The organism is Mucilaginibacter galii, assembly GCF_014635825.1.
In the GTDB taxonomy this organism is placed as follows: Bacteria; Bacteroidota; Bacteroidia; order Sphingobacteriales; family Sphingobacteriaceae; genus Mucilaginibacter; species Mucilaginibacter galii.
In genome coordinates this window covers 173015-230685 of sequence record NZ_BMDO01000005.1, presented here as the reverse complement: position 1 = coordinate 230685, position 57671 = coordinate 173015, and the positions used below count along the sequence as shown (strand labels likewise).

At 43.4% G+C, this 57671-nt stretch carries 57 protein-coding genes and 1 tRNA gene (2 of these 58 running past the window's edge); 25 read left to right on the top strand and 33 right to left on the bottom strand.

The window, feature by feature from the left end:
- The 7 genes from lpxD to IEV61_RS11025 form a co-directional block, all read left to right on the top strand.
- Nucleotides 1–665, top strand: partial view of a UDP-3-O-(3-hydroxymyristoyl)glucosamine N-acyltransferase gene (lpxD, locus tag IEV61_RS11055; RefSeq protein WP_188416594.1) — the 3' portion only. The gene continues 388 nt to the left of window position 1, outside the view; 665 of the gene's 1053 nt are visible here — the last part of the coding sequence; its start codon lies off the left edge, out of view; it ends in the stop codon at nt 663–665.
- A gap of 16 nt (nt 666–681) precedes the next feature.
- Nucleotides 682–2079 carry a bifunctional UDP-3-O-[3-hydroxymyristoyl] N-acetylglucosamine deacetylase/3-hydroxyacyl-ACP dehydratase gene (locus IEV61_RS11050; RefSeq protein WP_188416592.1) on the top strand — a complete coding sequence of 466 codons (1398 nt, stop codon included), beginning with the start codon at nt 682–684 and terminating at the stop codon, nt 2077–2079.
- A 3-nt stretch (nt 2080–2082) separates the two neighbouring features.
- Complete coding sequence (lpxA, locus tag IEV61_RS11045; RefSeq protein WP_188416590.1) at nt 2083–2865, top strand: acyl-ACP--UDP-N-acetylglucosamine O-acyltransferase; 783 nt, start codon at nt 2083–2085, stop codon at nt 2863–2865.
- A gap of 99 nt (nt 2866–2964) precedes the next feature.
- A complete protein-coding gene (locus tag IEV61_RS11040) occupies nt 2965–3594 on the top strand; it encodes an ABC transporter ATP-binding protein (RefSeq protein WP_188416588.1) in 630 nt (209 codons plus the stop codon).
- A gap of 64 nt (nt 3595–3658) precedes the next feature.
- Nucleotides 3659–6517 (top strand): M16 family metallopeptidase, encoded by a 2859-nt coding sequence (locus IEV61_RS11035; RefSeq protein ID WP_188416586.1) that lies wholly within the window; start codon nt 3659–3661, stop codon nt 6515–6517.
- A 52-nt stretch (nt 6518–6569) separates the two neighbouring features.
- The gene (gene efp / locus IEV61_RS11030) at nt 6570–7133 is read left to right on the top strand and encodes an elongation factor P (RefSeq protein ID WP_188416584.1); all 564 of its coding nucleotides are present in this window, start codon (nt 6570–6572) and stop codon (nt 7131–7133) included.
- 238 nt (nt 7134–7371) lie between these two features.
- Entirely contained in the window at nt 7372–7947 is a 576-nt protein-coding gene (locus IEV61_RS11025; RefSeq protein ID WP_188416582.1) for a 5-formyltetrahydrofolate cyclo-ligase, read from the top strand.
- A 2-nt stretch (nt 7948–7949) separates the two neighbouring features.
- On the opposite strand, the gene IEV61_RS11020 is transcribed toward IEV61_RS11025, so the two are convergent.
- Nucleotides 7950–8564, bottom strand: a complete 615-nt coding sequence (locus IEV61_RS11020; protein ID WP_188416580.1) for an HAD family hydrolase — start codon at nt 8562–8564, stop codon at nt 7950–7952.
- Nucleotides 8565–8845: 281 nt separating this feature from the next.
- Between IEV61_RS11020 and IEV61_RS11015 the strand changes: the two genes are divergently transcribed.
- Nucleotides 8846–11740: a DEAD/DEAH box helicase gene (locus IEV61_RS11015; RefSeq protein ID WP_188416578.1), complete on the top strand. Its 2895-nt coding sequence runs from the start codon at nt 8846–8848 to the stop codon at nt 11738–11740.
- A 114-nt stretch (nt 11741–11854) separates the two neighbouring features.
- Nucleotides 11855–12427, top strand: coding sequence for a hypothetical protein (locus IEV61_RS11010; protein WP_188416576.1), 573 nt, complete (start codon nt 11855–11857; stop codon nt 12425–12427).
- Between the two features lie 179 nt (nt 12428–12606).
- Here IEV61_RS11010 and kduI read toward each other — a convergent pair whose 3' ends face one another.
- The 3 genes from kduI to IEV61_RS10995 all read right to left on the bottom strand — a co-directional run bounded on the left by kduI (nt 12607) and on the right by IEV61_RS10995 (nt 14867).
- On the bottom strand, nt 12607–13437 hold the full coding sequence (kduI, locus tag IEV61_RS11005; RefSeq protein WP_188416575.1) for a 5-dehydro-4-deoxy-D-glucuronate isomerase: 831 nt from the start codon (nt 13435–13437) through the stop codon (nt 12607–12609).
- A 158-nt stretch (nt 13438–13595) separates the two neighbouring features.
- On the bottom strand, nt 13596–14369 hold the full coding sequence (locus IEV61_RS11000; RefSeq protein WP_188416573.1) for an SDR family NAD(P)-dependent oxidoreductase: 774 nt from the start codon (nt 14367–14369) through the stop codon (nt 13596–13598).
- Between the two features lie 33 nt (nt 14370–14402).
- Nucleotides 14403–14867: a nuclear transport factor 2 family protein gene (locus IEV61_RS10995; RefSeq protein ID WP_188416571.1), complete on the bottom strand. Its 465-nt coding sequence runs from the start codon at nt 14865–14867 to the stop codon at nt 14403–14405.
- Between the two features lie 183 nt (nt 14868–15050).
- On the opposite strand from IEV61_RS10995, the gene IEV61_RS10990 reads away from it, so the two are divergent.
- Together IEV61_RS10990 and IEV61_RS10985 are read left to right on the top strand one after the other, a co-directional pair.
- Nucleotides 15051–15242 carry a hypothetical protein gene (locus IEV61_RS10990; RefSeq protein WP_188416569.1) on the top strand — a complete coding sequence of 64 codons (192 nt, stop codon included), beginning with the start codon at nt 15051–15053 and terminating at the stop codon, nt 15240–15242.
- 111 nt (nt 15243–15353) lie between these two features.
- Nucleotides 15354–17087, top strand: a complete 1734-nt coding sequence (locus IEV61_RS10985; protein WP_188416567.1) for a sodium:solute symporter family protein — start codon at nt 15354–15356, stop codon at nt 17085–17087.
- A gap of 195 nt (nt 17088–17282) precedes the next feature.
- Here the strand turns inward: IEV61_RS10985 and IEV61_RS10980 are convergent, their stop codons facing one another.
- On the bottom strand, nt 17283–17783 hold the full coding sequence (locus IEV61_RS10980) for an anti-sigma factor family protein (protein WP_188416565.1): 501 nt from the start codon (nt 17781–17783) through the stop codon (nt 17283–17285).
- Nucleotides 17780–18361, bottom strand: coding sequence for an RNA polymerase sigma factor (locus IEV61_RS10975; protein WP_188416563.1), 582 nt, complete (start codon nt 18359–18361; stop codon nt 17780–17782). The genes IEV61_RS10980 and IEV61_RS10975 overlap by 4 nt, the downstream gene beginning before the upstream one ends.
- Before the next feature lie 132 nt (nt 18362–18493).
- Here IEV61_RS10975 and IEV61_RS10970 point away from each other — a divergent pair, with 132 nt between their 5' ends.
- Together IEV61_RS10970 and IEV61_RS10965 are read left to right on the top strand one after the other, a co-directional pair.
- On the top strand, nt 18494–19876 hold the full coding sequence (locus tag IEV61_RS10970; protein ID WP_188416561.1) for a serine hydrolase: 1383 nt from the start codon (nt 18494–18496) through the stop codon (nt 19874–19876).
- Between the two features lie 133 nt (nt 19877–20009).
- Nucleotides 20010–20390, top strand: a complete 381-nt coding sequence (locus IEV61_RS10965; RefSeq protein ID WP_188416560.1) for a DUF6249 domain-containing protein — start codon at nt 20010–20012, stop codon at nt 20388–20390.
- Nucleotides 20391–20448: 58 nt separating this feature from the next.
- On the opposite strand, the gene IEV61_RS10960 is transcribed toward IEV61_RS10965, so the two are convergent.
- On the bottom strand, nt 20449–20970 hold the full coding sequence (locus IEV61_RS10960; RefSeq protein ID WP_188416559.1) for a DinB family protein: 522 nt from the start codon (nt 20968–20970) through the stop codon (nt 20449–20451).
- The gene (locus IEV61_RS10955; RefSeq protein ID WP_188416558.1) at nt 20942–22180 is read right to left on the bottom strand and encodes a sensor histidine kinase; all 1239 of its coding nucleotides are present in this window, start codon (nt 22178–22180) and stop codon (nt 20942–20944) included. Before IEV61_RS10955 ends, IEV61_RS10960 begins: the two co-directional genes overlap by 29 nt.
- Before the next feature lie 223 nt (nt 22181–22403).
- Between IEV61_RS10955 and gltX the strand changes: the two genes are divergently transcribed.
- Nucleotides 22404–23924, top strand: a complete 1521-nt coding sequence (gene gltX, locus IEV61_RS10950; RefSeq protein WP_188416557.1) for a glutamate--tRNA ligase — start codon at nt 22404–22406, stop codon at nt 23922–23924.
- Between the two features lie 76 nt (nt 23925–24000).
- On the opposite strand, the gene IEV61_RS10945 is transcribed toward gltX, so the two are convergent.
- The 10 genes from IEV61_RS10945 to IEV61_RS10900 form a co-directional block, all read right to left on the bottom strand.
- Nucleotides 24001–24816, bottom strand: coding sequence for a TerC family protein (locus IEV61_RS10945; protein WP_188416556.1), 816 nt, complete (start codon nt 24814–24816; stop codon nt 24001–24003).
- A 161-nt stretch (nt 24817–24977) separates the two neighbouring features.
- Nucleotides 24978–25715, bottom strand: a complete 738-nt coding sequence (locus tag IEV61_RS10940) for a hypothetical protein (RefSeq protein WP_188416554.1) — start codon at nt 25713–25715, stop codon at nt 24978–24980.
- Nucleotides 25716–25725: 10 nt separating this feature from the next.
- Entirely contained in the window at nt 25726–26412 is a 687-nt protein-coding gene (locus IEV61_RS10935) for a hypothetical protein (RefSeq protein ID WP_229747103.1), read from the bottom strand.
- Nucleotides 26413–26672: 260 nt separating this feature from the next.
- Nucleotides 26673–26870, bottom strand: a complete 198-nt coding sequence (locus tag IEV61_RS10930) for a hypothetical protein (protein WP_188416553.1) — start codon at nt 26868–26870, stop codon at nt 26673–26675.
- A 141-nt stretch (nt 26871–27011) separates the two neighbouring features.
- Entirely contained in the window at nt 27012–27746 is a 735-nt protein-coding gene (locus IEV61_RS10925; RefSeq protein WP_188416551.1) for a DUF4932 domain-containing protein, read from the bottom strand.
- A 486-nt stretch (nt 27747–28232) separates the two neighbouring features.
- On the bottom strand, nt 28233–29495 hold the full coding sequence (locus IEV61_RS10920) for a gliding motility protein GldB-related protein (RefSeq protein WP_188416549.1): 1263 nt from the start codon (nt 29493–29495) through the stop codon (nt 28233–28235).
- Between the two features lie 225 nt (nt 29496–29720).
- On the bottom strand, nt 29721–30062 hold the full coding sequence (locus IEV61_RS10915; RefSeq protein WP_188416547.1) for an LptM family lipoprotein: 342 nt from the start codon (nt 30060–30062) through the stop codon (nt 29721–29723).
- Nucleotides 30063–30304: 242 nt separating this feature from the next.
- A complete protein-coding gene (gene ffh / locus IEV61_RS10910) occupies nt 30305–31633 on the bottom strand; it encodes a signal recognition particle protein (protein ID WP_188416545.1) in 1329 nt (442 codons plus the stop codon).
- Nucleotides 31634–31756: 123 nt separating this feature from the next.
- A complete protein-coding gene (locus IEV61_RS10905; protein WP_188416543.1) occupies nt 31757–32449 on the bottom strand; it encodes a response regulator transcription factor in 693 nt (230 codons plus the stop codon).
- Nucleotides 32446–33945: a sensor histidine kinase gene (locus tag IEV61_RS10900; RefSeq protein ID WP_188416540.1), complete on the bottom strand. Its 1500-nt coding sequence runs from the start codon at nt 33943–33945 to the stop codon at nt 32446–32448. The genes IEV61_RS10905 and IEV61_RS10900 overlap by 4 nt, the downstream gene beginning before the upstream one ends.
- Before the next feature lie 128 nt (nt 33946–34073).
- On the opposite strand from IEV61_RS10900, the gene IEV61_RS10895 reads away from it, so the two are divergent.
- A complete protein-coding gene (locus IEV61_RS10895) occupies nt 34074–35279 on the top strand; it encodes a TIGR03435 family protein (protein ID WP_188416538.1) in 1206 nt (401 codons plus the stop codon).
- 1 nt (nt 35280) lies between these two features.
- On the opposite strand, the gene IEV61_RS10890 is transcribed toward IEV61_RS10895, so the two are convergent.
- The 10 genes from IEV61_RS10890 to ruvX all read right to left on the bottom strand — a co-directional run bounded on the left by IEV61_RS10890 (nt 35281) and on the right by ruvX (nt 43100).
- Complete coding sequence (locus tag IEV61_RS10890; protein WP_229747102.1) at nt 35281–36345, bottom strand: DUF3078 domain-containing protein; 1065 nt, start codon at nt 36343–36345, stop codon at nt 35281–35283.
- Between the two features lie 65 nt (nt 36346–36410).
- Complete coding sequence (locus tag IEV61_RS10885; protein WP_188416536.1) at nt 36411–36761, bottom strand: hypothetical protein; 351 nt, start codon at nt 36759–36761, stop codon at nt 36411–36413.
- A gap of 2 nt (nt 36762–36763) precedes the next feature.
- Nucleotides 36764–37498, bottom strand: a complete 735-nt coding sequence (locus IEV61_RS10880; RefSeq protein ID WP_188416535.1) for a hypothetical protein — start codon at nt 37496–37498, stop codon at nt 36764–36766.
- A 110-nt stretch (nt 37499–37608) separates the two neighbouring features.
- Nucleotides 37609–38511, bottom strand: a complete 903-nt coding sequence (locus IEV61_RS10875; protein ID WP_188416533.1) for a glucosaminidase domain-containing protein — start codon at nt 38509–38511, stop codon at nt 37609–37611.
- Nucleotides 38512–38636: 125 nt separating this feature from the next.
- Nucleotides 38637–39164, bottom strand: coding sequence for a glucosaminidase domain-containing protein (locus tag IEV61_RS10870; protein ID WP_188416531.1), 528 nt, complete (start codon nt 39162–39164; stop codon nt 38637–38639).
- Between the two features lie 3 nt (nt 39165–39167).
- On the bottom strand, nt 39168–39806 hold the full coding sequence (locus IEV61_RS10865) for an O-methyltransferase (RefSeq protein WP_188416529.1): 639 nt from the start codon (nt 39804–39806) through the stop codon (nt 39168–39170).
- Between the two features lie 54 nt (nt 39807–39860).
- On the bottom strand, nt 39861–40667 hold the full coding sequence (locus tag IEV61_RS10860; RefSeq protein ID WP_188416527.1) for a helix-turn-helix domain-containing protein: 807 nt from the start codon (nt 40665–40667) through the stop codon (nt 39861–39863).
- Between the two features lie 202 nt (nt 40668–40869).
- Nucleotides 40870–41760: an oxidoreductase gene (locus IEV61_RS10855; RefSeq protein ID WP_188416525.1), complete on the bottom strand. Its 891-nt coding sequence runs from the start codon at nt 41758–41760 to the stop codon at nt 40870–40872.
- A gap of 124 nt (nt 41761–41884) precedes the next feature.
- Nucleotides 41885–42670, bottom strand: coding sequence for a hypothetical protein (locus IEV61_RS10850; RefSeq protein WP_188416523.1), 786 nt, complete (start codon nt 42668–42670; stop codon nt 41885–41887).
- Between the two features lie 10 nt (nt 42671–42680).
- Nucleotides 42681–43100 carry a Holliday junction resolvase RuvX gene (gene ruvX / locus IEV61_RS10845; RefSeq protein ID WP_188416521.1) on the bottom strand — a complete coding sequence of 140 codons (420 nt, stop codon included), beginning with the start codon at nt 43098–43100 and terminating at the stop codon, nt 42681–42683.
- Between the two features lie 139 nt (nt 43101–43239).
- Here ruvX and IEV61_RS10840 point away from each other — a divergent pair, with 139 nt between their 5' ends.
- The 3 genes from IEV61_RS10840 to IEV61_RS10830 all read left to right on the top strand — a co-directional run bounded on the left by IEV61_RS10840 (nt 43240) and on the right by IEV61_RS10830 (nt 46669).
- Nucleotides 43240–44379, top strand: a complete 1140-nt coding sequence (locus IEV61_RS10840) for a DNA polymerase III subunit (RefSeq protein WP_188416519.1) — start codon at nt 43240–43242, stop codon at nt 44377–44379.
- Between the two features lie 8 nt (nt 44380–44387).
- Nucleotides 44388–45965, top strand: coding sequence for a regulatory iron-sulfur-containing complex subunit RicT (ricT, locus tag IEV61_RS10835; RefSeq protein WP_188416517.1), 1578 nt, complete (start codon nt 44388–44390; stop codon nt 45963–45965).
- Between the two features lie 167 nt (nt 45966–46132).
- Complete coding sequence (locus IEV61_RS10830) at nt 46133–46669, top strand: gliding motility lipoprotein GldH (RefSeq protein WP_229747101.1); 537 nt, start codon at nt 46133–46135, stop codon at nt 46667–46669.
- A gap of 129 nt (nt 46670–46798) precedes the next feature.
- Here the strand turns inward: IEV61_RS10830 and IEV61_RS10825 are convergent, their stop codons facing one another.
- The 3 genes from IEV61_RS10825 to IEV61_RS10815 all read right to left on the bottom strand — a co-directional run bounded on the left by IEV61_RS10825 (nt 46799) and on the right by IEV61_RS10815 (nt 51455).
- Nucleotides 46799–48232: a DUF5977 domain-containing protein gene (locus tag IEV61_RS10825; protein ID WP_188416511.1), complete on the bottom strand. Its 1434-nt coding sequence runs from the start codon at nt 48230–48232 to the stop codon at nt 46799–46801.
- Nucleotides 48233–48302: 70 nt separating this feature from the next.
- Nucleotides 48303–50894, bottom strand: coding sequence for a porin family protein (locus tag IEV61_RS10820; RefSeq protein ID WP_188416509.1), 2592 nt, complete (start codon nt 50892–50894; stop codon nt 48303–48305).
- A 141-nt stretch (nt 50895–51035) separates the two neighbouring features.
- Nucleotides 51036–51455, bottom strand: a complete 420-nt coding sequence (locus tag IEV61_RS10815; protein WP_188416507.1) for a hypothetical protein — start codon at nt 51453–51455, stop codon at nt 51036–51038.
- A 128-nt stretch (nt 51456–51583) separates the two neighbouring features.
- Between IEV61_RS10815 and IEV61_RS10810 the strand changes: the two genes are divergently transcribed.
- From IEV61_RS10810 to recO, 5 genes are all read left to right on the top strand, one after another.
- A complete protein-coding gene (locus tag IEV61_RS10810; RefSeq protein WP_188416505.1) occupies nt 51584–53125 on the top strand; it encodes a YifB family Mg chelatase-like AAA ATPase in 1542 nt (513 codons plus the stop codon).
- A 73-nt stretch (nt 53126–53198) separates the two neighbouring features.
- A complete protein-coding gene (locus IEV61_RS10805; protein ID WP_188416503.1) occupies nt 53199–53768 on the top strand; it encodes a biliverdin-producing heme oxygenase in 570 nt (189 codons plus the stop codon).
- A 100-nt stretch (nt 53769–53868) separates the two neighbouring features.
- On the top strand, nt 53869–54246 hold the full coding sequence (locus tag IEV61_RS10800; protein ID WP_188416501.1) for a response regulator: 378 nt from the start codon (nt 53869–53871) through the stop codon (nt 54244–54246).
- Nucleotides 54247–54375: 129 nt separating this feature from the next.
- Nucleotides 54376–54783, top strand: coding sequence for a diacylglycerol kinase family protein (locus tag IEV61_RS10795; protein WP_188416499.1), 408 nt, complete (start codon nt 54376–54378; stop codon nt 54781–54783).
- The gene (gene recO, locus IEV61_RS10790) at nt 54773–55498 is read left to right on the top strand and encodes a DNA repair protein RecO (RefSeq protein ID WP_188416497.1); all 726 of its coding nucleotides are present in this window, start codon (nt 54773–54775) and stop codon (nt 55496–55498) included. Before IEV61_RS10795 ends, recO begins: the two co-directional genes overlap by 11 nt.
- Here the strand turns inward: recO and IEV61_RS10785 are convergent.
- Entirely contained in the window at nt 55495–56583 is a 1089-nt protein-coding gene (locus IEV61_RS10785) for an AI-2E family transporter (RefSeq protein WP_188416496.1), read from the bottom strand. The genes recO and IEV61_RS10785 overlap by 4 nt on opposite strands.
- Nucleotides 56584–56692: 109 nt before the next feature.
- A complete protein-coding gene (locus tag IEV61_RS10780) occupies nt 56693–56962 on the bottom strand; it encodes a hypothetical protein (RefSeq protein WP_188416494.1) in 270 nt (89 codons plus the stop codon).
- 254 nt (nt 56963–57216) lie between these two features.
- Between IEV61_RS10780 and IEV61_RS10775 the strand changes: the two genes are divergently transcribed.
- A tRNA-Val gene (locus tag IEV61_RS10775) sits at nt 57217–57291 on the top strand.
- Between the two features lie 193 nt (nt 57292–57484).
- On the top strand, nt 57485–57671 hold the 5' end (the start) of the coding sequence (locus IEV61_RS10770) for an MBOAT family O-acyltransferase (RefSeq protein WP_188416492.1). It continues 1244 nt past the right edge of the window; 187 of the gene's 1431 nt are visible here — the first part of the coding sequence; it begins with the start codon at nt 57485–57487; its stop codon lies off the right edge, out of view.

The window sequence follows — 57671 nt, the reverse complement described above, 5'->3', positions numbered from 1 at the left end:
AAGTGGGTAATAATTGCAAAATATATCCTAACAGTTATGTGGGAGATAATGTAATTTTGGGCGATAATGTAACCTTATTTGCGGGTGCTAAAATATACGCCGATTGCGTGGTAGGTAATAATGTAATTATTCATGCAGGTGCGGTTATAGGCAGCGACGGTTTTGGGTTTGCACCTACAGCTACCGGTACCTACAATAAAATAAGCCAGATAGGCAACGTAGTTATTGAAGACGATGTAGAAATTGGCGCCAATACTACTATTGACCGGGCTACTATGGGTTCTACCGTGATACACAAAGGTGTAAAGCTGGATAACCTGATACAGATAGCACACAACGCCGAGGTTGGTGCCAATACCGTTATCGCCGCTCAAACCGGTATATCGGGCAGTACCAAAATTGGCGAAAACGTTATTATGGGTGGGCAGGTAGGTGTGGTTGGCCATATTAGCATTGCTAAGGGCACACAAATACAGGCGCAAACAGGTGTGAATAAAAGTATTGAAGAAGAAGGGAAAAAGTGGGGTGGAGTGCTTGTGCAACCCTACCAGGGCTTTTTACGTTCGCAGCTAATTGTACACCAGTTGCCCGAACTCAAAAAACGAATAGACGAATTAGAAAAAACTATTGCTGAGCTGCGCAATAAGCAGGAAATTATCCACTGAGCAGCTGACCAAGTATATGAACGTAAAGCAAAGAACCATTAAAGCCCCGGTTGCCGTATCGGGTACAGGGCTGCATACCGGCGAACGGGTTACCATGACCTTTAACCCGGCACCCGAAAATCACGGATTCAAATTCAGACGGGTAGACCTGGAAGGCAGCCCAATTATTGATGCAGACGTTGACAACGTGACCGATACTTCGAGAGGCACCACCCTTACCCAAAATGGCGCCAGCGTGAGTACTGTAGAGCATGTGCTGGCTGCGTTGGTAGGCCTTGAGTTCGACAATGTATTGGTTGACCTTGACGGCCCCGAAACACCAATTATGGATGGCAGCTCGATGCCGTTTGTGGATGCTTTGCTCGAAGCAGGTTACCAGGAACAGGACGCCGACCGCGAATATTATCACATCCCCTACAATATACATTATTCTGAAACCGACCGTAAGGTAGAAATGGTGGCCATGCCTTTGGATGACGACTACCGCTTTACCTGTATGGTAGACTATAACTCGCCGGTTTTGGGTACACAACATGCTACCATCTCTTCTATTGCCGAGTTTAAAAAAGAAGTGGCCAGCTGCCGCACTTTTTGCTTTTTGCATGAGTTGGAAATGCTGATGAAGCATAACCTCATTAAAGGTGGCGATATTAACAATGCCATTGTAGTAGTTGATAAGCATGTAGATGCCGAAGAGCTGGCACATTTAGCCAAGCTGTTTAACCGGGAAGATATTGACGTTGCCCCGCAAGGCATCTTAAACAATATAGAGCTGCGTTACCAAAACGAGCCGGCCCGCCACAAGCTGCTGGATATGATAGGCGATTTAGCTTTGGTAGGTGTACCGTTGCGTGGTCACATTATGGCAGCGCGTCCGGGCCATGCTGCTAACGTAGCCTTTGCTAAAAAAATCAAAGCTTTAATTAAGAAAGAACGCAGCCGCAAGCATGTAAAGGTGTATAACCCTAACGCTAAGCCGGTTTACGATACGGTACAGATCATGGAGATTTTGCCACACCGCCCGCCTATGCTGCTGGTTGACAAAATATTGGAACTAACCAAAACCCACGTAGTTGGTTTAAAGGCTGTTACCATGAACGAACCCTTTTTTGTGGGCCACTTTCCGGGTGCACCGGTAATGCCTGGTGTGCTGCAAATTGAGGCTATGGCACAAACCGGTGGTATATTGGTATTAAATACCGTTCCCGATCCGGAAAATTGGCTTACCTTGTTCCTGAAAATAGAAAATGCCCGTTTTAAAGATAAGGTGTTGCCGGGCGATACCCTTATTTTTAGATGCGACCTTATTGCGCCTATACGCCGTGGCATTGCCCAAATGAAAGGCATTGGTATGGTGGGCGAAAAAATAGTTGTTGAAGCCGAACTAATGGCACAAATTGTAAAATATAAATAGCGCATGATCCAGCCATTAGCATATATCCATCCGCAGGCCAAAATTGCGGATAACGTCGTGATTGAACCTTTTGTTACCATCCATAAGGATGTGGAAATTGGCGAAGGATCATGGATAGGATCAAATGTTACCATTATGGATGGCGCCCGTATTGGCAAAAACTGCCGTATATTTCCGGGTGCTGTTATATCGGCCATACCACAAGACTTAAAGTTTAAGGGCGAAAATACACAAGCGGTTATTGGCGATAATACCACCATTCGCGAATGCGTTACCATTAACCGCGGTACTAAAGACCACTGGAAAACCGAGATTGGCAGCAATTGCTTAATTATGGCTTACTGCCACGTAGCGCACGATTGTGTTATTGGCGATAACTGCATTTTCTCTAATAACACCACCATTGCAGGCCACGTTACCGTGGGTAATTATGTGGTACTGGCGGGTATGGTGGCTATTCACCAGTTTTGCAGCGTAGGTTCGCATGCCTTTGTAACCGGAGGTTCTTTGGTGCGTAAAGATGTTCCGCCTTATGTAAAGGCTGCCCGCGAACCCCTTTCTTACGCAGGTATAAACTCGGTAGGCTTACGCCGCCGGGGCTTTAGCGAAGAAAAGATTAACGAGATACAGGATATATACCGTACCATGTTCGTTAAGAACAGCAACGTAACCAAGGCCATGGAGATTATCGAAGCCGATTTTCGCCCAACGGCCGAGCGCGACGAGATCCTGAACTTCATCCAAAGCTCGCAGCGCGGTATCATGAAGGGGTTTGGTAATTCGTAGTTTTTTTGGTCCATGGTCAATAGTCCATAGACCATAGTATAAGAAATTCCATAGGCTATGGACTATCGACCATGGACTATTGACTACTAACTATCGACTATGGACCATCAACTAAAAATCACCCTCGAAAATGCAGGCCGCCGCTTTAACCGCGACTGGATATTTAAGGGGCTTGATTACACGTTTGAGCCTGGTAATAGTTATGCAGTGCTGGGGCCAAATGGTTCGGGCAAATCTACCTTATTGCAACTCCTTAATGGCAGCCTATCGCCATCAACAGGCAAAGTAAACTTCTATCAAAATGATGCGCTTATTGATGCCGACGATGTGTTTAAACACATTAGCCTTGCCGCACCCTACCTCGAATTGATTGAAGATTTTAGCCTGACTGAAGTCATCGATTTCCATTTTAAGTTTAAGCCCTTTATTGCGGGTATGGATAGGCCCCGGTTAATTGAACTACTGGGCATGCAAACCAGCAAAAACAAGCTGGTTAAATACTTTTCCTCAGGCATGAAGCAAAGGCTCAAATTAGCCTTGGCTTTTTGCTCAGATACGGCCATTTTAATGCTGGATGAACCCACCTCTAATTTAGACACACAAGGGGTTGACTGGTATTTGCAGTTAGTGCAAAACTATGCCGTTAACCGGCTAATAATAGTAGGCTCTAACCAGGAACAGGAATACAGTTTTTGCAGCAACCATCTCCTCATTACCGATTATAAATAAACAGGCCGTTTGTAATAGAACTTACGCGTAAACCATTAAATTAGCAGCTTAGCTAATTTAATTCATGAAAAAAACCCTAAGCCTTACGCTTGCCATGCTTGCTGCCGGTGCAACCACCTTCGGGCAGGCTAAACTGGTTCAAAAAGTAACCAAAACAGGCAAAGACCTCGTTATCCCTTACGAAAAATATGTGCTGCCTAATGGCTTAACCGTTATTTTGCACGAAGACCATTCCGATCCGCTGGTGCATGTTGATGTCACCTACCACGTAGGTTCGGCCCGTGAAGAGATAGGTAAATCGGGCTTTGCCCACTTTTTTGAGCACATGATGTTCGAAGGGTCAGACCATGCGCCTAAAGGCGTACACGATAAAATTACCATTGGCAACGGTGGCGATAACAACGGCTCTACCAACCACGACCGTACCAACTATTATGAAACCGTACCCGCAAACGTGCTCGAAAACGCCATATGGCTGGAAGCCGACCGCATGGGCTTTTTACTGGGCCAGGTTACCCAGGAACGTTTTGAGATCCAACGCGCCACAGTAAAAAATGAGCGCGGCCAAAACTATGATAACCGCCCTTACGGTTTGGTATCGCAATATTATAGCAAAGCTTTATATCCTTACGGTCACCCGTACTCGTGGTTAACCATTGGCTATATCGAAGATCTGAACCGCAGCAATGTGAACGATCTGAAAAACTTTTTTATGCGTTGGTACGGCCCTAACAATGCTACGCTCTCTATAGGTGGCGATTTTAATACTGCATCAACCCTCAAAATGGTGGAGAAGTATTTCAACAGTATTCCACGCGGCCCCGAGGTAAAACCTGTAGTAGTTGCACCGGTGAGCTTAACGGCCGACAGGTATGTATCGTATACCGATAACTATGCGCGTTTGCCGCTACTGGCCATTGTATACCCTACCGTGCCTAACTTTAACAAGGATATGGCCGCTATTGACTGCCTGGCCGAAATACTTGGGCAAGGCAAAAACTCATTGCTTTATCAAACTATGGTTAAAAAGCAACTGGCCTTAAATGCATCGGCTTACAGCAGTAACGATGAATTAGCCGGCGAATTTGTGGTACAATTAACCCCGCTGCCCGGTAAAACCCTGGCCGATATGGAACAACTTTACCGCGCCTCTTTAGATTCGTTAGAGAAACGCGGCATTACCGATGAGGATATGGCCAAGTTTAAAGGCAGCATCGAGTCGCAGTTTATCAATGGCTTACAAAGTGTGTCGGGTAAAGTATCACAATTGGCCGAATACCAAACGCTTACCGGCAACCCTAACAGAACGGGCGAAGTATTAAAAATGTATTCATCCCTAACCAAGCAGGATGTGCAGAATGCCTACAATAAATACATTAAAGGAAAAGGCGCTGTTATATTAAGCGTGCTTACTAAAACCGGCAATGTAGTGGCTGCCAATACTGATAACTTTAAACCCGATACATCAAACTACAAAGCCCCTAACTACGGTTACGCAGGCCTTACCTACAATCGCCCTAAAGATAATTTTAACCGTGGCACCGTTCCGCCAATTGGCCCAGTGCCGATTACCAAGGCACCTGTGTTTTGGAAAAAAACTTTGCCAACCGGCGTAAACGTAATTGGTTCAGAAAATACGGAAGTGCCTGTAGTAACCTTGAATTTAACTATTCCGGGCGGTCGTTTAGCCGATGCTAATGATCTTTCAAAAGCTGGATTATCAAGCTTTTTTACCGCCATGATGGGCGAAGATACCCGTAACTATACTGCCGAAAAATTTGCTGCCGAACTGCAGAAGTTGGGAAGCAGTATAAGGGTTAGCAACGATGTGGATGGCACCGTGTTCATTGTACAATCGCTCAAAGCTAATTTGCCTAAAACTATGGCCTTATTACAAGAGCGTTTGCTGAGCCCTAACTTTACCGAGGATGCCTTTAACCGCATTAAAAAACAACGCCTGGAAGCATTTAAATTAGCTAAGGCTTCGCCTGCTTCTATAGCTAACGTGGTATATGCCAAACTCAACTACGGCCCAACCAACGTGCTGGGTATACCCGAGTCGGGCACCGAAAAAACGGTAGGCAATATTAATTTTAAAGATATTCAAAATTATTACGACAACTACATCACCTCCAATGGTGCAAAAGTAGTGGTAGTGGGCGATGTTAAAGAGCCGGAAGTAATTAGCCAGCTTGCCTTTTTAAGCAAACTGCCTAACAAAAAGGTGAACCTCGTTACCCCTGCCCCAGCCTTACCTGTGGCTAAAACCAAGATTTATCTTGTAGATGTACCTAAGGCAGCCCAAACACAGTTTAGCGTAGGTTATGGTAACAACATGCGGTATAACCCAACCGGCGATTATTATAAAGCCTACATGGCCAACTACCCGCTGGGTACCGATTTTACCAGCCGCTTAAACACCTACCTGCGCGAAACCAAGGGCTGGACCTACGGTGCCAGCAGCCGTTTCGCGGCCGATAAGTATTCGGGCGGGTTTACCTTTAGCTCGGGTATACGTGCACCATCAACCGATAGTGCTTTGGTTGCTTTAATGACGGAGTTGAAAAACTATACCACCAACGGCCCAACCACCGAAGAAGTGGTGTTCCTGAAAAAAGCAATTGGTCAGGGTAATGCCTTACGTTATGAAACTGGTCCGCAAAAGGCCCGCTTTATCTCATTAATACAGGAGTATAACTTACCGGCTACTTATGTAACTGAACAAGGCGCTTTATTAAAAAATATCACCCAGGAGCAATTGAAGGCCGCGGCCAATCAATTTATTACACCCGATAAAATGAACATTTTATTGGTGGGCGATAAAGCACGCATTTTACCCGGCCTGCAAAAATTAGGTTATGAGATTGTTGAATTAAACACGGATGGTGATTTGGTAACGGCAGGCACTTCGGCAGGTAATTAACTGCTTGATTGTTTGCCCTTAAGTGCCTAAGTTTGCACCACTAAAAATTATTATGTCTAAAGCATCAGAAATAAAAAACGGAAATATACTCCGCTTCAACGGAGAATTAGTGCAGGTAGAAGAGTTTATACACCGTACCCCGGGTAATTTACGTGCCTTTTACCAGGCCCGTATGCGTAACGTTAAAAGTGGAAAATTGGTAGAATACCGTTTCCGTACCGACGAGGACGTAACCATTGCCCGTGTAGAAACCAGCGATTACCAGTACCTATATGAAGATGGCGACGATATGGTAGTGATGGATAATGCCACTTACGAGCAGTTTAACGTTCCTAAATTTCTGTTTGGTAACGCCGTTAAGTTTTTAAAAGAAGGCGTTAACGTGATCATCGCCTTTGAAAGCGACGAGCCTATTATGGCACAGGCGCCTGCTTCGGTAGAGCTGGAAATTACCTACTCAGAGCCGGCCGTTAAGGGCGATACCTCGAGCGGAGCCCTAAAATCTGCAACCTTAGAAACCGGTGCCGAAATAAAAGTGCCGTTGTTTATTAACCAGGGTGAAAAAGTAAAAGTTGATACTACCACAGGCGCTTACATAGAGCGTGTAAAAGGGTAAATAGAACTCATTAATATAAAAAAGGCTTCCGGTTTGGAAGCTTTTTTTGTTTGTAAATTGTCCCTGCATTTGATTATGTTAACCATATATAATCATAAACAAACAACACCATGTCATTGCGAGCGATAGCGTGGCAATCTCCAGCGAAAGGTGATTGAGCGCTTAGAGATTGTCACGTCGCTATCGCTCCTCGCAATGACATTGTAGCATAAACAGTTACCCAAATTAGCTAAATAAATTGACCAAGGTAGAACTCCGCAAAGTATTCATAGCAAAACGCAATCAGCTTTCCCAGGCTGATTACGACCGGCTAAATCATGATTTGCTGGAACAATTTAAACAGTTCAATTTAGCTGGTGTAAATTGCATTCATCTTTTTCTACCTATTCATACACGTAAGGAGCCTGATACGTTTTTGATGCTCAACTGGCTTTTAGCCATGCATCCGCACATTCAACGGATTATTCCTAAGGCTAATTTTGCAGACAGCACTATGCAGCACTATATTTACGATGAGCAGTTGCAAATGGGTATTAATGCATTTGGTATACCCGAACCCATTGACGGCAATACGATTGACCCACAGGAGATAGATATGGTGCTTGTTCCCCTGTTAGCGTTTGACAGGCAAGGTTACCGGGTAGGTTATGGCAAGGGCTTCTACGATCGTTTTATGGCGCAATGCAAGCAGGATACACGCTTTGTAGGCCTATCATTCTTTGAACCGGTAGACGTAATTAGCGATGTAAATCCATTTGATCAAAAAATTCAGGAATGCATACTGCCTGATCGGATCTGTAAATTACCTGGCTGATTTTATACCTTATCAATCCTCACCCAGCGCATGCCTGCGGCTTCGGCTGCCTGTACACCGGCATTGCCATCTTCAAACACCAAACAATGCTGCGGGTCAACACCTAATAGTTCGGCAGCTTTCAGGAACGGGTCGGGATAAGGCTTGCCATGGATAGTTTCTCCGGCACATACCATAACCTCCACCAAATCTAAGATACCTAATATTTTCAAAGTTCTTTCAACAGCTATACGGCTGCTGCCACTCACTACCCCAATTTTTACTGTGCCTGCATGGTTTTTCAAATGGTTCACCACGTACTCTATGGGCTGAGTATGGTCTATGTACTCTTCTAAAAATATTTTGTATTTGCGGGCTTTAAAATCTTCGGGGTCAAGGTTAGTTTGGTAGCGGGTATTAATTTGCTCTACTACGTTAATAATGGGCAAACCGGCAAATTCATCAATAATGGCACCGTCTAACACCAAGCCTTCTTCGGCGGCTACACGTATGTAAGTATCAGTATGGGCGCCCATGTTGTCGGCCAGGGTGCCGTCGCAGTCATATAAAAATGCCTGAAAATCATCCTGTGTTAATTTTAGCAGTGCGTCGTACTTTTCCTGATCAGTTGTTGCCATAGCCCGCAAGGTACAAACACTACACCAATCTTTTTTTGCGAAAAGCATTTCTAAAGCGTTCATGCAGAACACCTTTTCATCAGTAAGTAATCTGTCGCATTTTATAATGCTTAGTTATAACATTAAATAGCTTCTTACTGTCCATCATTTAGAAAGAATAACATCAATTATTAAATTGTTAATTTTTCAGTTTTAAGCTCATTTCCTTTTTATTCGTTAAAATTCTGTTTAGGTTTGAAATTTTTGTTGATGTAGCTTCAATAAATTTTTTGAATTAACCTATGCTACGTGTCGACAGCAGTAAACCTTGCCAGCTCATTTATGCGTTTGCCCGCCATGAATATCTTTCTTGGATCATTGAACCGCACATAGTTCAGCTTAATCCCAATGGCGAGTTCTCGCTTACTCACCAGCGTTTATTTACCAATACGGCGCAAGAGTTTGTTAACTGCATTAACGACACCGACCTTAAACTCATTAAGCTGTTAGAAGATATTGAGCAGGGTCATATCATTAAAAAGTATCATAAAAAACCAGTACGCCCCTACGAATTTTTCAGCAAGGTATTTAACGATCAACTCTACGAGGTTATCCGCCCCAAAATAGAAAAGAAAATGGCTGAGGCCCTGAGCCTCATGAATGATAAGCAGATCTTCCTGATGAGCAAAGAGGGCTACCCGGCGGGTAAACGGCTGCATATCGCCACCGAAGCCGCCACCGTTCTGTTCCACTTTAAGCGCGACGAGAACGAGATCCGCTACTACCCTACCATCAAGTATCAGGGCATGCGGATAGAGTTTATGTTTAAAGGGGCCGAGATTGTGTGCAACCACCCCGGCTGGTTAATGCTGGATGATACACTTTATTATTTTGATAAGGATGTAGAGGGTAAAAAGCTACTCCCTTTCCTCAATAAACGCTTTATTGCTATTCCGCGTAGTGCCGAGCAGTCTTACTTTGAAAAGTTTGTAGCCCCGCTTATTGAAAAACATCATGTACATGCCGAGGGCTTTACCATCAATACTGAAAAATACGATGCCCGCCCGGTGGTAAAACCCATCTACGTGCAGGGCGGTATCTCGCAGATACAGCTATACTTTAAGTATGCCGGCTATGTGTTCCCTTACGGCGATGGGCGCCACATTTCTGTTAAAATTGATAGAAATGGCGACGACTATATTTTTCATCGCATTAAGCGCTCAGTTACCTGGGAAAAAAATAAGCTGGCACAATTGGAGGCTTTGGGTTTAACCACGTCATCGTCCCTGTTTCAAAACCTCGAAGTAAAGCACGATAATGAGCAGGCCGACCGCTCTTTTTCGATTTTTGAATGGCTTAACCAGCACCATGACCAGCTCATTGCCGCAGGTTTTGAAATTGAACAGCCCGAAGGTCAAAAACGCTACCTGTTTGGCAGTAACAAGATAGACCTGCAGGTAAAAGAGAATAACGACTGGTTCGATATTTATGCAGTGGTACATTTTGGCCCGTACCAAATTCCGTTTATGGACTTGCGCAACCATATCCTGAACCATAAAAAAGAGTTTACTCTACCCAGCGGCGAAATAGCCGTAATACCCGAAGAGTGGTTTGCCCAGTACGGCAACCTGCTCAACTTTGCCGAGGGCAATAAAGATTTGAAGCTGCGTAAGCATCATATAGGCTTAATTAATGATTTAGCCGAAGGCGAACTGGCCAGCATTACCATTAACCGCAAGCTGCAAAAGCTTACCGATTTTGAAGAGCTGGAAGATATGCCCATGCCGGTAAACTTTGCCGGTAACTTGCGCCCATATCAAAAGGCTGGCTATAACTGGTTTCATTTTTTAAAAGAGTACCATTTTGGTGGTTGCCTGGCCGATGATATGGGCTTGGGTAAAACCATACAAACACTGGCCCTGCTGCAAAAGAACAAGGAAGATGCAGAGGCTATCGGCGCTACCAGCACATCGCTGCTCATTATGCCCACCTCGCTTATTTATAACTGGATAAACGAGGCGGCTAAGTTTACGCCCGGCTTGCGCATGATGGTGCATACGGGGGCATTTCGCTATAAATCGCCCGATGTATTTGGCAAGTACGATGTGGTGGTGACCACCTATGGCATCAGCCGTATTGATGTGGACTTGTTCAAGGCTTTCTTTTTTGATTATATTATTCTGGATGAGAGCCAGAATATCAAGAACCCATCATCCAAATCATACCAGGCCGTTAAGCAGCTTAAATCGCGCCATAAGTTGATCTTGAGCGGTACGCCGGTAGAAAATACAGTAAACGATTTGTGGACGCAAATGTCGTTCATCAACCCGGGTTTGCTGGGCAGCCAGCAGTTCTTTTTGAATGAGTTTGTAACCCCTATTGAAAAGAAAAAGGATGAAGATAAAGCACTGCGCTTGCAGGCCTTAATTAAACCTTTCGTATTGCGCCGTACTAAAGAACAGGTGGCCACCGAGTTACCGCCTAAAACCGAGCAGCTGTTCTATTGCCAGATGAGCGATGAGCAAAGCGCCGTATACGAAAAGGTAAAATCGGAATATCGTAACGAATTATTACAAAGCCTGGAAGACGGCACCTTTGCTCAAACACAAATACAGGTGTTGCAGGGCTTAATTAAGCTACGGCAAATAGCTAACCACCCTTTCATGATAGATGATACGTATGAGGGTGATTCGGGCAAATTTGAGAACGTGGTGCATACGCTGGCTAACGTATTAGACCGCGGACACAAGGTGCTCATATTTTCGCAATTTGTAAAGCAGCTTACTATTTACCGCCAGTATTTCGACCAGCATAATATTCGGTATACTTATTTGGATGGCAGCACCCAGAACCGGGGCGAGGTAGTTAAGCGTTTCCAGGAAGATGCCAAAACGCAGGTGTTCCTTATTTCGATTAAAGCAGGTGGTGTAGGGCTTAACTTGACCGAAGCGGATTATGTATTTATACTCGACCCATGGTGGAACCCGGCCGTAGAACAGCAGGCTATTGACCGTACGCACCGCATTGGCCAAACCAAAAATGTATTTATTTATAAATTTATTACTAAAGATACAGTAGAAGAAAAAATACTGGCCCTTCAACAACGAAAGTTAAGTGTAGCAAGATCGTTGATTACTACAGAGGAAAGTTTTATCAAGTCGCTATCGGCTGACGATATCCGGGAAATACTCAAATAGAAGCTATTGACGATATATTCAAGCAAGGGAGAAAAATAATTGCTAAAAATATTCGCCAAACTTTTGTTTGTATAATATTTTCAATTATTATTGTGACATAAATTTTATCACAATATGAAACGAGTATTTACCCTACTATTGGTGGCGGGCTTATTTTCCTCATGCGGCTCAAGCGAAAGTTCGAACAGCTCAAGCGACTCAACCAAAAAAGACACAAAATCTAAAGAAGGCATTTCAGCAGAAAGTAGCGAGCCTGCTAAAGCTGAAAGCAAATGGCAGTATTCTGAAGAAGTTGATAAGATGACTTCAGCGAAAAATTACTTCGCTACAATCGAATCTGACAACCAGCTTGACTTTGAATTTCCGTATGATGGCGGTTCTAACGGAACTATTACGGTGCGAAAAATGGCTAAAAGTACCGACGTACTAATAGGTATTTCCAAAGGCCAGTTCAATTCTCACTCAGACGGCACAACGGTAAAAGTTAGGTTTGACGATAAAAAGCCTATTAACTTCACTTGCAGCGAACCTTCTGATGGCAGCTCGGATGCGCTGTTCATAGACAGTCCTAAAAAGTTTCTAACCCTGCTAAAATCAGCCAAAAAAGTTATTGTTCAGGCCGAGTTTTATGAAAGCGGACTAAAAGAAATGGAATTTGATACGAAAGATTTTAAGTGGAATCACTAAACCCTATATACAACTCACAAAACGAAGCCGGCTAAGAAATTAGCCGGCTTTATTGTTTTTAAAAACTTCGTCATTGAGGTACGAAGCAATCGTTGCACTATAGTTTTTCGAACTGCCTTTCTACGAAGTGATTGCTTCGTACCGCAATGACGCAAATAAAAATATTGCACTTGCGTGCTCTATTTTACATCAACCACAGCCAGCGGATCCATATCGCTGTACACCTGGTTTTCGCCGGCCATGCCCCATATGAAAGCGTAGTTGCTGGTACCGCAGCCAAAGTGTACCGACCATGGAGGAGAGATCACCGCATCGTGGTTTTGCATCACAATACTCTTGGTTTGCTGCGGCTCGCCCATAAAGTGGAACAAGCGCTGGTTTTCGGGCAAATCAAAGTAAAAGTAAACCTCGGTGCGGCGGGTGTGGGTATGCGGTGGTACCGAGTTCCAAACGCTGCCGGTTTCTAATACGGTTAAGCCCATTACCAGTTGGCAGCTGCGGATACCATCCAGATGAATGTATTTGTAAATGGTACGTTTGTTAGAAGTATTACTATCGCCCAGTTGTACCGGTGCAGCTTCTTCCTTGGTCATTAAGCGGTTAGGGAAGTTAGCATGTGCCGGGGCCGATAGCAGGTAGTATACCGCCGGGTTAGCTGGGTCGGTGCTTTTGAACACGACATCTTTGGTACCTTTACCTAAGTACAGGCAGCTCATTTTATCCAGTTCGTAAGTTTGTCCGTCGGCTACTACTACGCCGTTACCGCCCACGTTAATGATGCCCAGTTCGCGGCGCTCTAAAAAGTATTCGGCTTTCAGCTCTTCGTGGTTGCCCAGTTCAACAGCATTGTTAACCGGTTTTACACCGCCTACAATAATGCGGTCGTAGTGTGAATATACTTTGGTAATTACATCAGCCTGCATTAACTCTTCCACCAAAAATGCTTCACGCAGTTCTTCGGTGGTCATGCGGCTTACTTCTTTCTTACTATGTTCAAATCTTAATTCCATTTTTTCAGTTGTGTGTTGTGTGTTTTCAGTTGTACGTGTTTTTGCACTGTCATGCTGAGCTTGTCGAAGCATTACACGCTCTGCTAAGTCTTCGACAAGCTCAGACTGACACCCTGTTAATTTCTTGACTCCCCTGACTCTGTACTCTTGACTCTCTCTTAACGTCCCATCCAGCCGCCGTCAACGGTTAAGATGTGTCCGTTTACGTAGCTGCCTGCTTCCGAAGCTAAGAATACGGCAGGGCCTTTAAAGTCGGTGCCCTCGCCCCAACGGCCTGCCGGTATTCGGTCCAGTATGCTTTTGCTGCGGTCAGGGTCGTTACGTAAAGCTTCGGTATTGTCGGTAGCAATATAGCCTGGGGCAATACCGTTTACGTTAATGCCTTTAGAGGCCCACTCATTAGCCAGCGCTTTAACTAAGCTGCCCAAAGCTCCTTTACTGGCTGCATAGCCCGGTACGTTGATACCGCCCTGAAAGGTTAACAACGAACACGTAAAAATGATTTTTCCGCTGCCATGCTCAATCATATGCTTGCCCAGTTCGCGGGCAAGGATGAAAGGAGCATCCAGGTTTAATGATAAAACATTGTCCCAATATTCATCGGGGTGCTCGGCGGCAGGTTTGCGCATAATGGTGCCTGCATTATTTACTAAAATATCTATGCGGGGGTTTTCGGACAACAATTGCGTTACAAACGCATATAAGCCTTCGCGGTTGCTCAAGTTAGCCTGGTAAGCTTTAAACTTGTGGCCTAAAGCGGTTACCTGTTGCTCAATAGCACTGCCCTGCAGCTCAACCGAGCCCGATACCACAATAATATCTGCACCAGCCTCGGCCAGGCCAATAGCCATGCCCATACCTATGCCTTTATTACCGCCCGTAACCAGCGCAGTTTTTCCTGTTAGATCAAATAATTGAGATAGATCACTCATGTGTTGTATGATAATATTATAGATGTTCTTTATTTAGCTGGCTACCGGTGGCTTTACCGCCTGGCGCGCCAGCAATACCCACTGGCCTTTTACCTTTTGCCATACTAATATGATTAATAAGTTGGCCGTGCCGGGCTCTTTTCCTTTATCGTGTGTGCCGCCGGTTAAGGTATGGCGCACAATGGCCGTGCTGCCCGAAACGGTTACGGTTTGGTTAGTAAAATCGAGGCTGGTAAAATCGGTATCGCCACTTATAAATGAATGTAAAAACTCCTGCTTGTTCTGAATTTTTCCGCTGGAGTGACCAAAAGTTAATTTGTCAGACGCCATGGCCGATAGCTTGGCACTATCCGGATCAACCATCAATTTGCGTAGTGTTTCTACAGCTTCTTCTACCTGTTTTTTGGCATTAACCCTTGGTTGTTTTTGTGCTTTAAGCGAAAGAGAAGAGGTCATGAGTAAAATGATAGCAAGATAAATGAGCTTAAAATTCTTCATGGTTTATTTGCAGTTTATTTTTCGATGATACACTAAGGTACATGCTACATTGCAAATGTAACGCGTTAAGTGATAGATAAAAGACCGGGTGGCACTTTTATTTGACCATTTTGCAAATCTCATGAACAAAGTTTTGTATCCCAAGGTTAATCAGCTACTTTTGTACACAAGAACATAAAAGCTATGGCACATCATCACCACGAAGAAAAAGAGAACTTAGATTCATATTTTTATATCATTGCTTTGTTAACAGGCCTGTTTGTAGGTTTTGTAGTAAACAGAGGCTTAATTTACATCCCCATTGGCGGTGTTTTAGGATTACTGACCGCCGCTTTATTCTTAAAGTTTTTGGTTAGAGGCCGTCATGACGCCTGATAGGCAAGACCTCCCTAAATTCATAAAAAGCTGGAACCAGTTTTACGGTATCGTTATCGTATGGCTGGTTTTTTTAATTTTTGTACTTTGGCTCATTACCATCATCTTTAAATGAGCCTTACCGACTGGATTGTTTTAGCTGTTACCTTAATAGCCATAATTGGCTACGGCTTGTACAAAAGCCGTGGCAGTAAAAATTTAGATCAGTACCTGGTGGGCGGCCGTTCTTTGCCCTGGTACCATATAGGGCTTTCGGTAATGGCTACGCAAGCCAGTGCCATTACATTTTTGTCGGCCCCGGGGTTGGCCTACTCCGACGGGATGCGCTTTGTACAGTTTTACTTTGGCCTGCCCCTGGCTATGATTGTGCTGTGCATTACCTTTGTGCCCATTTTTCACAAGCTTAAAGTTTATACCGCTTATGAATATCTAGAGCAGCGGTTCGATTTGAAAACACGGGCATTAACCGCTTTTTTGTTTTTGCTGCAACGCGGCTTGTCTACCGGTATTACCATTTACGCACCCTCCATCATCCTTTCGGCAATACTCCAAATTAATGTAGTTTATACTACCCTGTTTATTGGCACGCTGGTTATTGTGTATACGGTTTATGGAGGCACTAAGGCGGTTTCGTACACGCAAATGCTTCAAATGAGCATTATTTTTGCCGGCATGTTTCTGGCCGGTGTAGTAGTGGTAAACTTGCTTCCGCAGGGTGTAGGCTTCAGAAACTCTCTGCAATTAGCCGGCAAACTCAATCATATTAACATCATAGACTGGCATTTTGACCCCAAGAACCAGTACAATGTGTGGAGTGGTGTTATAGGAGGCTTCTTTTTGCAACTTTCCTATTTTGGCACCGATCAAAGCCAGGTAGGCCGCTACCTAACCGGTAGCTCAGTAGGGCAAAGCAGGCTGGGCTTGCTCATGAACGCCATGATCAAGATACCCATGCAGTTTTTGATTCTATTGATAGGTGTACTGGTATTCAGTTTTTACCAGTTTAACCCGCCGCCTTTATTCTTTAACCGTAATGAGGTTAAGGAAATTAAAGCCAGCCCATACGCCGGTGAGTATCAAAAGTTGGAAGAGCAATATGCAACGGCGGCAAGGGGGAAGAAAGCTAAAGCTAACGCGCTCATTAATGCGCTCAACGGTAACAACAATAAAGAAATTGACGCAGCGCAAGTTCAACTGCAACAAGTACAAACCCAAACCGATACCCTGCGCAAACAAGGCATGGCATTAATGAAGCAAAATAACGCTTTAGCCGAGGTTAACGATACCAACTATGTATTCCTGAGCTTTGTAACCAAATACCTGCCCAAAGGCCTGGTAGGGCTGCTTATTGCCATTGTATTCCTTGCGTCTATGGGTTCAACGGCAAGTGCCTTAAATTCCCTGGCATCTACCACGGTAATTGATATTTATAAGCGGGTTATTAACAAGAATGCAACCGATCAAAACTATGTGACCGCATCGCGGGTGGCAACGGTTTTTTGGGGAATTGTTTGCTTGTTGATGGCCTTATACGCAGGGCAGTTAGGCAATTTGCTGGAAGCCGTAAACAAACTCGGCTCTTACATTTACGGAACCATATTAGGCGTATTTGTAGTAGCGTTTTATGTAAAACACGTTAAAGGTAATACTGTATTTATTGCTGCCTTAATTACCGAAGCGGTAGTAGTTTATTGCGGATGGAAAGAGGTGGTAGCTTATTTATGGCTTAATGCATTGGGATGCATCTTACTCGTTGTAATTGCGCTGTGCTTAAATCCCCTTATAAATAAAAAGCCCCCCAGTCTTGCACCGGGGGACTTTCAACCTAAACCTTATCACAATTAAATTGGTAAGTTTACCAATTCATATACACTAACACAATTGTTATACCAAAAATTGTGTTGCTACGTCTATTTTTCTAAAAAATCTTTTATTTCGTCCCTAATCAAATTAATTTAGCTCCTGCCCGGGTTTAAATTACTGCAAAATATACACTGTCGCTGCCAAAATGTTCAGCATTTTGTACAAAAGTGTCAGCTTTTACATATCTCCCAAAGGTTTGCGGCGGCGCAAATATCCGTCGAACAGGTAGAGGGCAAGTACCGTGTCGAAAAACACAAAGCCCTTTAAAGCCGTATTGTTGAAAATATTTTTCAAAGATGGCAAATGCAGGTCGGCCGGCATCTTTAGTCCGCCGGCAGTTACACTATTCCAGTTGGTGGTTGCCAGGGCCATACCCACTAAAGCCAATATACTTACAATAAAAAACAGGGCAATCCCTTTAATAATGCGGTTATCAATGGCTGCTTTCAGCGGTTTACTGGCTTCCTCGGTGCGTATGGTTTCCATAACGTTATAGGTGAAAGCCATAGGCGGCGCATCAAGCTCCATGCTCTCCAGTTCGTTATTAAAGGAAAGCAGCTCTTCGTACTGTTGCTGGTATGCTTTATCGGTGGCAATCAACTGGCTAATGCGTTCGCGCTCTTGCTCCGAGCCCAAACCGTCCAAATAATTCCACAGTTCTTCCTCAATATTCTTCATATCAGTTCGTTAACTTCATGTTTTAAATTGCGCTCCAGCTTTTCTTTCAAACGCTGGCGCGCCCTGAATAGTTTCACTTTCACATTATTAGGCTCAATACCCAAGGCCACAGCTATTTCTTCCAGGCTTTGCTCACCTTTATAAAACAGGGTAATAATCATAGCATCATCGGGCATTAACTGCTCAATAGCCTGATTTACATAATAAGACCGCGATTTATTTTCGGCCATGTTATTCTCAAAAGCAGCATTCCTGTTTTCTACCTGTATCAAGTTACTTTCATCATCTATAGATGAGGTGTCTAATCTCCTTTTCCGCAAAAATGTCATAGCCGTAGTATACACAATACTGTAGAGCCAGGTAGTAAACTTTGAATTTCCACTAAACGACTGTAACGACCGGTATGCCTTAATAAAGCAATCTTGCGCTACCTCCTCGGCATCTTCGCGGGTTTTGGTAAAGCGCAAAGCCAGCGTAAACACAAACCGCTGATGCCGTTTCACCAAATCGGCATAGGCCGACTGGTTTCCCGCCAGGGTTTGTTCTATTAGTTCAATATCTGTCAGCTTGCTTTGCATCTTACAACAGCTATGACTACACGGTTTAAGTTAAGGTTACAGCCTACCGTAATAAATATAAGTGATATTGCCGATAATTAGCAAACAAGGTAACTATTTGTATAAAAGGGTGTCTTTTGAAAAAATAGGTTTATGTATAAGTTCATTTTATTGGCTGGGTTACTGTTGCTTGCTTATTACACTAAAGCGCAGCAAAACACAGTGGCGCGTATAGATTCTGTAATGCAGGTGGCTTACCAACGCGGAATATTTAACGGCAATATCTTAGTTGCCAAAAAAGGCAAGATCATTTATGAAAAGGCATGGGGATATGCCGACGGCAGCCGTAAAAAACTGTTGACTACCGATATGCGGTTTGACATTGGCTCCATTAGTAAGGAGTTTAACGGTACCGGCATTATGATACTTAAAGAAAGAGGTAAGTTAAGTTTAGATGACCCGATCAGTAAATTCATGCCGTTACTGCCCTCTTGGGCACAACAGGTAAAAATACGGCATTTGATTAACTACACCAGTGGTATACCCTTATTCGATGCCACATCTGCCGAAACCGACAGCCAGATCTTAGCTAACCTGATGGCGTTGAAGTCTCTGAGTTTTGAACCCGGTTCGGCTTATATATACAACCATTATAATGTATACCTGCAGGAGCGTATTATTGAAAAGTTGAGTGGCCTGCCATATGCCGATTTTATAACACAGAATATTTTGGCACCCTGTGGCATGAACAATACTACAGTTGATTACCCGCTAAATGGTGCAGGAATGGCACGGGCTTTCAACAGTGAATTTGTAGAAACCCCTTATGCCCAAGCCATGACCGGCTGGGTTAGATTGCCTGTTACCGATTTATATAAATGGACAGAAAATCTGCACAACTACAAAGTGATCTCCAAAGCTTCATTTAAAGAACTGGCCGCCAACTTTGCGGGTGGAGAAAGCAGTTTAGGTTCGGTTGGCTTTGAAAACGATGATTTGGCCTGGCACCAGCATCAGGGCTCTAACAGTAATTACGAAGCGCTGTTTTACAGCAATGTTAAAGAAGGTATTACCATAGTAATGATGACTAACAACCAGCAACTAAAAGTGCATGGTATTAAATCGGCTATACTGGCGGTGCTAAAAAACGAAGTGGTTACTGTCCCAAAAAAATCGGTTTACCTGGAAATAAGGGAAAAGGTTTTAGCTAACCCCGATAGCGGGCTGGCACTTTACCGCCAATTGAAGGCTACCGGGCAAAACCAGTATGACTTTTCTTTTGAAATAGGCGATTTGATAAGCACCGGCAAATATTTAGAGCGCCGCAGCCATTTTGACGATGCTGTTAAGGTGTTTACGATAGCCGTAGCTTTAAAAGGTAAACCAGCCGATACATCGTACGGATATGAGTTAATGGGGCAATGTTATTTTAAGAAGGGTGATAAGCAAGAAGCTATCAAATACTACACTAAAGCACTGCAAACCGACCCGGCCAATAAAAATGCAGAGGGAATGCTTTCTACCTTGATGAAGTAGATTATCGCATCAAATAAAATATCTGCAAAAAAAGTGTAACTCCCTGTAACCTGATTAAATTTTGTGTGGTCATAGTTTACAAATCACCCAATGGCGGTGAAACATTAAACTAACAACTTAAAATTTAAACATAATGGAATCTCCTTTTTTAATGATCATCTTAGTGAATCTGGGTTTATTCGCTATGATATTTGGAATAGTATATTTAAACAAGCGCGAAAAAATGGCCATGATAGAACGTGGCATGGATCCACGCAGTTACAAACCACAATCGGCCCCGTACCAAAATCTTAAATGGGGGTTACTTTTAATTGGCGCCGGCCTGGGCTTATTTTTAGCCAGCGTTTTAGACAGAACCGTTTTTGCCGAAACATCACGTCATAATGAAGCTATTTACTTTAGCCTGATAGCCATTTTCGGAGGACTGGGTTTATTTGTATCATACCTTATTGAGAAAAAAGAGGTGCTTGATAAAAATGTAACGGTATATAAAGAAGAAAAAGATCTGGTGTAAATACCAATTTTGTACTATTAAAAAAGCCTCTCCGGGTAATCTGGAGAGGCTTTTTGGTTTATATATACCTTTCTTTAATAATAGTGAGGTGATGGAGCTCATGGCCTGCTGTTATATACAACAGTGCCCTTACCGATACCGGCTTACCGCTGGCAATACCGGTATATAACAACTGCTCATTATTGAGCGCATGGAATAAATAAAAGTTAGCCCCGCGCAACTCTTTAAACTCTTTAGCCAGATCTTGCAGTGTTCGGCTGCTCAGGTCAGCACGTTCAACATAATCATTCTCATCGAAGCCTGGCAGGGCATTTTCATCACCTCGCGAAAAGCACAATACCCGGTAAGCAAATACCCGCTCGGCATCTATCATGTGGCTTAGCAGTTGTTTGAGGGTCCATTTGCCTTCGGCGTAAGCGTAATTAGCTTTATCTTCTCCAATACTCTTAAAAAAGCTGTAAGTGGTTTCCTGTAATCGGGTCAGCGTTTGTAATATATCGCCTTGTGCTATGGCCTTGCTTACATAATTGGCGTAGAACGGCGCATATTCATCAGGATTCGGAATCGGAATCGCTATCATCTTCTATATTTCTTAAAATAATTCTAAAAGTGGTTCCCTTACCAAGTTCGGAGTCTTTAACAAAAATTTGCCCATTGTGGTAATTTTCAACCATACGCTTGGTTAACGATAGCCCCAAACCCCAGCCCCGCTTGCGCGTGGTATACCCCGGACGAAACACAGTTACAAATTTAGAACGTGGTATGCCTTTACCCGTATCTGTTACATCTATATAAATTTGGTTGCGTGCCTTGCTGGCGGCAATATCTACTTTAATACTGCCGGGGGCCTCAATCGCATTTACCGCATTTTTGAGTAAGTTTTCAATTACCCAATCAAATAAGGGCACGTTAATGCCAGCCTTTAAAAACCTGTCACCCGTAATTTCAAAGCTTATTTTATCGCTTACACGTACGCTGAAATAATCTACAAAGTCTTTAATCACCTCGTAAACCGAGTGTGGTTCCAGCACCGGTTTAGAGCCTATTTTAGAAAACCTGTCGGCCACAATTTCCAGGCGTTTTACATCGTTGGCCATTTCGGCAATCAGCGGATCGTCTTCAGCATCAAACTTGGCTTTCATGAGTTCAATCCAAGCCAGTAAAGAAGAAATAGGTGTACCCAACTGATGAGCAGTTTCTTTAGCCAAGCCCACCCAAACCTGGTTTTGCTCCGACTTACGTGAGGAACTGAAAGCCGAATAAGCCACGGCCAGGAATACCGCAATAATAGAAAGCTGGATATATGGGAACACCCGCAGCTGGGTTAACAATTGTGAGTCTTTATAATAAACAAACCAATAATTATCACCAAAGCCCTGCACATTAATTTTGATGGGCTGGTGCTGCGCCTTCATTATTTTTAGCTCATTTTCAAAGTATTGCGGATCGTATACAGGCGCTTTTTTAGCGCCGGGCTCGGGGACAACATTAATATTGGTTTTACCTGAATCTAAACCGCGATGAAACTTAATGTCACCTTTCTCATCAGTCACTATAGCCGGTACCGACAGGCTATCCCTAACAAAAAACACGTAATTCAACTGCTCTTCATCCAGGGTAGAAAATATCTGCTTCATGGTTTGCGCCCAAACCTGCGCCCGCGTACGCTCAGATTTTGCAATATTTACCACCAAATACTTGGTATAAAGCAAAGAACTACCGGCAATTACAAGGGCAAAAAACAGCAACAGGTATTTCCAGCGCTTTTTTTGTAGGTAAGGATTACTCATGATTTGCCCAAATATAGAAATTAGTCCGTTAGTCCGTTAGTCCGTTAGTCCGTTAGTCCGTTAGTCCGTTAGTCCGTTAGTCCGTTAGTCCGTTAGTCCGTTAGTCCGTTAGTCCGTTAGTGTGAATGCTGTCTGCGCGGGTTTTGTTTGCTTTATATCAAATTCATAACTAACGGACTTACCAACTAACGGACTTACCCCCTCAACACCTATATTTGCCCTTATGTCAAATCAACAAGTGAGGGTACGTTTTGCCCCAAGCCCAACGGGTGGATTACACCTGGGCGGCGTACGTACCGTATTATTCAACTACCTTTTTGCCAAAAAACATAACGGTACCTTTGTACTGCGCATTGAAGATACCGACCAAAGCCGCTACGTAGATGGCGCCGAAAAATATATAGTTGACTGCCTTGAATGGTGCGGCTTAACTCCCGATGAAAGTCCGCAGGTGGGAGGCCCTTTTGCCCCCTACCGCCAAAGCGAACGTAAAGCACTATACCGCGAGTATGCCGAAAAACTGGTGATGCATGGCCATGCTTACTACGCCTTTGATACGCCCGAAGATTTAGAGAAAAAACGTGCCGATGTACCTAATTTTCAATATGGCATGGCGCACCGTTTAGACATGCGCAACTCTTTATCGCTGCCTCAGCATGAGGTAGAGCAATTGCTACAGGCAGATACCCCACACGTAATTCGCATTAAGGTGCCTGAGGATGAAACCATCACCTTTACCGATATGATACGCGGTTATGTATCGTTTGATACCAACACCGTTGATGATAAAGTGCTGTTAAAGGCCGACGGTATGCCCACCTACCATTTAGCCGTAGTGGTAGATGATTTTTTAATGAAGATTACCCATGCGTTCCGTGGTGAGGAGTGGTTGCCATCGGCACCGGTACATATGTTATTGTGGGAGTACCTTGGCTGGAAAGACCAGATGCCGCAATGGGCGCATTTACCACTGATATTAAAACCTGATGGACATGGTAAACTAAGCAAGCGCGACGGTGCTCGCCTGGGTTTCCCGGTTTACGCCATGACCTGGGCCGACCCAAAAAGCGGTGAAGTAACAGAAGGTTTTCGTGAAATTGGATTTTTACCACAGGCATTTTTAAACCTGTTGGGTATGCTGGGCTGGAACGATGGTACCGACCAGGAGCTATTTTCGTTAGACGAATTGGTAGAGAAATTCTCGATAGACCGGGTAAGCAAAGCCGGTGCTAAATTTGATTACGAGAAGGCCAAATGGTACAATGCCGAATGGATCAAGAAATTAAACGATGAGCAGTTATTAGCCGCTGTTAAACCTGCTTTAGCCAATAAAGGCATTGAGGATGGTGCCGATGATTACCTGTTACAGGTAATTAATCTGGTAAAAGACCGCCTTATCTTAATTAACGATATTTATGAGCATGCCTGGTACTTTTTCAAGCAGCCTCAAGAGTATGACCTGAATGCCGTAAAGCCAAAATGGACTGACGCTAAAACAGAATTATTTCATACTTACATTACCCAATTACAGCAAACCGAAAACTGGAACGCAGCCGACTTGGAAACAAACTTTAAGGCGTTGTTAACCGAAAAAGGGTTCAAAATAGGTGATGCCATGCTGCCTTTCCGCGTTATGCTGGTAGGCGGTAAATTTGGCCCGCATGTGTTTGATATTGCCGCACTATTGGGTAAAGATGAAGTGATTGCGCGTATAGAAAAGGCATTAGCAGCTTTTACAGCTTAATAAATAAAAAACTTATTTACCAAAGAAGCCTCCGCGAGTTATTCGGAGGCTTCTTTGGTATCTGGCTGTATTGTTATTAACTCTTATCCAGCACTTCGTCGGCTTCATTTGCTACGTTGGCCTTAATGGCATGACGCTTAGGAAAATTGAACAAGAGCGAAGTCACCACCGGTATCACAAATACCAGTACGGTAAAAATGGAAACAATAAGGTCTGTCCGCTCACCTTCAATAGCTTTTGAAATTGGGCTGGTTGGATAAAAGTGGGTGAATAGCGAGGAGGCCAGCTTAATTCCTAAAACACCTATCACTACAAAGGCAATGGTTTCTAAAAAGGTAAACTTCTCCATAAGTTTAACAAAGGCCTGGGCCACAAAACGCATAGCCAGTATACCAATAAACACCCCGGTATAAATCAGGAAAACATTATCGGTAAAGGCAACGGCGGCAAATACATTATCTATAGAAAAAGCCAGGTCCATGATCTCTACCAGGGCAACGGTGGCCCAAAAGTTACCTACTAAACCAACGGTCGATTTATAGATCCAGCTTTCCTCTTTCTTAACAGCTTCTTCACCTTTGTCTTCTTCGGCTGCCTTGCCCCTAAAATAATTTACAGCGAGGTAAAGCAGGTAAAAGCCGCCTAATGGCTTTAACCACCACACCTTAACCAGATAAGTGGCCAGCAGCAGGCATACCCCCCTAAAAACATAGGCACCTATAATGCCATAACGCAGGGCCTTATTGCGCTGCTCTTTAGGCAAATCCAGCACCATGGTGGCTAGCACGGCGGCATTATCAACCGAAAGCAGGCTTTCAATAACAATAAGATTGAGTATAATGAGCAGGCCGGCCTGTATATCGTTACCTAATAATTTGTGCAGAAGCTCCATGAGTTGTTGTGCTTATGAACAGCATCAACCAGTTACTATAATGCGTTTACAGTAACTGGTTGATACCGGCGTTCAATGGCAAAGTTAGAACACTCCGGCACATCATCATGTTTTAATATGACAAGATATCGTTATAGGCTCTATTTCAAGCCTGTTCTGCTTTAAAAATTACTGCAGGCGTTACCCATATCCAGCGTGAGTGAATAGCTCGCCTGTTCAATTTTTTGCGTTACTGAAAGATTTTCGCCGTTAAACGACGTTTGAAAATCGTAGGTTTTGCCTTGTCCTAATGTTGTAGTGTTCAGAACGCCTTTATCCATGTAACCCAAATATTGATAGGGCTGGTTAGAGCCGGTTTCGCGAAACATGATGTAAACACTCGGGCGGATCTCAAAATCGCTGCGGTTACGGCAGGTGCCAATAAAGTTAAGTACCACAGGGGTTGGATAAACAGGCGGATCGGGCACTACAATTGGCGGCGTTGTAGAACCTACTTTTGCTACCTGGATGTTTATAATTTGCTGGCTTTTATCGGCAGTAAATGTAATGGTTCGGGTTGCCGTGGTGTAGCCGTTGGCAGTAATGGTAGCGGTACAAGTAACCGGATTAGAAGCAGTGGGCGTTAACGCCGGGCCTAAGCCAATGGTTACCACACCTTGCACCAGGTTAAAGTTCTTTTTGCCTGATATTTCATAAATATTATCGGCAGCGGCACCGCTTATGGTAATTTTGGCATTGGCCGGTAGGGTGCCGTTGGCAGCATCAGTAACCCTGATAAAGGCGGTATATTTAAGAATATCGGTATCTACTACTAATTTAATGTTTTCGGTTGGTTTTTTACAGGAGAATACCGAGAGCAGTAATATGGCGAAAAAACAGCTTTTTATATAGATTTTCATGATTGGAGACTTAGAGTTTGTAACTAAAGTTAAGCTGAAAAACCGGCAGCCAGCGGTAATCTTTCACATTGTCTTTTAACTGGCCTTCCTGGGTGTTATTCCCTTTCAGGATGCCGGTACCCACAATTTTAACATCGGGCTCTTTGAGGTAATAGGTACCTAAATCAACGTTAACATTAAAATGGCGCTTAGGCATTACCTTAAATAAACCGATACCTGCATAAGGTGCAATACCCTTCCAGTCAACATCCAAATTCAAATAACCTACTTGGTCTGGCGTAAGAACTATATCACCGTAGGTGTAATTATCTTTAGGCTGAACCTGCATGCTTCCGCGGCCTCGAACAAAGTAAGCCGCACCGCCTACCAGCCTGAAAGCGGGTGCCGATTTAAACGGCGTATAATCGGCCAGTAGGTGAATGTTGGTAAATTTGGCCGACACCTTGGAGGTAGAGTTAAAGTCGGCAATATCAAAAGCATCGTTCACGCTAACCGGGATAACATTGATACCTAGGCGCAAAGCTACTTTTTTATCAATACCGTAAGCATACTCTGCACCAATACCCTGGCTACCTAAATTTAGCTTTACCGATTGCTGGTGTAAGATAAGATCGCCCGAGTTGTTGATCTGTGCTGCGACATGGCCTGCTCCCAATAAAATTAACAGCGGGATAAGAAATACAAATTTACGATACATATAAGGATTTATTGAATATTGCCCGAGGTATATAGTTCCCGTGCATGGCGGAAGTGCCGGATAGTAAGCAGACTGAGTTAAAATTCACCGATTAGTTTTGATATTATATTGTTTTAAATCGTGTTAATTGGTTTTACAGAACACAGCGTTCTACGCTGAGGATCGGTATAAGGTTGCATATGTAGGTGAATATAAAAAAAGCCACCTTATAAATAAGGAGGCTTTAAAACATAATAGCAGTAATATCAACAAATATTTTATTATAATACGTCGGTGGTAAAAGGTTTGATAAACTCAGGATCCCAGGCACCGCTCTCTTTGTTGAGCACGTACTTGGCTTCGTACCTTACACCATCCTGGTCAAAGGGGAACTCAATTTCTGATTGGTTTTTATCCTTAGCAATCAATTCTTGTAAGTAGCCGTCGGCTATGGGTTTTAATTCGTCAAAGCTTTTCATGGTTAATATATTTTGTTAGGTGCTTATTAAGACAAAATCTATGCCTGATAAATTTGATAAATTCGAACTCCTGCTCATAAAAAAAGGCCACCTTTATTAAGGCAGCCTTCAGGATATATATAAGTAAAATTAGGGGCGTAATTATTCTGCCGAACGGTTACCTGCAATGGCTTCTTTCATGGCGTAGTAGCGGCCGTTAACCGACATGCGAGGAAAGATGATCAGTTCGCTGTAAGCGTGGCCTTTAATTTCCATAGTACCGGCGTAGCCTTTGGTTAATGGCGACAAGATAACCTGGTAGCCTTTTACAGTACCGTTAACTGTTTTTGCTTCGTTAAAAGAATATAGGTTGTTTGCTTTTTGTATCATGTCGGCATACAGGCCGTTGTGCTGTACATAAAACTCGTGGAAGCGGCTGTCTTTATGAAATTTTTCGAGCAGGATGGCAAAGCGTTTAAAATCAACTCTGTTAAGATCTATACGGTAGCTGCTTTTTAGTGAAAAGCGGTTGCCATTCATTTGGAAAGCGTATAAACCATCAAGGTAACTTTTAACCAGTTTAGGGTTGCGGCTAAGTGTAGCATTAAGCAGTTCTACACTTTTGTGGTTTTTGTATTTGCCCATCCAAGTCATTAAATCGTGGTAGTAAGCTGTGTTTTGATCTACAATAGCGGTATCTTTTTGTGCCAGGTTGGTAAGGGCCAGCATGGCATAACCTAATTCGAAATTCTCAGGAACTTCGGCGTTCATTTTCCCGCTGCTTGCTATAACATATTTTGAATTAAAGCGTGAAGCAACATCGTAGCTTTTGCAGCTGGTGAACAAAGAAGCGGCAGCAATGATGCAAAGGGTGGCAAGAGTAAAAGTACGTTTCATTTTAATTAAGGGTTATTTTTGTTGTGTATGTTTAATTAATAAATCTGTTAATACTTAGGCAATACAAATGCCGACAGTGCCCTTTTGCAAGGTTTTGCATTAAATAGCATCATTTATTATCAAAATCGAGGTTAATTAACACGAAATATTGCTAAACGAATAATGAAGGACAAAAACCTCAATTTCCCACTGGGGATAGTACACCCTGCCCTTGTTGACACAGCGCCCCAAAACAGGAAATCGGGGAACTAAAAATATAGCTCGCTAATTATCAGCAAATTGCAAACAGCAGTTTGGCATGAACGATTGATCGCCATTTATCTCCTTTACCTAAGTACAAACTCAAAGCAGCGCTCTGCATTTATTTATATTAGAGAATAACAAAAAAAAACCGCCATACAGAAACATCTGCATGGCGGTTTAATTATTAAAGCGGGTTTTAAATCTCCTGATATTTACGCTTTTCTATCTCTAATACCTGAACATCTATTTCAAGAAAGGAAGTTCATCGGCTTTACTTAAGGTATAAAATTGCTTGTAATCTTTTACATGCAGCATATCATCAATGGCTTTCTTTTTATCAGGGCTATTTTGATAGTAGGCTTTGCAAATGTAGTAGCCTACCCAGTAACCTAAATCGGCGGGCTTGTCGGCCGTTTCTTCATCAGAGTTGGCAATCCAGTGGCTGGCTTTATTCAGGTACATATCCTTTGTAAAATCGGCCCAGATCTGCTTCTCACGACCTTTGGCCCAGGTGTGCAAACGCGGGTTAGCTGTTTTGCCCGAAATAAGCTCGCCTATAAAATCGGCCATACCTTCTACCATAACGCTTTTGAGTAAAGTAGTATCGCTGCCCATTCCCTTTTGCTGGTAATGGATGAGCTCGTGTGCCATGAGGTAAGGTAAGGCATCAATATCGGTCAAATTATTCCGTTCCCACAGGCTGAGTTCGCTTACGTTCACGTCGGCCGAACCGGCAGCCTGATCGAGCCCGATGAGCAGGCCGTTATCTGAAGCCGTTCCACCCGAGGTAAAGCTGCCGATAATAAAATACATATTAGGAAAGCGTGCCGCCGGATACAGGTTTTTGAAATTAACAAAGCTCTGCTGTATCTGCTTCTTCTGCGATTCTACCTTCTCGGTACTCTTGCGAATGCTTGCATAAAACTTAGCCCGCTTATCGTGCCCTCTCACAAAATTAGCCAGCGATGATACCTTGTAGGCAAAGTAATCTTGCATGCCCGGGCTGGCCGGGTTGAGGTAATATTTTTTGTAGATAGCTAAACGGTTGGCCGTATCTTTTTGAGCAAGGTCATAAGCTTTCCAAAAGTTTTGGACGTCGGTAGTTACCAGTTTGGCTTTATAAGGGTCGTCGGTGTCCCTGACAGGAACGGGCGTATTAATGATGGTTTGCCATGCTGCAAGAGAGTGCAATACGTCAAGATCGGTATCTACTTTGATGTGCTGTATATTAGTATAGCCGTTTTTGATAGATGCATTCAACATCAGGAACGCGCTATCGGTTTTACCGGCCAGGGCATAACAGCAGGCTGCATTATAATAATCGTTCTTTTTTACAGCGGCGTATTCGGCATTAGCAGCAGCCTTGATGTAGTACGGCCCGGCCTGCGCATAATTCTTGGCTTTATAAAGACTATCGGCCTTGCGACTAAACTTGGTGTGATTTTGCGAAAAGGCGGTAAAGGAAATACCGATAAGTAATAAGGTGAGGAGGGGTTTAAGGGTCATGTACGGGTTTATGAATTTTGCTCTAAAATAGCTATCTGTAATTTATAAACCTCAATATTGTTTAATCCTATAGGGTTTGCTGGATCCTTTTTATAAGCTTAATTGCATCATCCAGCACTTCAATAAAAGGGTCGCCCGTTTCTCTCTAAACGCCCATACTACTATCACTTGCGGTAGCTCCACAATTTTAAACTACTAAGGAAGATAATCTATAATAGTCCGAAACTACTTAAATTTAATTACGTCTACTTTCATCGTAAAATCGTCAGTTGTTTTCTGATTAACTTGTCTATTAAGCTCAGAATAAACAACGCCGTCACCACCAATCTCTTTAGCTTTTTCAATGACTAATTGCCTCGTTCTGATTTGGCTGGACTCGGATCGTCCTGTAGATGCATTCATATGTCCTATAACTTCAAACGGTCTGTTTATGTCTTTAGTAGAATAAAACGACTGCACTTCATTTGTTGAAGTAAATTTCGAACCAAAATATACTGGAGAATTTAGAGAACAACCCGATAGAAATGAGATCATTCCCAGTACAAAAAGCAAACTAAAGATCTTCATAAATATTTAAATGTAATGGCTCTAATATAATGAAAACTTAGTAAGTGATGAGAAAACTACCAGTGTGTTTAATAAGAGTTTTCGAATTCTAAGTCAATGAAATATTGAGGTGAAAACTAACCAGAGACAAAGTACTTGGACTTCTATACCCGCGTTTTTAGACCACCGCCAAAAAACAAAACCGCCATGCTGAAAATTTCAGCATGACGGTTTTTTACATCAAGTTCTTGACTCTCTCCTAACTACATCTTCGGCATACGGCGCATCATGTTGGCCATGGCTGCGGGGTTGCTTACTTGTTTCATGATTTTGCGCATGTCTTCAAACTGCTTTATTAAGCGGTTTACTTCCTGCAAATCGGTACCCGAACCTTTGGCTATACGGTTGCGGCGGCTTGGGTTAATGCTGTCGGGGTTACCTTTTTCGTAAGGGGTCATGGAGGAGATGATGGCTTCAATGTTCTTAAAGGCATCATCGCCAATCTCCACATCCTTCATCATTTTGCCTACGCCCGGTATCATGCCCATCAGATCTTTCATGTTACCCATTTTCTTGATCTGCTGAATCTGGCTGTAAAAGTCGTTAAAGTCGAACTTGTTCTTGCGGATTTTCTTTTGCAGTTCGGCAGCTTCTTTCTCATCAAATTGCATCTGCGCCCGCTCCACTAAGGATACCACGTCGCCCATGCCCAAGATCCGCGAAGCCATCCGCTCTGGGTGGAAAACGTCTAAGGCTTCCATTTTTTCGCCCGTACCAATAAACTTGATAGGCTTGTTCACTACCGATTTGATAGACAAGGCTGCACCACCGCGGGTATCACCATCTAACTTGGTTAACACGGCACCGGTAAAGTCAAGGCGGTCGTTAAATACCTTGGCAGTATTCACCGCATCCTGACCGGTCATGGCATCTACCACAAATAAGATCTCGTGCGGGTTAACGGCGGATTTCACTTTCTCTATCTCCACCATCATGGCTTCGTCAATAGCTAAACGGCCGGCGGTATCAATAATAACCACATTATTGCCGTTGGCTTTGGCGTGGGCAATACCCTCTAAGGCAATAGCCACAGGGTCTTTACTCTCCAGGTTGGCATAAACCGGGATGCCTATTTGCTCACCTAAAACCTGTAACTGGGTAATAGCTGCGGGGCGGTAAATATCATCGGCTACTAAAAGCGGCTTTTTGTTCTTTTGTGTTTTAAGGAAGTTGGCCAGTTTACCGCTGAAAGTAGTTTTACCCGCACCGTTCAAACCTGCAATTAAGATAATGGTAGGCGTAGCAGGAAAAGTGATCTCAGCCGTGGTACCACCCATTAAGGCGGTCAGCTCATCGTTCATGATCTTGGTGAGCAACTGACCGGGCGAAATAGTAGTTAGTACATTATCGCCCAATGCTTTCTGCCTTACATCATCGGTAAAGGCTTTGGCGGTTTTATAGTTTACGTCGGCATCCAGTAAGGCTTTTCTAATTTCCTTCATGGTTTCGGCCACGTTAATTTCAGTAATGGTTCCTTGTCCTTTCAGAACTTTAAACGCCCTGTCGAGCTTATCGGAAAGATTTTCAAACATGCTTTTTCCTGCTTTATTTTGAGGTTACGAAGTTAAGGTTTTTTGTTGATTAGTTGATTGGGTTAAGTAGTTGAATAAGTGTAATTATGCCTGCTATTTATCATACCAGCTGCTTAACTACCCTTACCCGTAAATAAGCTTATAACCCTGCCCGCGAATGTTGAGGATATTAACCGTGGGGTCGTCTTTTAAATACTTACGCAGTTTGGCCATAAATACATCGAGGCTGCGGCCCGAAAAGTAGTCATCATTGCCCCAAAGTTGCAGCAACAGGGTTTTACGGTCGAGCACCTGATTTTTACTGCCGATGAGCATGTGCAGTATTTCGCCCTCGCGGGTGGTAAGCGTACGCTTTTTGCCCATGAGTGTTAAGGTTGATGCCGGGTACTCGAACAGGTATTGCCCCAGGGAGGTAATGTGTGCCGTGTTTACCACCGGGCTTACCAGCCGGTTTTGGCTGAGCAACGCTTTAATGCGAATGATGAGCTCTTCTAAACTAAAAGGTTTCTTTAAATAATCGTTGCCGCCGCTTTCAAAACCCTGTACCACATCTTGCGGCAACGAGCGCGAGGTGAGAAAAATAATGGGCAGCTCAACGTTATGGGTCCTAATGTGGCGGGCCAGGGTAAAGCCATCACCATCGGGCAGCATCACATCCAACACCATCAATTGTGGCACGTGCTCACTGTAAAGTTGCATGGCTGTTTTAACGGTATCGGCATGCAGTACATTAAAACCACGGGTTTGCAGGCTTTCGCGCACAATTTCGGCCAGTATGGGTTCATCCTCTACCAGCAAGATCAGTGGTTTGTTCATACCGGCCAGTTTAAGGTTAAGGTAGTGCCCTTGCCGGGCTCGCTTTGTAGGTGGCAGCTGCCGCCATGCCGTTCCGCTATACTTTTTACATAACTCAGCCCCAAACCATGGCCCTTTACCTCGTGCCGGTTACCGGTAGGCACCCGGTAAAACTTTTCGAATACCAGCCCCAGGTTGCCGCTGCTAATACCAGCTCCATAATCGCATACGGCAATAGCAAGGAGGTTACTCTTCATAGTACAAGTCACCTCTATTTTCACCTCGTTGCCCGAATACTTAATGGCATTATCAATCACATTGCTTAAAGCATGCTCAAAATACAACCGGTCGGCTTGCAGGGTTTGAACATGGCTATGGTTAGCATAGCTATAGTGCACCGTTTTGGTGGTAGCTACGGTATGATTTTGGAGAATTGCCTTGATGGTGTCATCCACGTTAATGCTTTCGGGTTGGATGGCAAAATCCTGCCTTTCATAAAGGGTACTATTCAATACCTTGTCTACCAATGTTGATAATCGCTGCAGTTCGTTTTTAGAATGATTGAGATAGCGCTGTGTTTTCTCTCTATCATCGAGCACGTTGAAACCCGACAGTGCTTCTACCGCTGCCGATACACTGGCAATGGGCGTTTTAAATTCGTGTGTTATATTGCTGATGAAATCGTTTTTAATGGCCGATAGCTTTTTCTCCGTCAGCAGCGAGCGCAGCAGGTAAAACAGGCTAAAGCCCACCATTAAAACCAGCACCAGTGAACCGCCCACCATAAAGCCAAGCTTTGATACAATGTAACCTGATGGGTTTATAAACATGGCGCGAACGTAATGGTCTTTTTTATTGTTCTTATATGTTAAATGTGCTTTGGTAATGATGGGATAAAGGGTCAGCAGTGCGGTACTAAAATTACTCTTGTTAAAAATACTATCCTTAAAGCGTAAGGAGAATTTAAACGGGGTGTATATCTCCCGTTCAGCTAAAAACTTTGTTAATATTGGCCTTAGCCTGGCTGTGTCAAAATCAAGTTTCCTGACCTGCTCCATGGTAAACTTACCTAACTTTTGTGTGTGGTAAAAGTAAAAGCGGCTCTCCAATTCGGTCACCCTAACCGACCGCGCAAAGTAGCGTGTTATTTTGTTACGGTAAGCCGTATCGCCGGGCAATAATACTTTGGTTAATGTATCTGATAAAAAGCTGCTGCTATCGGCCGGGTGGCGCTTATCCATCACGGTGAGCAAATAGCGCTTTTGCTTGATGTTGTATTGGTTTTTGATAATGAATTCGTTGGTATCATTTAACAGGTTTAATACCCGCTGCTCAATAGTATCGCAACGCACTATAAACTCCTTTTTCACCGCATCTTCCATGGCCAGGTTTACTTCCTTTTCAAAGGTGGCCTTGTTTACAAAATAGTAATTCCTGATCCAAAAATATTGCAGCACAAATACCCCGGCAACCGCAGTTATACACAGTATTAATAAGTAACGGGTGCTCATTTTCATTCACCCCAAATATAGCAGGTTGTGGCAGCATCAGCGTGACCGTTAACGTAATATAACCTAAGTTAACCGGGCCAATAACACATTCCTCTTTCTTCTATTTGCAGCTTTGCAGCATCAATCCATAACACATGAAAAAACTGCTTACGCTCATTTTTGCACTTTTCAGCACTTTAGTCTACAGCCAAAACTACCGGCTCAAAGCGGGCGATCACTTTCCCGACCTTATTTTCCGCCCTATGGTAAACGCACCGGTTAAAGAACTGGACCTTAACCACTACCCCGGGAACAAGCTGTACATCCTTAATAACTGGGGAACCTGGTGTGCACCGTGTATGCCCGAAATGGAAATGCTGGCCAAGCTACAGGATAAGTACCCTACCCAAATACAAATAATAGGCGTAAGTAACGATTCGCCCGAAAAGCTGCGAAAATTTATTGCAAAGAGGCCTTCCAAAATATGGCTGGCCAGCGATACATCGGAAATGCTGTACCAAATGCTCGACCTGGCTTCGGTAGGTTATAGCGCCATAGTTGATGCCCGGCGCAACATAGTAGCCGTGGTCAACACCGATTCTCTCAGCACCAAGATGATCGACAGGCTCCTAAAAGGTGAAAAAGTTGTTTCGGATGCTAAGATCAAAGAACGGTTAGACAACAGCACTAAAGATGCTTTTGGCGTTGATACCACCATGACCAGCAGCTTTACCATACGTGGCTACATGAAAGGCCAGCAGTCTTTAGGCAGGGTACCCACCATGGGTGCCTATGCCAAACGGCGCATTAGTTATTATAACGTTGGCTTCATTACCTTGTACCGTACCGCATACGAGATCAGAAGTCCTAAACAGATTATTTATGAAATAGATAAAAAGAAGTATAACGATTACAACGACCAGAGCCAGCTCTACTGTTTCGACCTATTGGTTAGTGCCGCTCAAAAGGACAGTTTATACCCTATGATGCAACGAAAGCTGCAGGGAAATTTACCGGTAAAAGCCCGCACCGAAATGCGCACCATGCCGGTATATCTGTTAAAAACCAAACCTGGCGCGCCGCTTACCCTGCCCTTATCGGCACCCAACACCCGCACCTATAGTTTTAACGGCAATGGTTTCGATGGCAAAGAGATTACGCTTGCAGAGTTTGCACACATTTACTTGAGCAATGAACTGGAACTGCCTGTGATTGATGAAACCGGCTTAACTAAAGGCTACGACATTAAAACCAGTAATGACGCGCGCGACAAAACCAACATTTTTGCCGCGGTAGATAAACTTGGCCTCACTTTAGAAAAAGCCGAGCGCCCGGTTAAGGTGATTGTTCTTTATGAATAGTTTACGGGAAACGGTACAATACCCCCAAAGCTAAGTTCTCATTGCTTTGTACGCTGGGCGAGGTATCGTTATCGAACAACGCTACGCCGGTTACCGTTACCGAAATGAGGCGGTTAACACGGGCGGCAATAGTGACATCTAAACGGTGATCTACATTTTTGAGCGACCGGCCGTAAGGTATGAACAGTTGGTACCTGCTGGTTAAACGCAGGTTTTGCATAATCTCTTTATCAAAAGCCGCCACAGCCTGGAAAGCCAGCTCGTTTTTAAATGTCCTGTATTGGGTTACGCCGTAATTAGGGCCGGTTTTGTTTGATATTACCGTATCTAACACAAAGGTTTGACGGGCCGTACCTGTACCAATCCGCAAATCGAAGTAACCATTGGGCTTATACTCTAAACCTACCGATTCGGTAATATAGCCCGGGGCCATAAAATTGGAAATAAGCGTGCGATTACCGTTGCCATCATAGCTAAAACCCTTATCAAACTGCGACTCAAAACTCAACGACCCAAAGAAAAACCAGCTTTTAGACATTTGGGTAGCTATCTTGTTATCCCAAAAAATACGGTCGTTACTCTTGCGCGATAGCTGGTCTTTATTTTTTGAACGGCCGTAAAGTAATATTAACTGGCTGGTGTAGGTAAATGGCTGTTTGTTGTATTCTATCTTATAATCAAGGTTACCATTCAGCGCAAAAGAGTTTACACCACCCCCGGCCCAGTTATTACTAAAGCCGGCCTGGTTAAAGTTCATACCAAATATTACGTACTTGTGCCAATAGCTCACCTTATAATCGAGCATGGTAACGGGTATAAGCTCGGGCTGTATTTGCACGGGTCTTAAACGCTGCGGCAACGCGTTGCGCCGTGGCTCTATACGGTAGCGGTTAAGCAGGTTGGTGTCTATCTTAATACTATCGCGGCGAAGGCTATCGGCACGGCGAAGATTGTCGGCAACCACACGCAGACTATCTGCTGCACGTTGCAGGCTATCGGTTTGCGCCATAGCCATGGTACAGGTGAGCAAAAATAGGACAAGAAATCCGAAGCCGGTTTTCATCATAGATAAAGCAAATAAAACGAAAATGTGCTTTTAATTAAAATATCATTTCAAATAGCGCATGTCTTTTAAAGCTCTCCCTCCCGGGGAGGGTTTGGGAGGGGCCTGCACCAGGCCCAAAACCGGCGGGTTTGCAGGTAGCCCACATCGTATTCGTGCCGGTAAGCCTCCTGCTCAAAAACAATGTTCATATATGCCTCATGGTGTGTTTTATACCTGAACCTATTCAAAATATAATTGAGCAGGTATAGCAGGTAAAAAGGGATCACCAACAGTTCGGCTGCCTGTTTGAGGTGTATGGTTTCGTGGCGAATGAGCACCACATCTTGCTTAAACACAGCCTTTTTAACCAGTATAAACGGAAAAACGGCCATACCATCTACCTGCAAAAACGGGGCAATTATAATAGGATAAGCCATTACTAGGGGTTAAGCTCCTGCAGGGCCACAATGTTTGGGTTGCGCAAAAAGCGTTTCAGGTTGCCTTTAATGTAGCTGGCAAATTCATAATCGGTAGCGGTGGTAACCATATAGTAACTGGGCCGGTAGCGGGTCATGAAACTGGTGAGCTGCGGCTCTTTTAAACCGGTAAGCTGCTGCACCAAAACTTTGCTAAAACGCTGGTCTACCACATCCAGCTTATGGTCGCGTTCAATAATTTCGCGCAGATGCTCGGCATTGCGGCCGCTTTTACTCAGCATGTTCCAAATGGCATCAATACTTATACCCACCCCAAAGCCGGGCCCAATGTTCAGCAAATCGCGATTGGCCGATACGCCGTACAATTTACTCATGTAGCGCCGGGTGGCCTCCAGTTTTTTTTGCGCGCTTAACAGTGTATCGCGCACGTTAACATCGGGCAGTATAATGCTACTGGCTTTAAGATAAACGGCCATATCGGCATTGCGCTGTACCTTAAGGGTGTCGGTAAAGTAGTTCTGCTTGCTAAAAACCAGCAAGTCGCCGGGTTGAGCCAGTATTTTAAATTCGGCCTTTAAGTTATTATAAACCGACTGGCCGTTGCGCAGGTTGCGCACGTTTACACGGGCTATACGTTCTTTGGTAGTTTTATCAAACACCAGGCCCACCACAGGTTTATCCTGCGATAATGCGTTTAAAGCCGGAAGGCATAGTAAAAGCAAGAGCCATAGTTTCATTTGTTGTTTTGAGCCGTGTTCTTCAATTAAAAGATGCAGAAATAACAGTTTTTTATTAAACCGGCTGCTCTTTTAACCAAATTTAACATACAGGGTTTAATTTGGTGTGCTTATTTGCCCACCACGAGCGATTGGCCTATCCGGATATTGTTATCAACCATGCTGTTCAGGGCCTTCAATTCGTCTACTGTAAGGCCAAAACGTTTGGAGATGTTATATAGTGTATCGCCCGTGGCCACGGTGTATAATTTTTGAAGAGGCGTATTGTTGATGATAGAATCTTTAGCGGCTTTACCAATGTTTTGATTGATTTGCGCCAGCACCCGGTCTTCGCGTTTAATTTTTTGCAGTTCGCCCTCGGGCCGGTCAAACTGGTCTAACTGGTATTTTACAATGGTATTGATCAACAATTGCGGGTATTTGGGATTGGTGGCATAGCCTGCTGCTTTTAACCCATAAGCCCAGCCCTCGTAATCGTTCTTATCCAGCTCAAAAAGCTTGGCATATCGCTTGCGCTTTAAAAATTCGGAGTGGTCGCGGTACGAATCTTCGGGATTGTTGTAGACCCTGAAGCAGTCGTCGGGGCGGTCGTCATCTTTAAAATAGCTGCGGCCGGTCCAGTCGCTGGTGCATTTAATACCAAAATGGTTATTGGCTACCCGCGCAAGTTCGCCGTTGCCAAACCCCGATTCAAACAGTCCCTGCGCCAGCGTAATACTTGCCGGGATGCCGTAAAGGTTCATTTCTTTAATGGCTATGGCTTTAAATCTTTCAATATATGAAGCTACAGTGTACGGAGTGAAGGTTTTGATGGTCTGCTCGTTTTCTTTTTGAACACGCTCATTATTGCGGTGCGCCTCGGGGTTGCGCTGTGGAGTGGCAGGGGTGCGGCTAACAGGTGCCGTACCACTTGGCGCGGTAATAACCACTGCCTTTTTACGGGTTGAACAAGCCGAAAGAAGCGCGGTGAGCAGCAACAGGTAAGCTATATTTTTGATGCAGGCTTTTTGCATTTAGTATTTAACTAAAAACGTCATTGCGAGGTACGAAGCAATCTCTGGGCTATGTATGGCTAATTATGCCTACTCAGGGATTACTTCGTACCTCGCAATGACGGTATGATGATTTAACTTTATATTTATTGATGCTTAGCCTCAACCTTTACGCTATCGGGCTGCTCATCGTAAGCGTTAAGCTCGTATTTGCGGATAAGGCCTAACACCTGGCTGCCCCAGGTATGGCTGCTGGCATAACCGCTGCGCTGTATACCTTTAACCCAGCTCTTATAATCGTAATGCGATAACGAGCGCGACAGGTGACTGAATTGCTTACGCTCGGTCATGATACGGGCAAAATCCTGGAACGAATCCATTGGCGAGTCGTATTGTTTATAGGAAGAGCCTGTAGCCTTGCGTCCTGTATATGATACAGGGCTTTTGCCTTTTACACCAAAATGATTGTTTTGTACACGGGCTAATTTGCTGTTTCCGCTGGCACTTTCGTGCATGGCTATAGCTAAAATAATGCTGGCGGGCACTCCGCTCTCGTGCATAATGCGAATGGCATTATCTTTGAACTTATCGATATAAGATTTAGAAGTGTTTTTTTGTGCTGATGCAGCGAATGTTGCAGAAAGCAAACAGGCAAACAGTAAGATTTTCTTCATAATTTACTTTTTTCTGATAACGAGCACGCCGTCTCGTACAGGGAGAATTATTTTCTCAACCTGTGTGTTAACAGCAATGGCGTCATTTAGTTTTCTAAAAAGTTGGGTATCGGCATCGTTGGCTTCGCCATACACCTTCCCTTTCCACAAAACATTATCAATTATTATTAAACCTCCCGGTCTTGTTTTTTCTATAATGAGCTCAAAATAAGCGAGATTGCTCTTCTTATCAGCGTCAATAAAACTAAGGTCGTAAATATTTTCGGTTAATCCAAATATAACATCCTTAGCATCACCTATATGTAGCTCTATTCGGTCTTGTACGCCGGCCAGCGCAAAATTGTTACGTAAGGTGTCTTCCAGCTCGGCCCGGGCCTCAATAGTGAGTACTTTACCACCCTCTGCCAATCCCTCTGCCAGACAAATGGTGGCATAACCGGTAAAGCTGCCCACCTCTAAAATAAGCTTAGGCTGCAGCAGTTTACTCAGCATACTTAACATACGGCCCTGATAGTGGCCGCTCAGCATGTTGGGCTTTAACTGTTTTAAATGCGTTTCGCGGTTTATTTTCCGCAGCGCCTCGGGCTCGGCGTCGCAGTGCATGTCGAGGTAAGCTTGTAGTTGCGGATCGAGGATTTCCATGCCGCAAAGTTAGGAATTTTAATTTTTGAGAAAAAAGAGGCCTTTTGCAACCCGTTAAAGCATAGACGGACCCACGCCGTACGCTTTCTTAAACGCGAATGAAAAGTGCGACAGGTCTTCGAACCCTACTTCGAGATACACGTCTGATGGCCGGCGGCCTTTTTCTTTAATGAGGTGATGGGCTTCTTTCAGGCGTTGCTGTTGCAGCCAGCGGCCGGGCGTGGTATGAAACAGCTTTTCAAAATCGCGCTTAAAGGTGGCCAAGCTGCGGCCGGTTAAATAAGCAAAGCGCTCCATGCTTACATTGAACTTGTAGTTTTTAACCATAAATGCTTCGAGGTCTATTTTACCGGGTTCGGTAAAGTCAAACAGGATGTCTTTAACCTCGGGGTTGGTTTTAAGCAAGATCAGTAAAGCTTCCTTCACTTTCAGGGCCAGCAAATCTTCATTACCCTGCTGCATAATTTGCTCGTAAGGATATAAGGATTGCAGGTAGCTTTTGTACTGCTGCGTAGGCCTGATAGGTATTACCGCCTTGTTTATATGTGTTTTGGTAACGGTGTAGCCATACTCATTACTGAACTTGTGCAACGTAGCCTGATCTAAATAGATTGATAGCGATTTATATTCACCCCCATCGGGCGGCAGCTGTTTGTAAAATTTGAGCAAATGGTTACGCTGATGCAGCCTGATATCGCCATTGGCAAAGTGCTGCTCATGCTCACCATCATTTATAGTCATGGAGCCGGCCAGCTGGAAACTCAGGATATGCTCGGGGACAAACTGCTCGCCCTCGCGGCTATGGCTGTGGTAACACGAATACAATATTTTAGGTAACGGCTGGGCCTGTAATGCGCTCATGATGATCAAATGTAATAAAAAAAGCCCCTCCCAACCCTCCCCGGGAGGGAGGGCTTTTAAGAAGCAGTTGTTTTTAAGTGCTATTTTAAATTAGCGTGTTATGCTGAGCCGGTCGAAGTATTCGCCGCTTCGCTAAATCTTCGACAGGCGCAGAATTGCAAGATCCTAAAGCCCTCCCTCCCGGGGAGGGTTTGGGAGGGGCTTACTCTACCCCTTTCAGCTTAGCATAAGCCTTACCTGCTTCGGTTTGCAGAAAGTCAATGGCATCATCGGCATCGGTAGACTGGCTTACAGGCAGCCATTTTTCAAACTCTGCCTTGCGCATTTCGCTGGCTTGCTGCAGCATGGCGCTGGCTTCGCTGCCTAATACCAGGTGTACGGGCGGTTCAGCATGTTCAGACAGGTTCACAATTGCTTTAGCCGCTTTATCTGGGTCGCCCATGGGTACAAAATTGCCTCCCTTTAAAAACTTGGTCACAAAGCCAACCGTGCCCTCGTAGCCCTCTACCACCGGTGCATAGCTCATTGATGCGCTTGCCCAATCGGTGCGAAAACCGCCCGGCTCTACGCAAGTTACATGAATACCCAAGGGCAACACCTCGCGCGAAAGCGATTCGGCGAAGCCGCCTAAACCAAATTTAGCCGCCTGGTAAATACTTAACCCCGGTGTACCAATGCGCCCGCCAATAGAGCTGATCTGTACTATGCGGCCCGACCGCTGCTGACGCATGTGGGGCAATACCGCACGGGTAATCTCAATGGGGCCATATAAATTGGTTTCCAGCTGGCTGCGCACCTGCTCGTCGGTAAAAGCTTCGGCAGCACCGGTAATACCAAAGCCGGCATTGTTCACCAATACGTCAATGCGACCAAAACGGGCAATGGTTTGCGCTACGGCCTGCTGTATCTGCTCCTTACTGGTTACATCCAGCGGCAGGGGCAATATTTGATCGGGAAACTTTTCGGTAAATTCTTGTAGCTGTTCGGGATTGCGTGCAGTGGCCGCTACCTGATAGCCTGCTGCCAAAGCAGCTTGTGTAATGCTATGGCCCAGCCCACGGGCCGAACCGGTAATAAACCAAACTTTTGTCATGTTCTTAATTATTAATGTACATTAGAAAAGTCGGTACTTAAACCAGGCGAAGCTTTGTTGCTAGGCTCAATGTTGATTTGTTGAAAAGCTCATAGAGTACTTTATAAACAAATGATAAAAATGTTTATTTAACGGGCGGAGTTATACCCTCTACCCCCATGGTATCTATTTTGACACCCGACCGCAGGCTTAAAAACTTAATGAACTCCGGCTTTCTTCCTGCATTAGTCCACCCGGGGAGGGTGTTCCAAACATATTGATCTTTAAATTGCACCAGGTAATGTGGGTCTTCTTCAAGCTTACTTCCCTCGCCGCCCGCAGAGGAGTATTCTACGTAAGTTATTTTTTGGATCTGATTAAAACTGTAACCTTTCGCCTTAGTATTCAACAAGTCGTTCACCTCTATCTTAAAGTTCCAGATCTTGATATAATAGTTGTTCAGGAAATAGATGGTTACCAGGGCTGCTACGCTAAATAATAATGCCATAGCCCCCCAAATCTTCCTGGCATCAATGCCATGAGTAAGGTTGCTGTATAGTTCATAATCGGCATACTTATCTTTTAATATCAGCCTATAAATTACCGTCATAACCGGGCCTATTAATGCAAATGCTACGATAACTCCGGGCACATACCAAGCATCATATCCGGGGAGTATTTGATATAATATTCGTGGGTTATCGTCAATTTCCCATTGATATTGCGCCATAAAAATTTGGCCGAATACCCAGGTCATCAGCGGCACAACGGTGAACAGCAAAGGCAAGCATAACCAGTCCCACTTCCTGTATTTTGCAACCAATTGCCTTTTTTGCCAGGTTGAAACATATGCTTTAGGCTTATAAGGGAAAAGAAAAGGTAAAGAACCCATCATAACTGCTGCAGCTACCTCGCCTATCCATGATGACATTGCCACGGAGTTAAAATTTAAATGCCCTACCCTCCATCCACGATTGCAGCAAAATTACCGCCGACACGGTATCTACTAAACCCTTGTCGCGCCTTCCCATTTTTTTCACCCCCCCGGCCAGTATAGCCGCCGATGCCATTTTGGAGGTAAAGCGTTCATCCAGCATTTGTACGGGTATCTCCGGGAAAGTTTTCTTCAGCAAATTCACGAACCCCCGCACATGCATGGCCGATTGCGAGGGTGTATTGTCCATTTGCTTAGGCTCACCTACTACGAAGGTTTCCACTTGCTCGGTTTGCAGGTATTTTTTCAAATAATCGATGATCTGGTTCGGGTGTATGGTTTCCAGCCCGGTGGCTATCATCTGCATAGGATCGGTCACGGCAATGCCTATGCGCTTGGTACCATAATCAAAAGCCATTATTCTCATTGAGGTGCGGGGTTTGGGGTTGCCGGTTGCGAGGGGCAAAATTCAACCACAAAGTTACTCATTTATCATATAATCAATAGGAAGACCCCGCAACTAAAAACCCCGCACCCCACAACTAAAAATTTCCTATCTTGCACCAATGCAGTTTAAAGAAATAGTAGGGCAACAGGCTGTAAAGCAACGTTTATTAAACACCGTAAAGGAGAACAGGGTAAGTCATGCCCAGTTGTTTTTAGGCCCTGAGGGGTCGGGTAGTTTGGCGTTGGCAGTGGCATATGCGCAATATTTATCGTGTGAGGATAAGCAACCCTACGATTCTTGCGGGGTATGTTCCTCATGCCGTAAGTATGAAAAATACGTTCACCCCGATCTGCATTTTTCCTACCCTTTCTTTGCATCAGACAAAAACGACACAGCCCTAAGCTTCATAGAACAATGGCGCGAAGCCCTGCTGGCCAACCCCTATTTGAGCCTGGACACATGGCGAGGTTACCTGCAGGCCGATAATAAACAGGCCAACATTAATATAGCCGAGTGTCATCAGATCCTAAAAAAATTAAGCTTGAAACCGTTCGAATCGGCTTATAAAATGTTAATACTCTGGCTGCCCGAGTACCTGGACAAGGAAGGCAATACGCTGCTCAAAATTATTGAAGAGCCGCAGCCCAATACCGTGTTCTTGCTGGTGGCTCAAAACCAGGATCAGATCCTGAATACGATTTTATCGCGTACGCAGCTGGTTAAAATACCGGCGCTGCCTTATAACGAGGTGCGGAGCTTTCTGATCAATGAAAAAGGGGTACCTGCGCAAACGGCCGAAGAAGCGGCTTACCTGAGCAACGGCAACCTGAGCGAAGCTTTAGGCATGCTTCACCAGGAAACTAAGAGCTACCACGAAGCTTTTTTAGACTGGCTTCGCAAATGCTACGGCAACAAAGGGCTGGAAATGATGAAGTTTGTAGAGGCTATTGCCAAAGCAGGCCGCGAGGGACAAAAGAACTTCATCCGCTACGGCATAAGCTATATACGCGAGTGCTGTTTAATGATGAGCGGTGCCGCCAATTTGGTGCACCTGCCCGCTGCCGAAAAAGAAACGGCACAAAAAATGGCCGCCGTAATGACGCTGGATATGGCCGAAGCTATAAGCGAAGTGCTTGAAAAAGCGCATTACGCGGTGGAACGAAATGCAAACCCTAAAATTTTGTTTTTAGATGTATCTTTGCAGATTATTAAAATATTACACTTTAAAATAATCCCGAAAGGGAATCAATATATATAAACTGAATTATGGGATGTGGAAGTTGCTCAACCGGGGGCGGATGTACACCCGCAGGCTGCAATAGTAATGGTGCATGTATGACCAATGGCTGCAGCAAGCTGGATGTATACGATTGGCTGTCGCATATGGATATGCCGTCGAATTATAAGCCTTTCCAGGTTGTCGAAATAAAATTTAAAGGATCGCGTAAGGATTTTTACCTTAACGTTGACAATATATACCTCGAAAATGGGGAACTGGTAGCGGTAGAAACCACCACCGGCGGGTACGACATTGGCCACGTATCGCTCACGGGCGAACTGGTGCGTACTCAAATGGTTAAACGCCATGTTAAAGAGGCCGATGTAACCAAGAAAATCTACCGCCGGGCTTCTGTGGCCGATGTGGATAAGTGGAAACTGGCCAAGGGACTGGAATGGGAAACCATGCACAAGGCCCGCACGCTGGCTTTAGACCTCAACTTATCCATGAAGATAAGTGATGTAGATTACCAGGGCGATAAAACTAAGGCTACCTTCTATTACACGGCCGAAGGCCGGGTTGATTTCAGGGAACTGATCAAGAAAATGGCCGAATCTTTCCGTATCCGTATCGAAATGCGGCAGATAGGCATGCGCCAAGAAGCCAGCCGTTTAGGTGGTATAGGTTCATGCGGTCGCGAGTTGTGCTGCTCTACCTGGTTAACCGATTTTAAAACGGTTTCTACCTCGGCGGCACGCTACCAAAACCTGTCGTTAAACACGCTGAAACTGGCCGGACAATGCGGTAAACTCAAATGCTGCTTAAACTACGAGCTGGATGGTTACATGGATGCGTTAAAACACATCCCCGATAATGTGAACTATCTGCGTACCCAAAAAGGCGATGCCCGTTTGCAAAAAACCGACATATTTAAACGCCTGATGTGGTTTAGCTACCCCGGTGCCGAAAACTGGATCCCGATTGAAATTACCCGTGTGAAGGAAATTCAGCGCATGAATAAGGAGGGCATCTTGCCTGAAGATTTGGGCGAAGCGGCCGAAATAACAACACCGGAAACTAAGAAACTTGATTACGAAAACGTGGTTGGTCAGGATAGCTTAACCCGCCTTGACGACCGCAGCCGTAACCGCAATAACCGCAACGATAATAACCGTAACGACCGTAACCGCAATAAAAAGCCGGGCACTGGCCAGCAACCGCAGCAACGCGCCGATGGCGAACGTACCGACCGTGGCGAACGCAAACCACAGCAACCAGGCCAGCAACGCCCAGAAGGCACCGAGCGCCCCGTGCGTGGCGAACGCAGACCACAACAACCTGGTCAGCAGCGTACCGAAGGCGACAGTACCAGTAGGGGCGAAAACAAACCTCCGCAGCAAAACAGGCCTAAGCAAAATAACCCGCCCCGCCCTAAACCGGCACCGGGAACCGATGCACCTGAAGGATTGAACGCAGCGCCGCCGGCCGATGGCAGTACAGGAACAGAAGGTGGCGATGCCCCGGTTAAACGCAATAACAACCGAAGGCACCGTGGCAACCGTAACCGCGGCAATAACCCTAATAACCCAAACAATAACCAGCAACCACCAGCCCCGCAGGCATGAAGTTAAAAAGCTGTTTGGATATAATTTGCCCTTACGTTTCGAATTTTCAGGAAACTTCAGGGTGGAATATAAATATTATATAAGCTGTCAGTCTGAGCTTGTCGAAGACTTAGTAAAGCGTACAAGTCTTCGACAAGCTCAGACTGACATTGGAGATTTTATTTGGCATGGATAACTCTAATAAGAAACGTTATAGCATGGGCAGTCTGTTTATCGGTATAAGAACTGCTACCCATAAAGCCTGGTTGATACTTGCTATTACAGCTTTTGCGCTGTTAACCGGCTGTACCGACCCTAACCGTATTATAGACGAAAACACGTCTATCGTAAACCATAACTGGAGTTACGGCAACAAGGTAAAATACAATGTGGATATTCAGGATCCATCCGTTGGCTATAACCTGTACTTAAATGTACGGGTTACGGCCAATTATAAATACTCCAACATGTTTGTGCTGGTATACCAAAGCGGCGGCGCCTTCAAAAAAACCACCGCTACCCGTTACGAAATTAAACTGGCCTCGCCCACCGGCGAATGGTTGGGTAAAGGCTCGGGCAGTATGTACAGCTACCAGGTATCCTTCAAAACCAATTACCATTTCTCCGCCAAAGGCAAATACCACTTCGAAATTGAACAAAACATGCGCGATAATCCGCTCAGGGCGGTAAGCGATGTGGGGTTACGGGTGGAGAAGGCGGAGTAGTTAGTGGTGCGGTGATAACACCGACCACAGGCTGAAATGCTATATGTATTCTTGTAGTGAGCTAAATTATCTTAAACAAAAAGAGACTGTGGTAAAATCACAGTCTCTTTCCAAATATGTGAACTAACTTTAAAAAGTTGAAACCGCATTAATAACTATTGATCTTGTACCATCCATTGTAGGATTTGCAGTTACATTGGTTAGCCTATACTTCCCTCCACTTGGAAAAGTGAAATTAATAGCTTCAGTTGCTAAGGTTTGCCCCGCTGGTAAAATTGCAGTAAACGATGCGGAACCTATAACACCAGATTGCGAATTATAAAATATTACGCCTCCTGTTATTTCTACATCAACTGAGTAAGCTGTTTTAGCCTTTAACGTAATTGAAGTTACCTGTGGTTGTCCAGGTGAAGAAAAACCCCTTCCGCAAGTAACAGTAATTGCATCACCAACCGGATTAGTTGGTGTAGTGGGTTTTTGACACAGTGTATATCCTGTAATTTCTCCGTTAAAATCTATAAAATATATTCTATCATAATTTCCATCAGTTGTTGGAGAATACAGGCCCTTGTAGTAGCCAGAAGCAGCCTTTGTAGTTCCCGTAGATGCAGTGTAAGCAATTATTCCGGTAGATGCTCCTGCGCCTGCTGGTATGGTAGAAAGGTCGGGGTTATGTAAAAAAATTGGTGCTGTTACCTCTCCGGTGGCATCGCAGGCACTGTTTCTTTTTGTAGTTAAATAGCCGTTCCTTATCTCAATACATTCGGTGTTGCTATTTGCATAGTTTTGACCCTCTACATTTAAATATTGAGTGGCAAATACATTTGCTTCAGCTACAGAATTGAAAGAAGTCTTCGCTCGTGCAGGAATGGAAAACGTAACAGCCGGACCAGGTTCATACGTGGAAGGGCAGTTGTTTTTAGTAAAGGTACCAGACATTGCATCGCTATAATATAAAAGCTTGCAAGTACGATTAGCATTAGCTAAGGTTTGTCCGTTAGCCGCTAAATCGGCATCTGCCTTTGCATTAGCTTCGGCTAAAGTCTTCTCTTTGTATTTATTAGCTGGTACAGTGTAAGTATATGGTTCTGATCCATATCCTGAGCCACAACTTTTGTAGTATGTGCCGGATTTGGCCTCATTACCAATCAATGCATGTTCTACAATCACTATTACAGGGATGTTTAGAGTTACAGGAGAAAGTCCTGTTAAAGAATTAATATTACAGCTGACATAAAATTTCACTGTACCATCTGTTAGTTGAGTACCATTTGTAAGTTTACACTTAAAAGACGTTTGCAAAATATTAGAACCATTATAGTTCTTAACATCAGTAAATGGCCCTCCGTCAATTTCTCCTTCAGCAGGCTTGGGACTAACTTCTATTGGGCGTAAAAAATTAGGATTTAAGGATCCAATGAATGCAGTAATATTTTCTCCGCTTGCATTAACAGTAAATTCTTCTCCCGAAGCAACTGTACTTTTGCTTGGAGTTAGCGTAATTTGTGAAAAGCTTGTTAAAGCAATTAGGATTAAACTAAAAAGTAATAAGATTTTTTTCATAGGTTTAATTTTTTTATTTGACTATAAATGTCTATAAAAAAAAATTGGGATACAAGCCCTTATGATAATATTACTTAATATTATTTAACTTATAACTTAATCCTAAAAGAAAGTAAGTACTTAAATTAGAATATCTAACTGTTTGAGTAAAAGATGGCCCGAAATTATTAAATTGATAGTTAAAGGAATTAAATATATCATTTGCTTTAAACCAAACAACGCCATATTTTTTCAAAATCTTTTTTCTTATTTCTGAACTTACAGCCCAGGTAAGATTTTTGTTGCTTATGCCGCCTATCACATTTACAAATGGAAATATTCCAACTTCGAAGTTTGCTAAATTAATTGAATACTTATCACTATAGCTAAAATTGACTGACGATTGTACCGAATTATTATAAATGTACCGGCTATATGCAAAAGTTAATGAAGGAGATACGATGAATTTATTTGATTTTATGCTACGTGTAGTTGATATTGTTTGAGTTAAAGTTGCACCGTTGGTTTGTTGCCTTGCCATATTAACTACATTAGGCAATTCATTATAATTAAAGTTAATGTTGTAATTGAACGAGCCAATTTTAGGAAAAGTTTTAACTACAAGCATCATTATATTGCCAGCTTTGGCATGGCCAACATTGTCAATAATAATACGTTGAACCTCATTCGGCATAATAATAGAGTTAAATCCGAAACGTGAAGTATAGTAATTTATTTCTGTAGAAAAGGAAATTTTTAATGAATCAGATTTAGAATAATTATAATTGAAACTCAAACGATGCTGGGATTCAGGTTTCAATTCAATATTACCACTAATTCTCGAAATTAAATCATATGATGTATTAATATTTGTCAGCTGGTTAATATTGGGGTAATTAGGCTTCAAATTATAAAGTAAAGAAAAATTTCTATTTGAATTTTTTCGATAATCAAACTTAAGGTTGATATCCAGATTTAGCAATCTCGGACGATTTTGGTAGTTAATGTTCCGACTAAGAGAAATTGCATTAACAATTCCATCAAATGATGTTTTATGAAAAGTTTTTTGCAGATCAAAGCCTAATTGTAAGTAATTATTAGTTAGTCTTTGTATAGTAGTAGGAATCTGCGAATTCGAACTTGTTCCAGTGTTAGACGAGTAATACAAAACATCTTTTTTATAGAATCCGTTAAACTTCATAAAGCTATCCTCATTCAGCGGTTCTGTAAACGAGCTTACTATGCTATAACCCTTTTTTTCAGCGTAGTTGCTACCATTAATTAAACTGTTATTTTGGGTTTCTGAATTGCTTGATACCTCACCTACCCCATAATGGATTAAGTCATTATCGAAAGTAGCCTGCAATAATCGTCCTGCTTTATAAAATCTTTTATTGAAAACTAAATGAGATGATATTAGTCTATTATAAGAATCCCTTTCTTTTAAAACAAGTGATTGCTTAGTTGATTGTACTGACTGTATATAATAAGATAGGCTATCAAAAAGATTATTATTAGAATAATTGAAATTTGTACTATATAATATTGAGTTCAATGAATCTAGCCTGTAATTAAGCTTTAGTTCAATATTATCAATTTTCAGAAGTTTGTTTAATGAAGAACTACGGGTTGTCGATACCTGATTTATTATTTTTTCTGTACGCTCTGACTCATAAAAAAAATCTCTGTTTTCCTGACTTACTTTACTCTGAAAATTTACATCTATCTTTTTACTTAATACATTTCTGTATGTAAAAAGTAAATATTTGTTAGTTGAATTATTTCCGCCAGCGGAAAATCCAAGCGTAGGCTCTCCTAAACTCTCTTGTATACCTATATTATTGGCACTTCCTACTAATGATATTTGTTGCTGTTTTCTATATGTATAAATATCAAAGTTATACATATGCCTCTTTTTGGTCCCTAAGCCATTCGTAATGCTTCCAAATTTCCCTTTGTTATACTTTTCCTTGATTTTCAGATTAACCTTGATTTCAGGAGACAATAGCGTCGTATTCGTAATACTATCAATATTGGTTTCTGTAACTTCAATATTATCAAGTATTAATGCCGGTATCTTATCATAAACTTTCAAGTTGTTTTTCCCAAAAAATTCGCTGCCATTAACAACTATCTCTGATACGAGCTTCCCTTTATAATATAATTGGCCATTACTGCCTTTATACAACCCTTTTTGCGCAAATATGTCATCAATCATTACCGACCTTTCAAATACTTGATCGGACATTGGAATAACAGTAGTATCTCTGTAACGTTTACGTGCTTTAACCAAAACCTCCTTTAAATTGATGGGTTTTGGCTTTATTTCAATGTCGCCTAATAGGCGAACGCCCTCCTCTTTATTAAATTTAAAATCCTTAACAGGAATGATCAGGTCATAATAGTTTATACCTGTGACCTTCAACATGCTGTTTTCATTCCAAAATTTTGATGGAATAACAAATGAGCCATCTAAGTTTGTAATAACACTAAATAAAAGATTCTTTCCTTGGTAAACTTCTAATACTGCGTTTGGAACCTTGTTCCGGGTTTCAAAATCGATAACCTTACCTGCTAAATTGGGATTTTGTTGGGCCTTACTAATAGATAATGTGATGAAAAGAAGAAAAAGTAATGTTAGAGCTTTCTTGTAATTAAAGGTTAATACTGTTACTTTTTTCACTAACTAAAAGTAGTAAAGAAAGTTGAATGTTCACAAAGATCAATTGCGATGAGATCTACCTAAATATCTCAAATTAAAATACTATCAGAATATACTTATCAACGGTTTGAAGAACTTTTTAGCACCAATCGCTTCTATTTGCTAACCCCGGGCTTCATCAGTCCTCAATTCGCCCACACCTTTCAACTTATAAAACCATATCCCGGCCACAATAGTTACGCCATAAGGCCAAAACAATACAGTAGCTCCGCTATTATCGGCAAAGCTGAAAGCGTTTAAAACCCAAAACGGGGCATAGGTAAGTACTATGCCAATGATGGTTAGCCATATTTTTACATCCTTAACATTGTTTTTACGGTGCACCAAGTAATGGCAAAGCATCCCTAAAATAAGGAGGCTCGGTACGGATAACGCCCCGCCCCACATGAGCATCAACGGTACCAGCTCGGCATCGGGAGGTGAGTTTTCTGCCCACGACATGTATAGCGATACTATTACGGGCGACAGGATAACACTGGTTAACCAAACGCTAAGCACATAAAATAGTACACTGGTTTTCATAGGCGATAAATAAGGCTAAAGTAAACACAACATACCAACGGCGTTTAAGTGTTTGGCCGAGTTTACATTGCTTGCGGCATTTATGCAATAATTAATATCTTTAAAGCTTCATTCATAACCCTGATAACTTGTTAGTAAAAACTTTCGGCAGCGCGGTTTACGGTATTGAAGCTACCACCATTACCGTGGAGGTGAACATTGCTGCCGGTACCAAATATTTCATCGTAGGCCTGCCCGATGTAGCCATTAAAGAAAGCTATTTCCGCATAGAATCGGCCCTCAAGAACTGCAACTACAAAATGCCACGCCAGCAGGTGGTGGTCAATATGGCCCCTGCCGATATCCGCAAGGAGGGTTCGGCATACGATCTTACCATTGCCACGGCCGTACTGGCTGCCAGTGGCCAGCTGCAAAGCGACGAGCTGGAAAAGTACATCATCATGGGTGAGCTATCGTTAGACGGCGGCTTGCAGCCCATTAAAGGCGCATTACCCATTGCCATCCAGGCCCGTAAAGAAGGTTTTAAAGGCTTCATCCTCCCCAAACAAAACGCCCGCGAAGCCGCCATTGTAAACGACCTGGAGGTTTACGGTATAGAGAACATTAAAGAGGTAGTCGACTTTTTTAGCGGCGACACCACGCTCGAAAGAACATTGGTTAATACCCGCGAGGAGTTTTATAACAGCCTGTGCAATTACGCCAGCGATTTTAGCGAAGTAAAAGGCCAGGAGAACATTAAGCGGGCATTGGAGATAGCCGCGGCAGGCGGACACAACGTAATATTGATCGGTCCGCCGGGAGCAGGGAAAACAATGCTGGCCAAGCGCATGCCCTCTATTATGCCACCCCTGAGTTTACAGGAATCGTTAGAAACTACCAAGATACACTCCGTTGCCGGCAAACTGGCCGCGGCCGATGCTTTGGTAACCACGCGGCCGTTCCGGTCGCCTCACCATACCATTAGCGACGTAGCTTTGGTGGGCGGTGGTGGCAACCCGCAGCCCGGCGAAATATCGCTGGCGCACAACGGCGTTTTGTTTTTAGATGAATTACCCGAGTTTAAACGCACTGTGCTGGAGGTTATGCGCCAGCCGCTGGAAGAGCGCCGGGTGACCATATCGCGTGCCCGGTTTACGGTCGACTACCCATCCAGCTTCATGCTGGTAGCCAGCATGAACCCCTGCCCTTGCGGCTATTATAATCACCCTGAGAAAGATTGCGTTTGTCCGCCGGGCGTGGTTCAAAAATACCTGAGTAAGGTATCGGGACCGCTGTTAGACCGTATAGACCTGCATGTGGAAGTTACACCGGTTAATTTTAACGAACTAACCTCCGAACGCATAGCCGAAAAGAGTGAAGCCATCCGCGACCGCGTGATCAAAGCCCGCGATATACAAATTGCCCGCTTCGGCAACGAAACCGATATGCATGCCAATGCGCAGATGACCACCAAGGTGCTACGCGAGGTTTGCAAGATCAGCGATGCAGGGCAAAACCTGCTAAAAAAAGCCATGGAAAAACTGGGTCTTTCGGCACGGGCTTATGACCGCATTTTGAAAGTTGCCCGCACCATTGCCGACCTTGCCGGCAGCCCCGATATACAGATCGAACACCTGGCCGAGGCCATCCAGTTCCGCAGTTTAGACCGCGAAGGATGGGCAGGTAATTAAATCTAATTTTTTGAACTTTTTTAACGATTATTTGCGGTTTAACAAACTTTTATAAACATCTATCTACCCAAAAATGCTCGCCGATTTATTAAAAAAAGACACCTTAAGCAATCATCAGCAATTAGAAAAAATACTGGTTGCCCGCATGAAAGCTATCCGCAGCAAGCAAGATTATATTGATCTGCTGCAACTGTTTTACAGCTACTTCGGCGGCCTGGAAAAATTAATTGACCGGTACCTTGATAAAAGCATTTTCCCTGATTATGATCAGCGCCGCAAATCGGCCTCCCTGGCACATGATATTAATATATTAGGCGGCACACTGCAAAACTTAGCTACAGGTTCAGCATTACCTGCTATCAGCAATACTTTACAGGCCATGGCAGCGCTTTATGTGATAGAGGGATCTACTCTGGGTGGCAGGTTCATTAGTAAAATGATAGCTCAACAGCTTCATTTAACCGATAACGCAGGTTTATCATTTTTTAACAGTTACGGCGATAATACCGAAACCATGTGGAATATCTTTAAAGAGGCCTTAGATAAACAAGGTACCTCTTCACAGGAAAATGAAGAAGTTGTTACCACCGCCAACTATACTTTTGCACGGTTTAAAGACTGGGCCCAACGTACTTTGGCTTAACTTTTAACGCCCGCTTTTGATTAAATTAGTTAATAATTTTATAAATAATTAAAATTCAAACTCAAAATATATTGTAAGTTTGTATTACACATAATACCCTATGGATAACACTTATGCAAAGAAGATCGTCATTTTTGATGATGACGAAGATATCTTGTCTATTTGCGCATATATTTTAGAGGAACAAGGCTGGGAAGTACACACTTTTACAGACTGCAATAATATCACTGAAAAAGTATCACCAATAATGCCTGTAGTTATTTTAATGGATAACTGGATACCCGATGTTGGCGGTATAGTGGCTACGCAAACACTTAAAAAAGACGAAAATTTAAAAAGTATACCGGTAGTTTACTTTTCGGCTAATAGCGATATACAGTTACTGGCCGATCAGGCCGGCGCCGAAACTTACTTGGCCAAACCTTTTGACCTGGAAGAACTGGAGAAGACCATTAATGATGTATTGCAAAGAGCATAGCATCTTTCAAACCCTACAAAAAGCCTTCAGGAATAATTCGGGAGGCTTTTTGCTTTTAGGCAATTTGTACAAGGCCAACGCATTACTTATCTTAGCTTTGCCCCTAACACGGTTCATTCAGTTTTAACCATGCCCAACCAACCCTTTAAGCCAGAACACTCCAATAGTTTTATAAAACTCTGGCGAAGCTTTGGTTATGCTTTTAAGGGAATTAGGTATGCTACGGCCACACAATTAAACTTCAGGGTGCATTTAGTGGCTACTATTACAGCCGTTTTTATGGGTCTGTGGCTTAAAATTTCGATGGATGAATGGCGTTGGATCATGCTGTGCATTACCCTGGTACTGGTAGTAGAACTTTTGAATACCGCTATAGAAATGCTGACCGACCTCGCCTCGCCGGGATATGACGCAAAAGCCGGTCATGTAAAAGATGTAGCTGCCGGTGCGGTGATTATTACCGCGCTGTTTGCTTTAATAACCGGCGTTATCATCTTTTTGCCCAAAATAGTAACCCTGCTAACACATGCTGCATAAAACCCGTGGTATTGTTTTGAAGCTAACTGATTACGGCGACACCAGCGTAATAGTGCAGGTTTTTACCGAAAAGTTTGGACTGCAATCATACATCATCAACGGGGCAAAAAAGCCAAGAGCAAAAATTGGCCGTAACATGGTGCAACCACTGCATTTGTTAGACCTGGTGGTATATCACAAAAATACAGGAGCTGTACAGCGTATTAAAGAATTAAAGAACGTGCCTTTGTTGGCGCACATCCCTTACGACGTTGTTAAAAGCAGTATAGCCTTATTTTTAAATGAAGTGCTCTATAAAGCCATTAAACAGCAAACGGCCGACGAGCGTTTATTTGATTATGTTTTTAATAGCGTTGAACTTCTGGATAACCTTAAAGAGGGATTGGCTAATTTTCATTTGATATTTTTACTGGGTTTAACACGCTACCTGGGCTTTTATCCCGGCATGGCAACTACCGCCGACGCCGATTACTTCGATATGCACAACGGAGTATTTGTCCGTTACAAACCCGAGAGTAGCTTGTACCTGTCACCGCCACACACCCAAATCTTCAGAAACTTGCTCAGTTGTGGTTTTGACGATCTTGTAGCTATCAGGATCAGCAATGAGGAGCGCCGCTACCTCATTAACCACCTGCTTGAATATTTCGCGTTGCACATTGAAAGCTTCGGCTATATCCGTTCGCACGAAGTGTTGGAGGAAGTGCTGGGCTAATCTTCTTCCTTACCGCCGAAGATTTTTTTAAAGATACTCTTATCTTCCTTTGCGTTTTGTGTACCTATGAGATACCCATAAGGTTTAAGAGGCTCTACGTGGTCGCACACTACTTTAAACATCCCTAACAACGGTATAGCCAGCACCATGCCCGCAATACCCCAAATTGCCTCCCCTATTACAATAATTAAGATAGTGAACAGTGGATTTATATTTACCTGGTTACCTACTACCAGCGGTTCTAAAAGATAGGTTTGCGTAAACTGCACAATGGCATAGGTAACAAGCACGCCAATAACCATATCAATACTGCCGCCCTGTGCAAACGCTATTAACACGGTAATAGAGGTCCCCGTTATATTTCCGGCAAAAGGGACGATCTCCAATATACCACACAGTATGGCAAAAAATATGGCGCCCTTAATGCCTACAATGGTAAAACCTATACCATACATGATCCACAACATCACGATCATCATTCCTAAACCGCTTAAATACTGTTGGGTAACCCGGCTGGCTTTGTGCATTACCTTTTCTGCCAAAGGCATATTGGGTACCGATACTAAACGGAGTACAAAGTTTTTAAAGTGCGACCGGAAGTATAAGAACAGGAATACGTATACCAACACCAGCACGGTGTTTACAAGCAATCCTAACGTTGTGGTAAGTGTACCAATGGCCATACCGGCGGCAGCTTCCATTCCGCCCGATTGCTGTTCTTTCAAAATTTGCTGCTGCTGACGCGTAGTTATGCCAAACTGCGAACGCACGTAATCTTTCACCTGATCAAACAGCTTGCTCAACTGCTCCTGTAACTTTGAAAAATCTTTAAGCAGATCGCCTATTTGCCAGTGAAGCAGTAAAATAAGACCTACAATAAATAAGGCGAATAAAAAAAGGCTCACAATTGATGAAAATGCCCGGTTTAAACCTTTGTTTTCGAGCCAACGGCTTAACGGAACCAACAGCATGGCTAAAACCCCGCCAAAAGTAAGCGGAATAAGCACCGATGCCGAAAAATAAAGAATAGCTACAGAGAGGATAAAAAGCAGTAATAAACGAATGGCTTTGGAAAGATTCGGCATATTATTTAATTTAATAAAAAAGCAAGGCTATTAAACCCTGCTTTCACAAAACGAACAAATAACAAGTTGAAATGACGTTAATCATACCTGCTTGCCAGCACGCATATACTTATATGCCCGATCCGGGTCCTTTATCCATATTACCCTCATCTAACACCATACGGCGTACATAATCAATACTCGATTCAGGTAACTCAGGCCCCGAAGTTTGAACCGCAGTACCATCGGGGCGCAATTCCAAATCGGCGTTTATATTATTATCGATGCGTAAATGCAAGATGTCGCCTTCACGCTCAACATGGCAGGTTAATTCCCTTTCCGAGTAATTGATGGTAAATTCATATTTTCCATCAGTGGTATTTTTGAAGCTGTCGGTCATAATAGTTCTTATTTAAAAAGATAACAGGCTACAACCATAAGATGTTTTATTCGCGGCAAATATGTTTAAAAACTTTAAGTAGATGCATTTCAGGCACTTTTGATTTTTTTTGAAAAATATTTTGACAAAATAAAAAAAGACCCTATGTTTGCAGTCCCAAAACAAGGGAACGCAGCCTGATTGTTTGACATAAGGCCTGACAACATATACGAGTTGAAAAACTCAAACCCTGCTAAAGCAATTTAGCGAACCAAGGGAGCTTAGCTCAGCTGGTTCAGAGCATCTGCCTTACAAGCAGAGGGTCACTGGTTCGAACCCAGTAGCTCCCACTACATAAACCCTTCAGATTCACTTCTGAGGGGTTTTTTGTTTGCGGTGGGTTTAGAAAGACCATCTCAAGTTGCTTTTCTTGCGCTATAATTATTGATTTTTCTTTAATGGATTGATTAGACTATTCCAGATATGGTTTAAACGACATATCTGAGACCAAAGTTGTAACTTCGGCCTTTATTATAAGCCTCAATGCTTTTTAACTCTATAGCTTTTGCGATATTTTTACCAATTGTCTTCCTTTTGTACTGGCTCAATAAAAGCCGCCTGAGTATACAAAACATTATTCTTCTAGTAGCAAGTTACGTATTTTATAGTTGGTGGGATTCTCGATTTCTACTTCTGCTTATCTTTTCTACTGCGCTTGATTTTTTCTCAG

Excerpts from the sequence above, each read along its gene's own strand:
- IEV61_RS10930 (WP_188416553.1), bottom strand. The coding sequence starts at position 26,870 with ATGAAAAGCTTTGACGAATTAAAACCCATAGCCGACGGCTACTTACAA.
- gltX (WP_188416557.1), top strand. The coding sequence starts at position 22,404 with ATGTCAAATCAACAAGTGAGGGTACGTTTTGCCCCAAGCCCAACGGGT.
- efp (WP_188416584.1), top strand. The coding sequence starts at position 6,570 with ATGTCTAAAGCATCAGAAATAAAAAACGGAAATATACTCCGCTTCAAC.
- IEV61_RS10935 (WP_229747103.1), bottom strand. The coding sequence starts at position 26,412 with ATGTATCGTAAATTTGTATTTCTTATCCCGCTGTTAATTTTATTGGGA.
- IEV61_RS10980 (WP_188416565.1), bottom strand. The coding sequence starts at position 17,783 with ATGAAGAATATTGAGGAAGAACTGTGGAATTATTTGGACGGTTTGGGC.
- IEV61_RS10990 (WP_188416569.1), top strand. The coding sequence starts at position 15,051 with ATGGCACATCATCACCACGAAGAAAAAGAGAACTTAGATTCATATTTT.
- IEV61_RS10805 (WP_188416503.1), top strand. The coding sequence starts at position 53,199 with ATGCTCGCCGATTTATTAAAAAAAGACACCTTAAGCAATCATCAGCAA.
- IEV61_RS10825 (WP_188416511.1), bottom strand. The coding sequence starts at position 48,232 with ATGAAAAAAATCTTATTACTTTTTAGTTTAATCCTAATTGCTTTAACA.
- IEV61_RS10800 (WP_188416501.1), top strand. The coding sequence starts at position 53,869 with ATGGATAACACTTATGCAAAGAAGATCGTCATTTTTGATGATGACGAA.
- IEV61_RS10785 (WP_188416496.1), bottom strand. The coding sequence starts at position 56,583 with ATGCCGAATCTTTCCAAAGCCATTCGTTTATTACTGCTTTTTATCCTC.
- IEV61_RS10895 (WP_188416538.1), top strand. The coding sequence starts at position 34,074 with ATGAAAAAACTGCTTACGCTCATTTTTGCACTTTTCAGCACTTTAGTC.
- ruvX (WP_188416521.1), bottom strand. The coding sequence starts at position 43,100 with ATGAGAATAATGGCTTTTGATTATGGTACCAAGCGCATAGGCATTGCC.
- kduI (WP_188416575.1), bottom strand. The coding sequence starts at position 13,437 with ATGGAATTAAGATTTGAACATAGTAAGAAAGAAGTAAGCCGCATGACC.
- IEV61_RS10890 (WP_229747102.1), bottom strand. The coding sequence starts at position 36,345 with ATGATGAAAACCGGCTTCGGATTTCTTGTCCTATTTTTGCTCACCTGT.
- IEV61_RS11000 (WP_188416573.1), bottom strand. The coding sequence starts at position 14,369 with ATGAGTGATCTATCTCAATTATTTGATCTAACAGGAAAAACTGCGCTG.
- IEV61_RS10860 (WP_188416527.1), bottom strand. The coding sequence starts at position 40,667 with ATGAGCGCATTACAGGCCCAGCCGTTACCTAAAATATTGTATTCGTGT.
- IEV61_RS10885 (WP_188416536.1), bottom strand. The coding sequence starts at position 36,761 with ATGGCTTATCCTATTATAATTGCCCCGTTTTTGCAGGTAGATGGTATG.
- IEV61_RS10925 (WP_188416551.1), bottom strand. The coding sequence starts at position 27,746 with ATGAAACGTACTTTTACTCTTGCCACCCTTTGCATCATTGCTGCCGCT.
- IEV61_RS10795 (WP_188416499.1), top strand. The coding sequence starts at position 54,376 with ATGCCCAACCAACCCTTTAAGCCAGAACACTCCAATAGTTTTATAAAA.
- IEV61_RS10965 (WP_188416560.1), top strand. The coding sequence starts at position 20,010 with ATGGAATCTCCTTTTTTAATGATCATCTTAGTGAATCTGGGTTTATTC.
- recO (WP_188416497.1), top strand. The coding sequence starts at position 54,773 with ATGCTGCATAAAACCCGTGGTATTGTTTTGAAGCTAACTGATTACGGC.
- IEV61_RS10975 (WP_188416563.1), bottom strand. The coding sequence starts at position 18,361 with ATGCAAAGCAAGCTGACAGATATTGAACTAATAGAACAAACCCTGGCG.
- IEV61_RS11040 (WP_188416588.1), top strand. The coding sequence starts at position 2,965 with ATGGACCATCAACTAAAAATCACCCTCGAAAATGCAGGCCGCCGCTTT.
- IEV61_RS10780 (WP_188416494.1), bottom strand. The coding sequence starts at position 56,962 with ATGACCGACAGCTTCAAAAATACCACTGATGGAAAATATGAATTTACC.
- IEV61_RS10985 (WP_188416567.1), top strand. The coding sequence starts at position 15,354 with ATGAGCCTTACCGACTGGATTGTTTTAGCTGTTACCTTAATAGCCATA.
- IEV61_RS10945 (WP_188416556.1), bottom strand. The coding sequence starts at position 24,816 with ATGGAGCTTCTGCACAAATTATTAGGTAACGATATACAGGCCGGCCTG.
- IEV61_RS11035 (WP_188416586.1), top strand. The coding sequence starts at position 3,659 with ATGAAAAAAACCCTAAGCCTTACGCTTGCCATGCTTGCTGCCGGTGCA.
- lpxA (WP_188416590.1), top strand. The coding sequence starts at position 2,083 with ATGATCCAGCCATTAGCATATATCCATCCGCAGGCCAAAATTGCGGAT.
- IEV61_RS10920 (WP_188416549.1), bottom strand. The coding sequence starts at position 29,495 with ATGACCCTTAAACCCCTCCTCACCTTATTACTTATCGGTATTTCCTTT.
- IEV61_RS11010 (WP_188416576.1), top strand. The coding sequence starts at position 11,855 with ATGAAACGAGTATTTACCCTACTATTGGTGGCGGGCTTATTTTCCTCA.
- IEV61_RS10840 (WP_188416519.1), top strand. The coding sequence starts at position 43,240 with ATGCAGTTTAAAGAAATAGTAGGGCAACAGGCTGTAAAGCAACGTTTA.
- IEV61_RS10955 (WP_188416558.1), bottom strand. The coding sequence starts at position 22,180 with ATGAGTAATCCTTACCTACAAAAAAAGCGCTGGAAATACCTGTTGCTG.
- IEV61_RS10870 (WP_188416531.1), bottom strand. The coding sequence starts at position 39,164 with ATGAAGAAAATCTTACTGTTTGCCTGTTTGCTTTCTGCAACATTCGCT.
- IEV61_RS10815 (WP_188416507.1), bottom strand. The coding sequence starts at position 51,455 with ATGAAAACCAGTGTACTATTTTATGTGCTTAGCGTTTGGTTAACCAGT.
- IEV61_RS10850 (WP_188416523.1), bottom strand. The coding sequence starts at position 42,670 with ATGTCATCATGGATAGGCGAGGTAGCTGCAGCAGTTATGATGGGTTCT.
- IEV61_RS10865 (WP_188416529.1), bottom strand. The coding sequence starts at position 39,806 with ATGGAAATCCTCGATCCGCAACTACAAGCTTACCTCGACATGCACTGC.
- ffh (WP_188416545.1), bottom strand. The coding sequence starts at position 31,633 with ATGTTTGAAAATCTTTCCGATAAGCTCGACAGGGCGTTTAAAGTTCTG.
- IEV61_RS10940 (WP_188416554.1), bottom strand. The coding sequence starts at position 25,715 with ATGAAAATCTATATAAAAAGCTGTTTTTTCGCCATATTACTGCTCTCG.
- IEV61_RS10960 (WP_188416559.1), bottom strand. The coding sequence starts at position 20,970 with ATGATAGCGATTCCGATTCCGAATCCTGATGAATATGCGCCGTTCTAC.
- IEV61_RS10855 (WP_188416525.1), bottom strand. The coding sequence starts at position 41,760 with ATGACAAAAGTTTGGTTTATTACCGGTTCGGCCCGTGGGCTGGGCCAT.
- IEV61_RS10830 (WP_229747101.1), top strand. The coding sequence starts at position 46,133 with ATGGATAACTCTAATAAGAAACGTTATAGCATGGGCAGTCTGTTTATC.
- IEV61_RS10875 (WP_188416533.1), bottom strand. The coding sequence starts at position 38,511 with ATGCAAAAAGCCTGCATCAAAAATATAGCTTACCTGTTGCTGCTCACC.
- IEV61_RS11050 (WP_188416592.1), top strand. The coding sequence starts at position 682 with ATGAACGTAAAGCAAAGAACCATTAAAGCCCCGGTTGCCGTATCGGGT.
- IEV61_RS10905 (WP_188416543.1), bottom strand. The coding sequence starts at position 32,449 with ATGAACAAACCACTGATCTTGCTGGTAGAGGATGAACCCATACTGGCC.
- IEV61_RS10915 (WP_188416547.1), bottom strand. The coding sequence starts at position 30,062 with ATGAAGATCTTTAGTTTGCTTTTTGTACTGGGAATGATCTCATTTCTA.
- ricT (WP_188416517.1), top strand. The coding sequence starts at position 44,388 with ATGGGATGTGGAAGTTGCTCAACCGGGGGCGGATGTACACCCGCAGGC.
- IEV61_RS10995 (WP_188416571.1), bottom strand. The coding sequence starts at position 14,867 with ATGAAGAATTTTAAGCTCATTTATCTTGCTATCATTTTACTCATGACC.
- IEV61_RS11015 (WP_188416578.1), top strand. The coding sequence starts at position 8,846 with ATGCTACGTGTCGACAGCAGTAAACCTTGCCAGCTCATTTATGCGTTT.
- IEV61_RS10880 (WP_188416535.1), bottom strand. The coding sequence starts at position 37,498 with ATGAAACTATGGCTCTTGCTTTTACTATGCCTTCCGGCTTTAAACGCA.
- IEV61_RS11020 (WP_188416580.1), bottom strand. The coding sequence starts at position 8,564 with ATGGCAACAACTGATCAGGAAAAGTACGACGCACTGCTAAAATTAACA.
- IEV61_RS10970 (WP_188416561.1), top strand. The coding sequence starts at position 18,494 with ATGTATAAGTTCATTTTATTGGCTGGGTTACTGTTGCTTGCTTATTAC.
- IEV61_RS10900 (WP_188416540.1), bottom strand. The coding sequence starts at position 33,945 with ATGAAAATGAGCACCCGTTACTTATTAATACTGTGTATAACTGCGGTT.